The organism is [Scytonema hofmanni] UTEX 2349, from assembly GCF_000582685.1.
Classification (GTDB): domain Bacteria; phylum Cyanobacteriota; class Cyanobacteriia; order Cyanobacteriales; family Nostocaceae; genus Hassallia; species Hassallia hofmanni.
Genome location: NZ_KK073768.1, coordinates 5,169,193 through 5,226,863, shown reverse-complemented (window position 1 = coordinate 5,226,863; position 57,671 = coordinate 5,169,193). Strand labels below are relative to the sequence as shown.

Below are 57,671 nucleotides of genomic sequence, written 5' to 3'. Positions count from 1 at the left end.
AAGTCCAGGTTTATCAGTTTTGGCAGCGCGGAAATTCCGGTATAGTTTATATCAAACTCCTGTAGAAGTCACTATCAAAGAACCCCGCAATTTGAATGTACTCGAAGAGTTTATCATCCGCGCTGGTCTTGAACTTAACCCTCCGCCAACAGAGGATGAATTAGCATCTGTACTTGGGCTTGATCCTGTATTTGTGCGAAGTACCGCTACAACTCTTAAAATGTTACAAACTCTGTCAGCAACATCACCAATTACAGTTACTCCCGAAGGGCGTTTATTCTATGAAAAAGGCTCTGTACCACAGCCTCCATATTCTGTACAAGTTTATGCTGTTAGCGATCGCTTGAACGAAAAAATTATCTTTCAGTCTGAACCTTCAAGTACAGTTGTTTTGAAACAACCTGACTTGGCGGATTTTGTCAAGATTGATCGTAAAATTCCTGATATTTCTTCCTTATCTATTGAGGAAGTACAACAAATTATTCAGGCTTCAGGTTTAGCACTTCATCTACCAAAAGAAGGAAAAATCGTCATTTCCTCTAAAGTCGTAGCTCCAACTGAAACAATTTGGAAAACAATATCGCTTTTCGTTCTCTTCGATGTGCTTGAAGATAGATTGAGTCTGCAAGTAAGAAGTGGAAAGCAAATTTTAGAGTCGATTTCAAACTGGTTGGAAACGCTGCAAGCTGAAGGTAAAGTCTCCTTAGAAGCGTTGTGTGAATTGTCAGACGAAACCATCAATTTTGAGCGCGAAACAACTCTCAATACTCCATAGATAAACATTGCGATCGCAATATACAATATCTTTTTTTTGCCCTAATGTACACACAAAATAAGATACAGCAAATTTCAGGTAAATGAGATACATACGTAAAACCCAAAACCCTACAGAGACGTAGCACTTGGTAGTCTCTACATATAGTTCATTTGCTGTCTGACCCAATCTCGAAAAGCACGAAGCGCTGATAGTTGCCCAATTTTTCTGCTTTCTTGAATAAATTGTGGAATATTCTTTATTGGTACAGGCTCAAAAGTTGGGCTATTTTGCACTTCAATGTATTTGCTGCCAGAAAGAGTATAAATTCGCAAGACAGTACCGTTGTATCTCCAAAACTCAGGGATACCCAACTCGGCATAAAGGGACAATTTGTCTATTTTCGGTCTAGAGTATTCCACCTCAAGCACTAAATCTGGTGGTGGGTCTATATTTAAATCAATATTTTCTTTGTCCCTAATAATCTGCTCGTTTTGAATGTAGTAACTGCTGTCTGGCTCTCCACATGACTCTAAGTCATCTCGCGTCAAGGTTAGCGAGCCAGTGCTTTTAACTTCTAAACCAAATTCCTCACACAACACAAGAACATAGCTTTCGATATTTCGGTTCGAGTTCTCATGTGGCATCAGTGGAGCCATGATTTCTAGTAGTCCTGAGTCATAAGCAATTCGGTTTTTACGCTCCGAACCCATCTCAGCCAGCATGGTTTTAAATGTCTGCCAACTGATGTTTTCGAGCAAAGTCCTAGTTTCTGCGCTTCCTGTTGTTAGCATCGTCGCGATCGCCTTTTTTTGTGAGTGATACATCTGCTCTCATGCTGCCCCCTTGCCTTTTTTGGGTGAAGGGTTTTCATGATGATCTGAAGTCCCTTGTGTGGCGTCACTCTTTGGTGCATTGCGCCGAAGAGTGAGATTTATCATCAGTATCGCCTCTAACAAAAGGAGGAGATTTGACACTCCCCTGGTTGAACAAATTTCGCTATGGCTCATTTGTTCGGAAAACCAGGGGATTCTACATTCTTCCTAGTTACTTGCTCTAACAGGTTTTCACCAATTAAAGTAGTGGTTACTAGTCCTGTAGCGTTATTTCCCGTCTGCCCGACGGTAGCTTTTCCAAGATTTAGAATATTTATTGCTGCGTTCACATCTCTTTGAAGCTGACACCCACAACTACACTTATGGGTACGAGTTGAAAGAGATTTTTTCACAATTGTACCGCAATCTGAACATTTTTGAGATGTCATTCTTGGATTAACAGCGACAACAAGAGTTATGAACTTACCAGCAAAATATTCTAACCAACAACGAAAAGTAGACCAAGCAGCATCATTAATTGACTTGGCAAGACAATGATTTTTTACCATGTTCTTAACACTTAAATCTTCATAGGCGACTAAAGCGTTAGCTTTGCATACGCAGCGTCCTATTCTCTTAAAATGCTCATTACGTTGCCTATTTACTTTTAAGTGTTTTTGAGCATATCTTCGTCTTGCTTTTTTTCGTTGGTTTTTACCTTTCTCTTTTTTGTAAATCTGACGTTGAGCGTGCTTGATGGCTTTTTCAGCTTTCTTTAAAAACCTTGGATTTTCCTCATGATGTCCGTTAGAATCGGAGTAGAAAAACTCAAGCCCTACATCTAAACCGATTTCACCATCAGCCGTTCTTTGCTCAGTCTGAACCTGAATATCAATTGCAAACTGGCAATAGTAACCATCGGCTTTTTTGACTAATCGAACACGTTTAATAGACTTGACAGGATAGGTGTGAATATCCCACTTTCCTAACAGCTTGACCTCGCCTATCCCTTTCTTATCGGTAAATGAAATACGTCGTTTTGTAGGATGCAATGACCAGCCGCTAGTCTTATACTCAACAGAACGGTTGTCTTTTTGAAAACGGGGGAAAGCCTTTTTCCCAGGCTTCTTAGACTTACAATTACTGTAAAATCTGTCAATAGCGCTCCATGCTCTTTCAGTAGCAGCCTGACAAGCCATAGAATTTAATTGTTCTACAAACTTAAACTCTTTCCGCAGTGCTGTTGAGTAATTGTTTAGAGCTATTTTATTAATTTTTGCTTCTCTAGATACATCCATCCAGTAACGAATAGCTTTGTTTCGGATGAACTGAGTAGTTCTAATAGCCTCATCAATTGCTTGATACTGCTGTCTGTTTCCTTTTGCTTTGTACTCTAAAACTAGCACTGCGCTATCACCTCCTTAATTGCTTTCGTTTCGCATATGCTAACATTTATATGAAACCAATGGGAGACAACGTGAAAGTTAAAAGATTAAATTGTAGAATCACAGACCGCAGGTATTATAAGTTAGTCTTATTATCTACTCAAATGGATAGAACTATCAGTAGTCTTGTAGATGAATGGATAGATTCTTTACCCGAACCACAAAAAGAAAATATCACCGCAGGGTAAACCCTGCCTTAAAGTGGCTTTCATCCCTTGGCTGAAGCCGAAGGGTTTTCAGCCTACTCTCTTATAAATATTTATACATCTACCGTTACCTAGATGTTTTTGATTTATTTTTAGATTACTCTTAATCAAAGATTGGGGAGTAGTAGTTTGTCAAAATAAAAATGATGGACTGTAGTCTCGCTCACGCAAGCAAGATGCCCGCACTACCAAAAACCCCTTAAAACAAAATTTACAGACCAGTAGGGACTAAGTACAAATTATCAATAAAGAATTTTCAGCCATTTTGCATTCATCAAATATCCAGTCCCCAGTCCCCAAATATCAAGTTCCAGCAAAAAATCGTTTAATTCGATACAATTTATAAGCGACAAGAGGCTAGGAGAAGTAAAGTGGTGCTATCAAAAGGCTTTGAGATTGAGATGTACACAGGCACGCCTCAAGGACAAATTGTCGGACTCTCCGATAAAATTGTGGGATCTTTAGATGGATTTGTGCGGGAGCCAGATAGTCGGAATGTGGAATATATAACCGCGCCATTGCACAATTACGATCAGTTATTATGCGCTTTGTTGCGTCCCAGGCTGCAACTGCGAAATTACCTCAAACAATTGGGGGATTACACGCTGATTCCCGGAAGCACTTTATCTTTGAGTGGCAGCGATCGCTTTTATCGTTCTGACCCCAGTAATCCATATCACGACTACATTGAGCAAACCTACGGTACCAAAGTTGTCACCGCTAGCGTTCACATCAATGTCGGCATCAGCGACCCGGAGGTATTGATGCGGGCATGTCGAATTATACGTTTAGAAGCGCCTTTGTATTTAGCTTTGAGTGCTTCATCTCCCTTTATTGATGGCAAGGCAACCGGGTATCACTCCACTCGTTGGGGTCTTTTCCCACAAACACCAGCGAATGTGCCGTTATTTGCCAGCCACGCTCATCATATTGAATGGGTGGAAAATCAACTGGCTGCTGGGACAATGCAAAATGTTCGTCATTTGTGGGTATCGGTACGACCAAATGGCGATCGCCGTCCTTACGATTTAAATCGCTTAGAACTGCGAATTTGCGATTTAGTCACAGATCCCATCGCTTTATTGGCAATTACCGCCTTGCTAGAAGCGCGTTTATTACAGATAATAGAGAATCCCCATCTCGATCCGCTTACTCAAAGCAACTTCTCAAGAGAAGAACTGATAACTTTAACAGCAAGCAACGAAGCAGCAGCAGCGTCTGCTAGCCTTGATGCTGAACTAATACATTGGCAAGATGGCAGAAGCATTCTTGCTAGAGATTGGATTGGCGAATTATATGATGAAGTTTCGGCGATCGCCAAACGTCATAGTTTTGGCTGCTTCCTTTCGCCCTTACAAAAAATACTCCGCGAAGGCAATGAGGCTCAACAGTGGCTGCAACTGCATTCTGTAGGTTTTGATACCACTTGCGTCATTACCCAGGCTATTCGTGCCACGCGAGAACGAGAAATTGAACTAGAAGACAAATTGTGTTCCTCCTTAATAGCTTAAGACTGCACAAGAACTGTGTGGAAGTAAATGATAAATTCCTCTGAAAATAAAAAGTCAGTTTCTTCACAGAAAATTTATTATTTCTTCATAAAAGCAAAAAAGAGTCCCAAATATTCCTTTGGGAGGGTTCTGACTTTGTTTTAAATATCTAATCATTGGTATTTTTTGAGAAATATTAATAAAAGTTATATATAGAGAGGTTAGATACGTATAAATAGCATTGGTAATAGTTGTTTTGTATACATTTATCCCCTCGCAAATGCCTCAGGTAGTTTTAGTTAATCCGCAAATTCCTCCCAATACAGGTAATATTGCCCGTACTTGTGCAGCTACGGGTACAGAATTACATTTGGTTGGACCTTTGGGCTTTGAAATTAGCGATCGCTATTTAAAAAGGGCAGGTTTAGATTACTGGCCCTATGTAAAGCTGCACTGTCATGAATCTCTAGAAGCGTTTCAAGTTGTACATCAGCAGCGTGGTGGTTCCTTGTTGGGCTTTAGCGTGTTGGGTAGTTTGAATTATGCAAACTTTCAGTTTCAAGAAGAGGATTGGCTGTTATTTGGCAGTGAAACGACTGGTTTACCAGCAACAGCTTTGTCTATTTGCGATGCCACTTTGCATATTCCTATGTCCCAGAAGAATGTTCGCAGCTTGAATCTTTCAGTAAGTGTTGCTGTGAGTTTGTTTGAAGCCCGTCGTCAGTTAGGCTATTTACAGTAAGGAGGCAGGAGGCAGAGGGCAGGAGGCAGGAGAAATGCTCATAAATAAATTTAATTATGCGTTGCCCGAAACCCTTGTAGAGACGTTCCGCCGGAACGTCTCTATGTCTTTTCGGGAGATGTCTATTATTTTAAATACATTCAACGGGTCGCCAAGATTGTTTCCCCGACACAAGAGCGCAGCAAGTCTAAGAGAGGAATGGCGCTCCGGGACTATGAGTCTGGGGACTGGGGAAAAGGCACTTCCGTTTTCTTTAAAACTTGCTTGGGGTCTGAAGAGAGCGAACAATAATCCTGTGTCCCCAGTCCCTAATCCCTAGTCCCCAGTCCCTTTTTCAAGTAGCCATCATCAATTGCGTATACCAATAACTCATGAAAATATTTTTTCCCTTTTGCCTTTCCCCCTGTTTCAAGTCAGGTAGGCATAAATAAAAACATCAAAAAAAAATCTTGTTTATGTTAAACAAAATAACTAGTATACTTTTAAAAGATTTGTTAAGAAAAAATAGTGAAAAATACTTACGAATTTGGGCGGGGTTATATAAGAAATTTGTATATAAAGTTTGAGCGGCTATCTGACCCGAATGATAGTTTTTCATGAATTGGAAGCTCTATTTTTTGGGAACAAAAACAGTGCAAGCTTGTCTTCTAAAGCATTTGAGCTATTTTTGCGAAAAAAGTGAAATTTGAACAGCAAAAAACGGCGTGCGAGTTTATACGGTTGTCTTTCAGGGAAGAATCAACGTAAAGTCTCGTGTTGAGAAGGCGGATTGGGTGCATAAGTCTAGAAGATATCTACAGTAGGGGCATCGCTTTTGTTTGAAGTCTTAGCTCATATCTAGCGAACGAGCGCAAATTTTTATTTGTGGATAAAGTGCTAATGAAAGCAAGATAGACATTAGACAACGCTCTAAAAGCATATATTGCCAGGTGTAGGGGAGTCGAACGGACAAGTAAGCACAGCAACTTGAAAATGAAAAATTTAAATTTTGCGATCGTGTAATTAACTTGTCTAAATCAGAGAAGCAAGATAATCTTGCGTAAGTGTCTCTGATGAGTGTGATCTCGATCTGTGATTAAATGTGATCTAGATCATTGACTAATATCCGAATTAAAGATCGAGGTCAGTTAAGCGCTAGTAGATCATAGGAGGTCGTCTTTGAAACGAGCATTAAAGGAGAAAGTGAAGGCTGTGCTTGAAAATCCCCACAGTGACAATGCCCCAGCGGAACAGCTAAACGTGGTTAATCCATGCTTTAACCGCCAGGGACGGACAAAAGCCGCCATGATTGGTTTGGCAATTTCAATGGGAGCTACCAGCCTCCTGGTGACTCGGCAAGGCGACCAAGCCCAAGCAGCAGCCCCTGTAGGCAATCAAAACACAGCCTCAACGATTCCTGCGGCTCCTAACACCGAGGTGAAATTTGCGCCCACGCCAAAACTGGAATATCAAGCCGCGTCATCAGTAAGCGTGCTGGGAAGTCCTCAAATAGTGGAACCAACAGCAATTTCACAAGTGCCTGGGCTTCAAGCTAAATTGCAAGTTGCTGCACCTGTGGTAGCCAGAACAACTACCACAATCCAACAGTCGGTAAATTTGCAGCCTCAAGCCGCAGAAAAAGTAAGCATTCCCAAGAGTTATGCCAATCAGCAAAGCGATCGCACTGCAATTGCTGACGCTCAAAGCATATCCTTGAATGCCCAACCACAAACAGTAGTTTCGTCAGCATCAGTCGCGAATAGCGGTGAAATCAATTCTCAATTGAGGGCACAGCAAGACTTTGCAATCAATCGCTTACAAGAAAAATCGAACCGTTTAAGAAGAAGTCTGGCGGAGTGGCGGTCTGAGGAGACCAAATTATCACAAACAACAAACGAGGTAGCACAGCCAACGATTGCGGTGGAAAAAACACCACAGTTGAACGCAAATAACACTGCATTACAGCCATCAAAAAATGCTACCGATGCCAGCCAAGCAAGCCTCATATCGAAGTTAAAGCAGGCAAACGTAAAAAATGCGCCGACGGTCGCGACAAACACACGCCTGACGCCATCACCAAAGGTAGCTTACGAAGTTAAGCCTGGAGATACATTAGGAACGATCGCTAGCGATCGCGGTACTTCAGTCTCAGAAATAATCAAGGCAAATAATCTCAACAATCCCAACGAACTGCGAATCAATCAAAAACTCACAGTTCCATCTGCCGAAAACCGCAGTACTGCCATCCAGCCAACTGTCCCAGCAGTTACTCCTGTGCAGCCTGGTAGTGCCCCTGAGATTGTTACGCCATCATTAACATTTAGCGCTGGCTTAACTCCTTCTGAGCCTTCACAGCCATCATTCACGGCTAACAAGAACGGTGTTACCATCCCGACAGCAGTAATTTCTGGCAACCAGATTCAAGCAACTGCGATTAAGCCCACAACAGACCTCACCACAGCCCCCGCTTATGGTATCGGTGGTGACAGCCCAGTCCCACAAAACTTGAATCAAATGCAACTGGCGAAAAAGCCGCCAGAGGTAACACGGACAAAAAATAATCCACGCCTGCGTAGCTTGCAAGACGAAATTGAGAGACTACGGGCGAAATACCGCGCTCAACAATCTGGTAACGTAGTCGTACCTACAGAATCCCCAAGCAACGAAGCTGCGGTGCAGATTCCTGTTTCTCGACCGGATAATTTCGCGGTGTCGAATCCCGTTAATAGAGTGAATAATGTTGCGGTGCCGATCCTCGTTCCTAAACCGATGGCACCTAACTATAGCGCTCAACCTGTTCAGCCTCAATTCAGTGCAACTCAACGCACCAATGACGCAGTTAATCCAGATTTCTTTTTTATTAATCAAACATCACGTCAGTGGAATCCTAGCGGCAACAGACCAAGTGTGAGAATTGCCACACCTCCTGTTGGTGTTGATGCTTCTGCATCTCTTGGAGGAATGCGCGGAAGAACAGTTTCTCCAGATTTACCGCCTTTAACAGCAGCAGTGGATAGATACTTACCCAGAGCGATTGACCCGACCATGCCCGCTCCGTCTACCATGACCACTGCTTATATTTGGCCCGCCAAGGGTGTCCTCACCTCTGGCTTTGGGCAGCGTTGGGGACGTCCACACAAAGGTATTGACGTTGCTAACGGTACAGGCACACCAATATACGCATCGGCTGATGGTGTAATTGAAAAAGCTGGCTGGAATAGAGGTGGCTACGGCAATGTTGTCGATATCCGCCATAACGATGGCAGCATGACTCGCTACGGTCATAACAGCAAAATCCTGGTGCAGGCAGGTCAACCAGTGCGCCAAGGCGACACAATTGCTTTAATGGGCAGCACAGGCTTTAGTACTGGTCCACACACCCACTTTGAAATTCATGCATCAGGCAGAGGTGCTGTTAATCCAATAGCTTTGTTACCCGCTCGCCTGTAGCTCCTGGCTGTCTTTTTGGTTAAACTCCCTATGAACGCTTTTCATTACAGCTACTAGGGAGTAATGAGCCGGGAGTGGTAAAGATTTTATTTCCTACTCCCTGATTTCTATTACGTAATATTCTTTGCCTTGAGGAGCGCAAAAAAATAATTGAGTTAAAAGCTAGGCAAGAAAAATTTTTTCTGCTATATTAAGGAAGGCATGAAAAAAGTTTGGCTCAGTAGCTCAGTTGGTTAGAGCGTGGGACTCATAAGCCTGAGGTCGTGTGTTCGAGTCACACCTGAGCCATTTCAAAAATATGATAATTCAGTAGAGACGTTCCGCCGGAACGTCTCTACTGTTTTTCCTACTGGCATTGCAACTTATGATAATTTTAGGCGATCGCCTTAAATTATCATAACTTCTATCCAAAGGAGTAAAATCATAACCAATAAGACAGCAGTACGACTGTTCTAAGACAGCAGTAAAGATAGTATTATTAAGGACTTAACGCGCTGCCTCTATTTATTCAGCCTGCCGATATGTCAGATCAAAAGCTTGCTGCATCATCACTAAATGGTCATCTTCCTCACCCCAACGCCAATAGCCAGAATACCATTCGGATTCGGGGTGCAAGGCAGCATAATCTGAAAAATATTGATTTAGAATTGCCACGCGATCGCCTGATTGTCTTTACTGGGGTTTCTGGTTCTGGCAAGTCTTCTTTAGCATTTGATACCATTTTCGCCGAAGGACAGCGCCGCTACGTTGAATCTTTGAGCGCCTACGCACGGCAATTTTTGGGACAATTAGATAAACCTGATGTCGAAGCCATTGAAGGTTTGAGTCCGGCGATTTCTATCGACCAAAAATCAACTTCTCATAACCCGCGCTCCACAGTTGGAACTGTAACAGAAATTTACGATTACTTGCGTTTGCTGTTTGGACGTGCTGGTGAACCCCATTGTCCGATATGCGATCGCTGTATTGCACCGCAAACTATCGACGAGATGGTTGATCGGATTATGGATTTAAGCGATCGCACACGCTTTCAAATCCTGGCGCCTGTTGTCCGAGGTAAAAAAGGCACCCATAAAAAGCTTTTATCAAGTCTTGCCTCTCAAGGTTTTGTCCGCATCCGCGTTAATGGGGAAGTGCGAGAATTATCAGATTCAATTGACTTAGATAAGAATTTTACTCACACCATTGAAGTAGTAATTGACCGTCTTGTGAAAAAAGACGGCATACAAGAGCGTTTGGTAGATTCCCTTTCTACGTGCTTAAAACAATCAAATGGTATTGCTACCATAGTTATTACTCCAACTTCTGACAACGAACAAGAGACAAGCGAACAAGAACTAGTATTTTCGGAAAATTTTGCTTGTCCGGAACATGGGGCAGTAATGGAAGAATTATCACCGCGATTGTTCTCGTTTAACTCACCTTATGGTGCTTGTCCTAATTGTCATGGATTAGGAAGTTTAAGAAGGTTTTCACCAGATTTGGTAGTACCCGATCCAGAAGCACCTGTGTATGCAGCGATCGCACCTTGGTCAGAGAAGGATAATTCCTATTATTTGGAGTTATTATACAAGGTTGGGCAAGCTTATGATTTTGAACTTCAAAATAACTGGTATAAATTAACAGATGAACAGCGTCAAGTTATTTTGTATGGAGAAGAAAATGCAGATCAAAATAAGCACAATTACAAAGGGGCAATTCCAATTTTACAGCGCCAATATGAAGGTGGCTCCGAATTAATTAAGCAGAAATTAGAGCAGTATTTAGTAGATCAACCGTGTGAAGTTTGTCACGGCAAAAGGTTAAAACCGGAAGCTTTAGCAGTGCGGTTGGGACAGTATTGCATGTTAGATTTAAGTGGTGTATCGATTCGCGATTGTCGCCAGAAAATTGACGAATTAAAATTGAGCGATCGCCAATTGCAAATTGCTGATTTAGTACTGCGAGAAATTAAATCAAGATTGCAATTTTTGCTCGATGTCGGATTAGATTATCTCACCCTTGACCGTCCAGCAATGACACTTTCCGGTGGAGAAGCGCAACGAATTCGTTTAGCAACTCAAATTGGTTCTGGTTTAACAGGAGTTCTCTACGTTTTAGATGAACCAAGTATCGGTTTGCATCAAAGAGATAACGGACGCTTGCTGCGAACTTTAACTAAATTGCGCGATTTGGGTAATACGTTAATTGTAGTTGAGCATGATGAAGAAACAATTCGTGCAGCTAACCACATAGTTGATATTGGTCCCGGTGCAGGAATTCACGGCGGATATATAATTGCTCAAGGTGATTTACAAGCCTTATTAACCGCAGAAAAATCCTTAACGGGTGCGTATTTATCAGGACGACGAGTAATTGAAACTCCAGCAGAAAGACGGCAAGGAAATGGACGAAGTTTGATAATTGAAAATGCCCATCGCAACAACTTAAAAAATATCGATGTCGAAATTCCTCTAGGTAAACTTGTTGCTGTTACTGGTGTTTCTGGTTCGGGAAAATCTACTTTAATTAATGAATTACTTTACCCAGCATTGCAACATCAACTGACAAAGAAAGTTCCTTTACCTAAACATTTACAGGGAATTAAGGGATTAAATGCTGTTGATAAAGCAATTGTAATTGACCAATCACCAATTGGACGCACACCGCGTTCTAATCCTGCAACTTATACAGGGGTTTTTGATGTTATTCGCGATGTATTTTCGCAAACAGTAGAAGCAAAAGCTAGAGGTTACAAACCTGGACAATTTTCTTTCAATGTTAAAGGTGGACGTTGTGAAGCTTGCAGCGGACAGGGTGTAAATGTCATTGAAATGAACTTTTTGCCTGATGTTTACGTGCAATGCGAAGTTTGTAAAGGTGCAAGATATAATCGAGAAACTTTGCAAGTAAAGTACAAGGATAAGTCTATTTCTGATGTTCTCAATATGACAGTTGAGGAAAGTTTAGACTTTTTCCAAAATATTCCCAAAGCTTTTACTAGGTTACAAACTTTGGTTGATGTGGGACTAGGTTACATTCAATTGGGACAACCTGCAACAACTTTATCTGGTGGTGAAGCGCAGCGGGTGAAATTAGCTACTGAATTATCACGTCGCGCTACAGGAAAGACACTTTATTTAATTGATGAACCGACTACAGGCTTATCTTTTTACGATGTCCACAAATTGTTAGATGTGTTGCAACGTTTAGTAGATAAAGGAAATTCAATTTTAGTAATTGAACACAATTTAGATGTGATTCGTTGTTCTGATTGGTTGATAGATTTGGGTCCCGAAGGTGGTGATAAAGGAGGAGAAATTATTGCAGTGGGGACACCGGAGGATGTAGCGAAGAATCCGAGGTCTTATACTGGGCAATATTTGCAGCAAGTTTTGCAACAATATCCAGCTATTGTTAAGAGTTGAGGAACTTATTTTAATAGGAGCCAAAAATGAAATTCATGTAGTCTGATTCTAGAGATAATAATGCGACTGGAAAAATGATAATGATATGGAATTATCATTCTACCAAATGATACTTACCTTAGATAAAGGCATCCTGGTGTCTCGACTAATCAATGGTAAAGCCAAATATTTAGCAGTAGCTGCAATAATTCTGTCAGGCATATCAGGTACACTATCTCTTGGTATTGTAGCCAATGCATTAACTACCTCCAGAGTCAGATTGACTAAAATAAGCCCACTAGTTCCAGCAATTAATGCAGCATCTAGCTGAGTCTTCATATGTGCTGATATGCGTCCTTTCTCCTGTAAATATACAATTTCTACTAAGCAAATTGTCGGGATATAAATAACAATTTCACCGCGATCGCATTGTTCAAAAACTTGGTTAGCAGCAGGACTAAGGCGAGGATTATCTTCTAAATACCAAATCAGCGCATGGGTGTCAGTTACTGCATTAGACATCAAATATCCTCACGAGGGAAGTTTCCCCACATTTGTTGTCTCATTAGGGCAATGTCTGACTCAGTTACATTGCTACCCCGCCATAGCCCTCTCAAAGATGAGCGCTGTTTAGGCTTAACAGTTGTCAATTCACTTTCGATTTGGGGCGCAACTTGCTCAATCAAGCGCACTTTGTCTAATAGCGAAAGCTGTTTTACTAATTCAAGAGCTTCTTTTAAAGATATTGCTTTCTCCATTTTGTCTAACCTCAGCCTTTATCAACTGCGATATCACAATCTTAGTCAAAAATAAACAAACTCGCATCAACAATCTCTAAGAATTTATCATTTTCCGCTTCTGTCTTAATAATTCTAGGCTGATATTTAGATAGTAATTGACTATAAATTTCTGGGTTAATAGTAAGGGTCATTTTTCCAGTTGTCTTTGTCATATTCTGCATGAGTCAAGACATATTTAATGTATATGACCTGCTTCTCATAATTAATACTAACGATTAAACGATATTTATTGCCTTTAATATTAAAAATTGTAAAGTTGCTAACTGCTTCCGCTTGAGGATAAACTGTTTGAACTTCTAGCAAATTTCTCCAGTTTGCTTTACTGGCAATTCCGTACCAGTCCCATACGTGCTTCACAGGAATCAGCGTGTTCTTTGCACACTTTTCGTAACTTTTTACGACTGATGATGTGCATTAAGTTATAATCTGAAGGTTTCGCAGATTTTCAGGTATGAGATTTTTGTTACTGTTAATTAAACGGAGCAAATCATCCTATGCGTGCTAAAGCTAAATCACGAATTAGCGGAACTCTGGAACTAATGTAAGCACTTATCGCGCCGGTTTCTTCGCTGGTAAGGAATTTCTTGTTTTCCAACTGCTTTAGTAACTGCTGAGTTAGTTCCGTATCATTGAATCCCAAAAGAATATTGGTCTGGGTTTCCTCAATCACAAGCCAAATCTGACGTAATATCGAAGAGTTCATCGGATATATCCCCACTGCTACAGCTTGTTCTCTGTTTAATAGCATAACATTGCTTTTGCAAATCTAAAGACAATCTTAAGATATATATTTTCCCAAAGCCTGAAAGTACGTAAAAGTTAACTAATTAGGAGCTTCCATGCGCTCTCCCGTACCGTATTTTTAAATATGGGGTTCCCTTCCCCCTTTCACGGCAGGTGCTACAACGAGGGGAAAATACGCAACGCACTGCCTCCCCTTTAACCTTCCCCCTCTTTTTCATCGCTTTCTCCTTTGCGGATAAACTGGCTCAAAATCTCACTTGGCTTCCGATCCCAGGTGTCGATATGCTCATATATGAGATTATCTGAGTTCAGTTTGTAAGTAGAGTAGCCATTAAAAAATATACGCGCTTTCCAAGGAACACGTAAAACACCGCGAACCGTCCACTTTGCTAAAATAGTATTTTCAGCTTCTTGCTGCACCTCATGGAGGTCGAAATAAATCTGCGTAAAAAATAATTGAGCGTGAAATCGTAAAGTCCAAAAGATAATGCGATAGTTTATTTTGCCTTTAAATTTATTTACTGGGTCGCTAAAATAGATATCTTGGGTATAAATGTCGTAGGAAATATCCTGCTGAAAAAGTGTTGGTAAATCGTGCTGGAGAGTTTTGATTACATCTTGGAGAGAATATTGATATTTCATGCGATCGCCCTGTAAATTTGCTCAGATAACCAACAAAAACGGTGAGATTAACCCTGTAAATATAATGATAAGATACTTCTCATAAAAATATTTTATACATATAACTTAAGTTACATTTATATAATTACCGATATGTGATAAATTCACAACTGACAAACGAAAAAAATAGTGTTTTCGAGATTTAAGTATGAGTTTCCTATCTATTCGGCGTATTGTTTTGTCTTTCTTACTGCCCGCAACTTTAACCACTGTAACTTCACTTTTTGTAATTATAAACAGTGTTAGCTCTCAACAGCTAGACACACAGCCATCAGCGACGACACCTATCAAACAAACAACTCAGCCAGTTGCGGATGTCTATATTTGGCAAGGTAATGTTAAATTCGATTTCAAAGCAGCAAAGATTAATGCCACAGCAGATAAAGCTGAAGTATTCCCTAAAGAACGTAAAGTTGTTTTAACTGGGAATGTAAGAATCCTTCAAAACGGAAAAATTCAAGAAACTGATACAGTAACGTATTTGTTTAAACAGCAAGACAAATTTAACTTAACTGCCGATAAAGTGATAGCATCAAATTTTAAGTAATCGGCACATATTTGGTAGTTATCAGCTTCAGCCCTAATACCAATTTAATATGAAGACGCATAGAAAGAACCCCACCCTAACCCTCCCCGCTTGCGGGGAGGGAACCGGATTTTCCCCTAAGAGCTTGCGGGGAGGGGCTGATCGGGGTGGGGTCAAATTATATGCAGCTTCACAAATAATTGGTATAAATAATTATTATTGCTACGAAGGCTGAAGCTTTCATTACGAAATATTTCTCCAAAAGTTAAGCAACTTCTGCGAAATTGAAGATGACTTGTTGTTAGCAACACTACTCTTATTCAAATCTGACAAAGAGGGAAATGAGGCATTCTCAGTATAAGCATTATTTTGCAATACCTTAGCGAGAGCGTTATTATTATCTCGCAAACCTTCGTAAAAAAAGAATACCTCTCCAGAAATACCGCGATCGCGGTTGTACTCGATTGCCTGCATCAGATATTCTGCACTTATTGAGTAGTTTCCCAACTTCATCAAAATTCCCGGTGCTAACCTCGGTGACATGCCTGCAAATTGCTTTTTTACCAACTGATCGATAATAGATTTGTAACTTGGGAAATCAAGGCGATAAACCTGCGGGTGGATTATATCTACTATTTTCTGTTCTAGCCATTTGGGAGAGTCTTGGAGATATTCCTTCAATGCCCAATCAGGAATATTTGGAGCCATCGACACCAAAAGGTTCGGATTTACGGCTTTAACTTTTTGATAAAGACGTGCCAAAAAATCAGTGAGAATATCTGCTCGCCATTGCAACCATTGCTTATCCTGAGGGTTTCGTGGCGGATTTTTCCGAAATGAGGAGTGATAGCGTTGCACAGTTAGTTGGTCGTAACCTCCCTCACTAGGCAAGGCTGGCAGGCGATCGTCTCCTTGAATACCATCAACATCATAATTTTTTACAACTTCTAAAACCAAGTCCAACATAAAATTTTGCACTTGGGGGTCAAGGGAATTCAGCCAATCAAAGCCGTTTTTATTAACTAAATTGCCATCGCGATCGCGTGCAGCCCATTCAGTTTTTTTCGCCAACAACATCCCCCCATTCAAATTGTAGGAACTGGCAAAGCCGTATTCAAACCAAGGAATAACTTTTAGCCCTACCCGACGTGCTTCTGCAATCACATCTGCTAATGGGTCGCGATCGGCAAAAAGCGGGTCAATTTTCACACCAAAAGTCTGCTGCATCACCTTACTAGGATATAGCGTTAGCCCCTTAGTCCAAACCACGGGAAATACTACATTAAATCCTGTCTGGGCGAGGAAATCCATCGCTTCTGCAATAAGTTCCCTTGACTTCAAAACCTGACTACCAGTAGTAGTAAGCCAAACGCCCCGCGTTTCAATTATTGTCATTTCTAAAACACCAAACTTGATGACACTGCGCCTTTTAAGGTGTGATTAATTGACGATACCGCGCCTGTATCACCATATAAATACCATAAGCTATCAAGCCCAACGCCACAATACCCAAAAGCCAGGGTCCGTATGGCTGTTGTGCTAGAGTCTGTAACGCCTCATCTAAACCTCCGGCTGCACTAGCGTCAGACTGCCTTGCGGCACTAATTAAAAACCAACCGATTATGCAGAATACTACACCTCGTGCCGCTAAACCAAATCTGCAAATTGCCATCACCCACTGGCGTTCTTTATTGCTTAACTCAGTTAAATTAAGTTCTTTACGAAATTTGCCACTAAAAGTATTATAAAACTGATAGAAACCTAAACCGATAACAAACGCTCCCGCAGTTCCAACTAACCATTGACCAAAGGGCTGAGAAAGTAAACGCGCTGTTGAATCTTCAGTGGAATTACTATTCCCACCACCGCCAGAACCCAGGATGATTTTCACAGCGGTTAAAGCTAAACTTCCATAAATAAAACCATTAGCTGCGTAACCAATTCGTTGTGCCAAACCTTTGGCATCAGTACCTTTATTTTCTGGGTCTTTAATTGCCTGTACAAAACGCCAAATTACAAAACCAATTAAGCCGATCGCAACTAAAAAAAGCAAAAATTTACCGAACGGCTGATTGACAATTGTCTGGAGAGCGCCTTTAGTATCAGTTGTTCTACCACCAGTGCCAAAAGCTGTCTGCACTGCTAGTAATCCAACAGTACCGTAAACTACTCCTTTTGATGCATAGCCAAATCGCGCCAGTCGCTCGACCCACATTGAAGTATCGCGTGTGAGCTGTTGTGTCATGGTAGTTGGGAAGAATTATGTTTATGTTTGTACCAAGTTATAAGTATGATTTGCATCTATCTTTGGGTGAATTTTTTCATGTTAATATTAAAATCTTGCTTTAATAATACTGTCTTTAAATAGAGGTGATAACACACAATACAAAATTATCATTCTGTTATATCAACCAATATTTTATTTAACCTCAATTAATTATGTCTGTAATCAAAGATTCTTGGCAGCACGAATACATTACGACTAACGGAATTAAGCTACACTATGTCACTCAGGGGGAAGGTCTATTGATGCTAATGTTGCATGGATTTCCGGAATTTTGGTACTCTTGGCGGCATCAAATACCCGAATTTGCTGCATATTATAAAGTAGTTGCTGTTGATTTGCGCGGCTACAATGAGAGCGACAAACCAAAAGAGCAATCAGCTTATGGGATGAATGAATTTGTCAAAGATGTCAAAGGTGTAATTCAAGGATTGGGATATAAAAAGTGTGTTTTAGTCGGACATGATTGGGGAGGTGCGATCGCCTGGAATTTCGCTTACGAATATCCCGCAATGGTTGAGAAATTAATCATACTCAATTTACCTCACCCAGCCAAGTTTGCCCAAGGTTTTCGCACTCCTCAACAGTTGCTACGTAGTTCTTATATCTTATTTTTCCAATTGCCTTTAATACCCGAATTATTAATTCAAATGGGAGATTATCAACCAATTGAAATGGCTTTTAAAGGTATGGCAATTAATAAAAGTGCTTTCACCAAAGCAGATATTGACGCTTACAAAGATGCCGCAGCTAAACGCGGTGCTTTAACTGCAATGTTGAACTATTACCGCAATGTTTTTCAAATGATATTGGTAAATCAAAATTGGAGTATTTTAGATGTGCCAACTTTAATGATTTGGGGAGAAAAAGATACCGCGCTGGGTAAGGAACTAACTTATGGAACAGAAGCTTATGTGAGAGACTTTCAAATCAAATATATTCCCAATTGTAGTCATTGGGTGCAGCAAGAGGAGCCTGAGTTAGTCAATCAGTATATGCGGGACTTTTTGTATCTTAAATAACAAGTAAATGAGTAATTTATTTTGGTAGAAGAGAATTGTTTTCTCTCTACCTGGATTTATTTACTATACACAAAGTCAATGGACTGCCTATTTAGGAATAAATACTCATAAATTATGCAGAATAATTTATAATATTAAAAATATTTAACAAAAGAAATTTCCGGAGGTTAACTAATCAGCCAGAACTGAAAAAGCAACAGTATTTTTCAAAATTTCATCATAGCATTTCTATTATGATTATAAAAGGAGACTTGTATCACAAATTAATTGTGTCGTCAATCTGTATCCTCAAAGAATTTAGTGAGATAATAGAAATTGTGAGGAACAGAACGGATGCAACGAGTGTTGCAAAGAGGAAGAATTATGAAACTTAAACTATTAGCAGCTTTAATCTTGGCAACTCCCCTATTTTTTGCTAATGTAGTTAATGCTAAAAATCCGCAGGATTTACAAAAACTGCTTACAACTGGGGAATGTGTTAAGTGCAATCTCTCAGGAGCCAACCTCAGTGGTGCTCATTTAATTGGTGCTGACTTGAGAGAAGCAAATCTCTCAGGAGCCAATCTCAAAGGTGCAAATCTTGAAGGTGCTGATTTAACTAGTGCGAATTTGGGTGGTGCTAACCTAACTTCAGCTTATCTTACCAATGTCGATTTTAAGCAAGCTAATCTGAATGCGGCAAATTTGACTAAAGCGACAATCCATGATTCCAATGTGTATCAGGCATCAATGAACGATCTAAATATCGCTGATGCTGACATATTTTATACAGGTATCGGTGTCGGGGGCGAAGACGCAGAGATTCCCGATTGGCGCTAAGTTGAATTTGGCTGGTATTTCAAAATACAGCAGTTTGGCGTCTAATCGAATATACGTAGAGACGTTCCACCGGAACGTCTCTACAAGTTTTGGGTTTTATATATGTACATCATTTACCCGAAATCTGCTGTAAAATACTGGCTCGCGGTTTTTGCGGGTAAGACGTTTCACCGGAACGTCTTTGGGGGTAAGACGTTCCGGTGGAACGTCTCTACTAAAAGGCGCCTATTTTTTTGTCGAATACACTCAAGTTTTCAAAGCGCTTCATTCGATACTGCATAATCGTCTAAAAGTCAAGACGATATGAAAAATAAAAATTTTGATGAAGTATGAATATTAATGCCAATCAGTTAATTGGCGATCGCAGCTTAAGATAGCTTTAATATCATGTAAAATCGGCGTTTAGACTTGTATAAGTAAGAGGAGGACTGGTTTTCGCATGATTTGTAATGATTTAAGGGCGATCGCTCTTAACTTACAGAACGCTGTATAACTACCTTCTGTAGGATTCGAGTTGGATTTATTGAAATCAACTTAAAATCCTCACTTTGAACTGAGCAAAGCTGCCTTCTAACTTATTCTTCATACTGGGTTTCTACCTTGTAGTTGATGAACTAGTGGAAACAGGCAACTATGGTGAAAGCAAACCGAAACGTTTTTGTACTCTATAATCAGTCTGGCTGATTGGTTGTAACTCTCCGGATGAGACTCACTCAACTGTAAAAATTATGGAAGCCCAAATGCAAGAATCGGAATACAAGGAAACTAAGTCCCCAGAAGCAACTATGACAGATATCAACAATCAAACAGGAACCATAACCAAAATCCAGCCCACGGTGGAAACTCAGGATCAATTGCGACAATACGGAGAACAAATTTCGCAATTTTTGGCAACCCTGCCCGAATACGTGGGAAACTTCTTCAATGACTATAAACAGCCGCTAGTTAGCATTGGTTTAATTTTAGGAGCAATTGTCAGCGTCAAGATACTCTTGGCAGTATTGGATGCTTTGAATGATATTCCTTTAGTGGCACCTAGCTTTGAGTTGATTGGCATTGGATACTCTGCCTGGTTTGTTTACCGCTATTTACTCAAAGCCTCAACTCGTCAAGAGTTAAATAGTGAAATCACAACGCTCAAATCACAAGTTGTCGGCAAAGACGCTTAAAAATTGAGCAAAGCGTGTTTTCGCTCTCCCAAAAGCCTTCAGGCTAAAGCCTGAGGCTATACAAACAAAGCCCACGAAGGTGGGCTACAAAACCCTTAATTTTACAGGGAATACTGGATTGAGTATGTGCCAGTTGCGCTCCCTACTATTGTGGCTGCTGCGATCGCACGATATTTTCAGATTTAATTGGTTGCAGCCTTCCCATTCGCACCAAACCTTGATGAACCATCGCTGCTACCTCCGCACGGGTAGCTTCTCTGTTGGGAGCAAAAGTGTCTCTGTCGGGATAATTTACCACAAGATTATTTGCTGTAGCAGCCGCTGTCTTGCCAATGGCATACTTGGGAATCTCTTTAACATCTTTGAAGATGCTTAAAGTCTTATCACCAGAAGTAGGTTCTTTCAAATTTAATCCACTGACAAGGGCTACTAAAACTTGCACTCGCGGAATTTTTTGGTCTGGTTTGAAGGTTTTGTCAGGATAACCTTTGAGAAATCCGGTGTTGATCGCTTGCTTAATTGCTGGATTTGCCCAGTAATTTGATGGGATATCGTTAAAAGCGATCGCATTCGTGGCAAGCTTATTATTGAAGGCTTGTTCTAGTATCGCTGCAAATTCAGCACGAGTTACAGGCTGATTTGGTCTAAAAGAATAATCCGGAAAACCCTTAATAATCCCACGGGAAGAAAGAACATTAATAAACCGTTTTGCCCAAAAGTCATTAGGCACATCGCTAAATGCAATTGGCGGTGGAATTGTGGACTTTTGCTCAGAGGGAGTCACCACGCGAAATGGTTCTTGAATGTTAGGAGAAGGTGACAATTGCACCTCTGGTGGTGCAGATGGAGCAACCGGAAATGGCAAAATCAGCGTCGGAATCGCTCCTGGAGATGGCGAGGGATTTACTAAAGTAGGTTCATCTACAATAACAGGTGGAGCCGACGGCACAGTATTTAAATTCGAGTTTGGATTTGGTTGTATCTGAGTCGTAGGGGGAAGCGCAACAGACGCTTCCGGAGAAGGTGAGGGCAAAATATTGAAGTTCCAGCCAGAATCCTTGCGAGAAAATGCCCAAAACAAAACCGCTCCAATAGTCGCAAAGGCAACCAGAACAGCAATGAATTCATCAAAGCCGAGGGCATTTCTTTCAGATGATTCCGGATCGTTTGGTGTATTTGTCATCGTAATTACTTTATAAAGGTAAAATTTGTATCTAAACAAATTAAGCCATAAATGACACCTTTTACACCACTGTTTTTTATTCTTGTTACCCAGGAGGTAGAATAGGTGCAGTTAGACCGACTCAAGGCAGAACCTTAGCCGGAATGCAAATTAGCGGTGGTTTTTATTATCGCGTCTTCGGGTCATTTCCAACAAATGTTAAATGATACAAAGCGCAAGAGTTTCACGAAGATAGCACGATGAAAGATTCATCGAATAAACCTATGCAATTAGAAGACTATTTCAACTTTCTCGCCCCCAACGACATCCGACTCAAAGGTTCGCGCATCGGCATAGAAACTATTTTGTACGAATACATCTACCGCGCCCGAACTCCTGAAGAAATAGCCAACATTTACACATCCCTCACTTTAGAACAAGTTTACGCCACAATTCTCTATTACTTGCATAACAAAGAAGCTGTAAGCAAATACATCGCCGACTGGCTAGAGTGGGGACGCCAGCAACGAAAAGCCCAAGCAGCAAATCCTCATCCCGCAGTCGAACGACTTAGAAAACTCAAAGCTGAACTCGCGGCAAAAAACAAAGCCCATGACGCTGAAATACTTAATGGATGAAAATGTCGATCCAGTTTATGCCCAGCAATTGGGTAATTACCGCTTATTTGGATGTCGTTTATATTATGAATATCATGAGTGAGTAGGAAGAAAGAATAATTAACCGCAGATGAACGCAGATGAACGCAGATGAATCTCTGGTTCACAATAGAGATAGTGAAATCTTATCAAAACCCAATTTTATGCAAACCTCTAAGGCAACTATTCCGACAAATATTGACATAAAAAATTTGTGGCAGTTCTGGAATTAGTTTATAAAAAATTGCATCTATTTTCAGAGGTTTAAAATATTACATGACAGATTCCCGACTTATTTAATAAGTTGGGAATCTTGTGCTACGCCAATTATTTATATTTTTACATCTCTTCTAAAACTTTTCTTACTTCCTCTATATCTAGTTCTAAACGTTCAGCAATTTGTTGAACAGTTAATCCTAGTTCCAGGAAAATTGGTATCATTTTCAATTTTATTTCTAGTTTTCCTTCTTCCTTACCTTCTTCTCTACCTTCTGCTTTTGCTTCTTCTCTACCTTCTTGCCTACCTTCTTCTCTACCTTCTGCTTTTGCTTCTTGATAAACTCTAGTTTCTTTAAGTATGTTTAAGTTCAGCATGGTTTCTATCTCCTCGCGGCTTAAGTTAGGAAACTTGTAGACTACGATTGTCTCTATAAATTCTAGAACTTTTCTTTGAATAAGAGTGTCTGTCAATTCCCACGTCGTCCGCAATGAGTAGACGTACTGTCTCTAACCCTCTTTTATAACTCTGGAGAGAGAATAATAAGAAGCCCTGACGATTAAAATCGCGGCTACATAAACAAAGTCCGCCTACGCGGACTAATCTGAAAATAGGGTTTCAAATTTAATCTGGCGATAGTAATAAAAGAGCGCTAATTTTTATGTTAAAGCGACATCCAAAAATGACATTAATTTGCTAAAACTTAGCACAATAATCTTGACATGGGAATTTGGGAAAAGCGACATTAATGTGCGAATAGCGACATATAATTTGGCAATTGACAACAGTTAATCCAAGTTTTGCAAACCCATCGCAATCTTACTATGCTTTTCAATCTGCCCCATTACTTGTTTTGCCCGTTGAATCACCACCGCAGGTAAACCAGCTAATCTTCCCGCTTCAATACCATAAGACTTATCAGCGCCTCCTGGCTGAACTTGATGCAAAAAGATAATTTGGTCGGGTAACTCCTTCACCGTTACCTGATAATTAGCAACATTCGGTAACATTGTCGCTAACTCATTCAACTCATGGTAATGTGTAGCAAAAATTGATCGCGCTCGAATATCCACCGCTAAATATTCCGCCACCGCCCAAGCAATGGAAAGACCGTCAAAAGTCGCCGTACCCCGTCCAATTTCATCTAACAATACAAGCGATCGCGAAGTCGCATGATTAAGAATATTCGCCGTTTCATTCATCTCCACCATAAAAGTAGATTGACCCGTCGCCAAATCATCCACCGCACCTACCCGCGTAAAAATGCGATCGCACACTCCCAACTTAGCTTCATAAGCCGGCACAAAACTACCAATTTGCGCCATAAGTTGTATTAAGCCCACCTGCCTCAAATAACAACTCTTACCACTCGCATTCGGACCCGTAAGAATGATTAAATCAGGATGGGGAGAGGGAGAAGAATTCCCCTTGTCTTCCTCCTTCGTGTCCTTCGTGCCTTCGCGGTTCGTTCCTCCAAGCTGCGTCGAATTCGGCACAAAAAACCCAGCAGGCAAAGACTGTTCCACCACCGGATGACGCCCATCCACAATCAAAATCTCCCTTCCTGCAACCATCTCTGGACGACAGAAACCTTGATGTACACCCAACTCAGCCAAACCGCACAACACATCTGCTGCTGCTACCGCACGGGAAAGAATGCGAATTACCTCTGCATGTGTCCCCACCTCATCACGCAAAGCTGTAAAAATCTCATATTCCAACTGATTTAAATCATCTCGTGCCGTGAGAATTCTTGCTTCTCGTTCCTTCAACTCCGGGGTAATGTAACGTTCCTCATTCGTCAGGGTTTGCTTGCGGATATAGTTACTAGGGACAGAATCCGCCTTAGCACGAGAAATACTAATATAATATCCAAAAGTCTTATTAAAACCTACCTTCAGCGTGGGAATTCCCGTCTTTGCTCTTTCGTCAACTTCCAAATTAGCAATCCATTGCCGATCGCTTTCCACAGTGATTTTTTGCTCATCCAATAGAGCATTCACACCTTGACGAATCAACCCACCTTCAGTTAAATATATCGGTGGTGACTCCACCAAATGTGCGTGTAACTTTTCTGCCAACTCTGACAAAACAGGCGGCACTTTCTGCAAAGCTTTCAAAAAGGGAGAATGCGTATCAGCCACCAAGCTTGCTAAATCTGGTAAACGAGCTAAAGAATCAGCCAAAGCCACCAAATCTCGCGCATTTGCCGTACCAGAACCGGCGCGTCCCGTCAATCGTTCCAAGTCATAAATTTGACGTAACAATTGCCGCAATTCTTTACGCAGAGGTGTATTTTCGATTAACTCTGCGATGGTATCTTGCCGCGCTCGAATGCCTTTAATATCGAGTAGGGGTTGCAACAACCATCTTCTCAAAGCGCGTCCACCCATCGCCGTACTGGTTCTATCCAACGCCCAAAGTAAAGAACCATGAAAGGTGCCATCGCGGACGGTTTGCGTAATTTCCAGGTTACGGCGAGTTTGATTGTCAACAATTAAATAATCAGTAATTGTATATGTGCGTAAAGCTTGTAGGAAAACCGGATGTTCTTTTTGAGTATCTTCGAGGTATTCTAAAAGACCACCAGCAGCACGAACTGCGAGGGGAAGATGATCGCAACCTAAACCTTCAAGCGATCGCACTTTGAATTTATGTAATAATTTGGCTCTTGCTTCACCTTGAGAAAATGGAACTTGCGATCGCAAAGCATAACAAAATGAAGGTGGCAAACATTCTGGCAGATATTCCGATTTTTCCCCAGGACGCAGTAAACTACCCAAATCTGGCGCATTTGTCGGAATTAGCACTTCTGAAGGTTGCAAGCGCATTAACTCTTGTGTCAGATGTTCTAAATTACTGGCTTGGGTTGTGAGAAATTCCCCAGTTGATATATCTGCGTAAGCCAAACCCCAATGTTCCCCAGCAATTACCACAGCGGCAAGGTAATTATTGCGACTTGCTTTCAACATTCCATCTTCCAACAAAGTACCGGGGGTAAGGATGCGGGTAATTTCCCGACGTACCAACCTTCCAGCAGCTTCCGCAGCATCTTCCACTTGGTCGCATATTACCACAGCGTAGCCTTTTTCCACCAGCAGCGTCGCGTAGCGTTCCCAAGAGTGATGCGGTACACCAGACATTGCCACTCGTCCTTGTTCTCCAGCTTGCTTGCTCGTCAGGACAAGTTCTAACTGCTGCGCTAGCGTCACCGCATCTTCAAAGTAACATTCAAAAAAATCTCCGACCCGATACAGTAACATCGCGTGAGGATATTTTTCCTTCGTCTCTATATAATGCTGGTACATTTGACTGAGCTTACTCCGATCCACCGCTCGATGGTCAGAGATAAATGTACTGGCATCGTGTTTGCTGGATGGGGTTGCAGAGTGAGAAGCAGTCATAGATGCTTAGTTATACGCACGGAAATTGCACAGTAATTAATGATAACCTGTTGTTAGTTGGGAATGCACATTGCTCAAAGTTTATTCATCTTTCGCCGAGGTGTCGGCGCTGGGGTAGATGGCTGATATGCTTTGAGTCCATCATCACCCGTGAGAATTTCCACCTGAAAACCGCTTTTGGCATAGTACTCCGCTACAGTTTTGATTGTGGCATCCCCGATAGAAATCTGTTGCACAGCCAATTTAGACCATTCAACCGCTAACTTTTTCAGTCCTTCTGCGTCCCAAAATTCCGACTGTTCAGTAAAAGCAGCCCAAGGTGTTATTGCGTCCGCTGCTTTCATCATCAATTCAGCTAAAGCTTGAGCCATTTCATATCGCTTTGATTTAGCTTGGGAAATGTGATTACCAGTTTCTATAATAGCCGCCAAAGGTAGTACAAAAGTTGTCGATTCTTGTTCTTCTTTTTGCAAAAGCGCATCAACTCGCTTTTTATTCCACTTATTATTATCGTTTCCACAAGTATCTTTACCAGCAACTTCCAAATAAACGCATAGTATAGACGTATCAATAATAAGAACTTTCTTCATTGCGGATATTAAGTAGCAGCAAGGCTTCTTTCAATAGCACCCTTAGTTGCTAGTTTACCTAATGTACCTGATGCCAGTAATTTAGGAAGGTTATCAATGTCTTCTAAAAGAGTCAGCTTACTTTCTCCAGTTTCCGAATCGCGATGTGCAATAACCACAAATTGCACTATCTCTGGTCCCAAAGCATCAAGCAAAGCTGGGTTATGGGTGGTAATTAAAATATCGATTTTTCTTTTGGTGCCAATCTCTCGCAGCATTTTTACTAGCAATTCTGCGCGAGAAGGATGAAGACCATTATCTATTTCTTCAATTATTAGTTGACTACCTTCTGGTCGGGTTAGTAGTGCTGCAAGAATTGCGATAAATCTTAAAGTTCCATCCGACATACTTCTAGCGTCAATTTCTATGGTATAACCAGGTTTCCAAAGTTCCTCACAGTAAAGCATGGCATCTGTACCAAATCTGCCTACCTTTTCTGCCCAGATTCTTTGAATATCTTTTTCAGGTAAATCTTTCACGTATGTAGATAGAGTTAATTCTACATCAGATTTTTCTGCATCCGGCAATCCTGCTAATACACCAGCAATATTAGATGCGTCACTTTCAATGCTCTCAGAAAGTCGGGAATAATCCCGCATTTTAGAAGCAATTGGATTTAGAACAAAAATATTTTCGATTGACTGAAGAACTGTATTAATTTCATTGCTTATGTGTTCGGAAAAATTAATCACTCTTAAATCATTTAAAATTGAACCTCGATGGTGAAACCTTTTGGTTAAAGGAATTTTTGTTTTTTCATTTGTAAAAATTGCGGAAATACTTGGTATTCCATTTGAGCCTAAAGTAAATCTAAGCAAGTAATTTTGATTATTTGTTTGTGGATTAGGAACAGTATTTTTTTGGCGAGTAATATATTCATCCAAAACCTGAATAAATGGTTTTGTTTGTACTGTGATACTGTAAAGATAATCCGTTTTCTCATCTTTACCTTGAACTAGTGCCTTTAATGTAAATTGAGTTTTCGGTTTAAGGGCAGCCCATTCTACACCACCGCGAATAGATGGAAATGTTTTATCTCCTGCTAAAGCAGCCTCAATATCTTCACCTCTAATTATTCTTTGTAAAAATTCCAAAGCTTCAACTACATTAGATTTGCCGCTGGCATTTGTACCAATAAGCACAGTTAATTGATCAATTGGAAGTTCTGCGTAACGGAAACTTTTCCAATTTTCTAAAATGAGTTGCTTTAGCATAATCAACTCCAAAAACTTTCAGATTTTACTTTTATTATCACTTTACAATAACAACTTCAGAATTACAGCAGATTGCGTTGTTATTAAATACACGTAGAGACGTAGCAATGCTACGTCTCTACAAGGAGAGGGGTTTTAGGCATGTACTTCCTAAGGAGTGAAATTTGCTGTATCTTGTACGGCACAGCGAAACAGCCTTGGTAGCGGAGACACATCTAAAGCATAATTTTGAGATAAGGGTGTGGGGTAACGTAGACTTATGGCAAAAGTTGCGAATATGCTGTTTGATGAATTAGTGAAAGCGATCGCGTTACAAGGAGACTAACTAGAGTGAAATTAATATTCGATCCACCGATTCTAGTGAAAATCCAAAAGATGAAGGAACGAGTGCGATGGAATCATTCCAGTATTATCTCACGCTTAATTGACCAAACTAGCATGGTTTTGGATGACGGTAGAGACGATAGCCCAGAATTTTCTTTTATGGTTATCGGTGATACTGGCACAAAGTCCCATTATGGCGAACATCCTCAACGTAAAATTGCCGAATTAATGCTTCTTCATCGCGATTCTTGCCGCTTTGTCTTGCATACGGGGGATGTAATTTATACGGTGGGTTCCCAAGAGTATTATTCCTCAAACTTTATTGAGCCTTACCGCGAGTTTTTGCAGGGTGGCGAGAATCCTAAAAACATTCGTTACGATCGCATGGTCTTTAATTTACCAATATTACCTGTCCTTGGCAATCACGATTACTACGATGTACCGTTGATGTATCGCTTGCTGACAGGGACAATGCAACCCCTACGTCGTATGTTACGCCATTCAGATATGGAGATTGGCTGGCATGGTTCCTATCAAGGCAATGCTTATGCAAAAGCATTTCTTGATTATTTGAATGCGATCGCTTCTCCTAAAGAATTAGAACGTCACCTCGACACTCATTATACGGCAAAAAGTGACACCGGGCGATGTTTGCGTTATCAACCCGGACATTTTACCCGCTTGCCCAACCGTTATTATACGTTTCGTTACGGCGGTATTGACTTTTTTGCTCTCGACTCGAATACTTTTAATGAACCATTACCGCTGCCGGCAACCAAAGAAGGGGAAATTAATCGGCGCGAATTAGAAAAACGTCGGCGGGAGATAGACCAAGAAGAATCAGAGATTTTGAGAATATGCAATCGCCTGAATCCAGATATCCCCAAACAAGCAGAACAACTTGATGAACTCAGTGCCAAGTTAGAGGAAATCAGCCAAATCAAACTTGACATTGAGAAACAACTCACATCTGACAAACCGTCTGCTATCGACTTTGAACAACTCGAATAGACATCTCCAAAATAGAATCATTTTCTGGTAAAAGAGTATAAAATTCTCTTTTTCCAACAAAAACATGAGTGGCATACTGAGTTATATTCAAGACAACCCCCAAGAAACACAGCGATTAATAGGTGTAAAATATGAGCAACTAGAACAACTAATAAAACAGGCGATCGCCTTACACACTGAAAAGCAACAGAAAATAGAAGTTGAGAAAATTAGAATTATAAATAAAGGTGGTGGTCGGAAAGTAAAATTATCTAACGAAGACCAAATTCTTTTAACTTTGACGTATTTAAGACATCTGACAACGTTTCAATTATTAGGTATACAGTTTGGAGTGAGTGAATCAACCGCCAACGATACATTTAATTACTGGTTTCCCCTGTTACAGGAACTATTACCATCAAGTTTACTTGAACAAGTAAAAAAAAACGCAAGTGACTATGAGATAGTGCAAGAAATTTTAACCGATTATGAACTTATAGTGGATAGCGCCGAACAGCCTAGAGAGAGACCGGAAGAGTATAAAGAGCAAAAAAAGTATTACTCTGGTAAGAAGAAAAATCATACATTTAAAAACCAAATTACTGTTCTACCTGATGGGAAAGATATTGTTGATATAATTGCGGGACAAGCAGGACCAAAAAGTGACATAACTTTGTTTAGGCAAGGAAAAAAAAGCTTTAATAAAAATCAAAAATTTCAAGGAGATAAAGGTTATGAAGGAGAACCATCAATTAAAGTTCCGACCAAAAAACCAAAAAAAGGAGAATTGACATTGTCACAAAAATTGAAAAATAAAGAACTAGCCTCTGAAAGAATATTTGTCGAACATTTAATTCGTATGATTAAGATATTTAGAGTCGCTTCGGAAAGATTTAGATTAAATCCAAGTAAATATGAAAAAATAATCATGACGATATGTGGACTTGTAAGATTCCGAATAGGAACCTTAGTATTTTGAATATAAAATACTGCTATTTTTCCTGCTTATGATTAGCGCACATAGGTACTTACTTTTGCCTTATTATCGACATAAACTGTCTCAAACCCTGATTTTAGCGTTGAGAGTGGCTGATATTTGCAATTGGCGATCGCCCGTTGAAAGCCAGTCATAGAAAGGTATTAGTATTTTTCGGAGATGTCTAATGGTTAAAACAAAGATTAATTGAATCTTGGCATACTTCAGACGTGCGCGGACGTATAATTTATTTTCACCATCCGCCCTACGTTACTGAAAACAGTAAATGGCATCAAGCAGAAACATTAGCGGTGCGTCGTCACTTGCGTGCTTGTTTTGATGCGGTTGCCCTGCAAGTTGGTTCCCTGACTCAAGGACGTTCCATAGTCGATTTAATTTTAAACGGTCACGCCCACTGCTTTGAATATCTCCGCACCGCTGATACTGGATACGCAGACTCGCACATCAACTGCATTATTAGTGGTGGTAGCGGTCATTTTCCCCGTCGCCAACGCCAAGAGGGAACAGAATTGATGGAAACTTTTGAGGACATTGACGGCAGTCCTAGCCGGAAAATTGCGGATTCGTTACTTTTTGTTGGTCGCGAAGACTACGAACTACACAGTCGAATGGCTTACTCATTCGTGCGAATTGATGTACAATCCGGTTCCCCACCCAAGTTTATCATTAGACCGTTTGTCACCGAGCGCGTTGGAGAAAATTGGTGCGATCGCGCTTTGGAGGCGTTTGTAATTTAAAAGAGACGTTCCACTGGAACGTCTCTACGAGGGATGCGACGTTTTTGTTACTGTTAATTAAACGGGCATGATATCAGATAATGAAACTTAAATTAAAAGATAAATTTGTACTTTTAACGGTAAGCATCCTACTAATACTGTCCTTCTGGCTGCTTAACCCTACCCTGTCACCAATTGCAGTTACCCCAGCCGCAACATATCAACAAAAGTCTGTCCATAGCCCAGATGGGATCGGCAAATTCTACCAAGGACGAGAAATAGCCCAAGTTATGGGACACACCGGCGCCTCATGGCTAGAAAGACCAAGCCGGGAGGCTGAAGAACAGCCTAGTAAGATTATAAATGCGATCGACCTCAAGCCTAACGATGTCGTTGCAGACATTGGCGCAGGTACAGGTTATTTAAGCTTTCGCATCGCACCTTTAATTCCCAAAGGAAAGGTGTTTGCTGTGGATATTCAGCCAGAAATGTTAAATATTATTAAATCTTTGAAAAAAGATAAAAATATCAGCAACGTTGAACCGATTTTAGCAACGGTGAATAACCCCAACCTACCGCTTGAAAGTGTAGATTTGGCGATAATGGTCGATGCTTACCACGAATTTGAATATCCCTTAGAAGTCATGCAAGGAATTGTCAGCGCCCTCAAACCTGGTGGTAGAGTTGTTTTGGTTGAATATCGGGGCGAAAATCCCTTTGTCATGATTAAAGCTTTGCACAAGATGACTCAGAAACAAGTAAAAAAAGAAATGCAAGCTGTTGGTTTGCTTCACCGCGAAACCAAAAACTTGCTACCACAGCAGCATCTAATGGTGTTTGAAAAGCCCCAGACATGAATCTGTGCCTTTAGAATAACTGCTTTGTCTTTCTTGAAAGTTTATTAATAATAGCAATCAAGAAGCAACTTTATTCTGAATACTATTTAGACAAAAACTAAGATGGGAACGAATAGCCCGCTCATAAACCAAAGTTTGCTCTGTGCGTACCCCTACAGGCTGATATATCAAGTTAACGTCGGGAAAATCGTGCCAAGACAGTAAAAAAATGTCTTTGGCTGGAGTAGTAATTTGATAATTATTCTCTTGTCTTTTCTTAATCAGCCGACAATTATTTAGCTTTAATTTTTGTCTAAATAATTCTTCAAATTCGGGAACTAAATTTGCATCAGTTGTCATGGTCTATACACACTCAAACGTTTTAGTGAGAGAATTCGCATCTGGTGATACTAACAATTATGACACTTTATCCACTTAAAATCTAAAATTATTTTGAATGTATAAACTAGTCTATGTATTTATTAGCAAAATTAATTAAATTGATTCGGCAAATCTGTAACAGTAAATACTATTTTGCCAAAATTAGTCTATAGTGGTTAGTAGATTACACAAAACTAGGTAAAAAATTGGCTGACATAATTGATACCGCTGTAAAAGCAGGTTCTTTTGGTACCCTAGTTGCTGCAATCAAAGCTGCTAATTTGGTAGATACTCTTAAAGGCGCTGGTCCGTTCACCGTTTTTGCACCTACTGATGCCGCATTCGCAAAGCTTCCAGCAGGCACAGTAGACGCACTACTTAAGGATGTTCCCAAACTCACGAAAATCCTGACTTATCATGTTGTTTCCGGCAAAGTCTTGGCTGCTGACGTGGTTAAGCTAAAATCAGCCACCACAGTTGAAGGAAGTGATGTGAAAATTGACGCTTCTAATGGCGTGAAAATAAATGATGCTACCGTTGCAACACCAGATGTTGCTGCTGATAACGGTGTCATTCACGTCATTGATACTGTGTTAATTCCTGCTTAATTAAACACTTAGATAGGTAATGCTATCTGTGGGGCAACGACTATTTATATAGCGGTTCTCGCTTGAGTGAGGTACATAAAACCTCACCCCCTTCCCCTCTCCTTATTAAGGAGAGGGGTGTCCGGAACGGACGGGGTGAGGTTCTGTATTGCACCCAACTGAAAAACGCTATAGTCGCTGCCCCATTCTTGTATAGATGTATTTTATATCATGTCCTAATAATCACACATACTGTAGAGACGTAGCACTGCTACGTCTCTAATTATTATTATTGCGACTGACCAAAACGTTCTAATAATTCTTCACGAGATAATTGCAGTAGTAAGGGAGTAAATTCTTCGATTGGTAGTGATAACAATGGTTCTATGATTGTTGATAATTGCTCATCCAACAAGCCAAAACGAATTTTAAGCAAATTTTCGACGACTTTTCTTTGTCCCCGTCGTTCGGCTTCTTCTAATCGTTGTGTATAAAGTGGTGATAACCGCATAATTAATTGCCTATCCTCTTGATCTATATTTTCACTCACTTGTGACATCTCCTACACCGAATCTGACTCAGATCGGTGTAGGCTTCTGAAGCCCGATAAAGGGTATTCAAAATTTCCTTCGTGGTACTATCAGCTATAGATCCCTCTACAACAATTTTCCCACTACGGCGTTTTATCCTGGGGAATATGCCCAACCCCAGTTTTTTCAAATTAATCGCGGCATTAATATCACGATCAACATAAATTAATTCTTTTTCATCCCAATATTTACGAGCGCTCAAATTAGTAAAAATGATTTCATTTCGATAGCTCAACAATTGAGAAGTATATGCAGGATTTTGAGGTACGACAACAGCACCAGCTTTTGCGGCTATGTAACTGAATATCTCAAAAAACTGTGCAAAAGCCGCATCATTCAAAGATTTGTTTAATCCTGATTTAGCAGATTGCCCGTTTGGTAAAAACTTTCCTGTTTCATCTTGTTTTGGTTTATTACGTTTGCCCAATCCTTGCAAATTTAGTTTTTCATGAAAGAAAACTTTTTTTCCAAAACGTATAAGTTTATGTGCCGTTTTATAATGGAAATCTTTGCGACTTCTAGCTATTTTTTGATGTTGTTTACTTTCTTTTTTTGCTAGTTTACGGCGTGATTTGCTGCCACGTTTCTTTTTATTCCTCCGAACAGAAATTTTATCTAGTTTGTGTTGGCTTTTGCGTAAAACTTTTAGACTAGGTAGTTTTTCACCATCTGAAGTTGCAAGATAATCATTGCCGTGCAGAACAGCATCCAAACCCATTGAATTATCCCATGTAGGAATAATTGGATCTGGTTTATGTTTTGGTACAGAATTGTCTTCCAAACATATTTGCATGTACCAACCATCAATCTTTTTGGTAACACTGATTTGTTTAATTTTAAAACCAATTGGTAAAGATCGATGCATTCTTATCTTAACAACACCAAGCTTAGGTAATCGTAAATAAAACCAATTATTGCGAATTAGTTTAATCCAATCATCATTTGCAGTTGCAAATGTCATGGTTTTAAAACTAGATTCGCTTTTAAAACGTGGTTTTCCAGAACGCTTACCGTTTACATCGCCAACAATGAATCGCTCAAAAGCTTTGTCTACTCGTTTGCATACATCTTGAAGTATCGTTGATTCAACACGAGTAAAATCAAGCAATTCACCGCTGTGAAATACTTTAATTAAATCTTGTTTAATTATAGGTAGTTGTAATTTTTGAGAATAATAATTAGGAGAATTCCCAAACAAACTAGAAAATATGTTTTTCCAAAAAGGAAAAGCTTTTAATTGTAAATGATTATTTTTCCACCAATCAAAACGTTCTCCCAATTGACGGTTATACCAATATCGAGAAATCCGCAACCAATGGTTAAGTTCTAATTTTTGTTTTGTGCTTGGATAAAACCGATATTGGTATGTAGTCTTCATAGTTAGTTGTTACCTTTATTTTGCATAGTTTATTACAAACGTCAACGGAATGGAAACCGACTCCGCTGCGCCAAGTGCTACAACGCTGACGTTGCATTCCAACGTCTCTACATATATAAAACTAGAATTATCGCCACTCACCCAAAAATGTAAACGCTGCCCAATAATTAGGATTACGCCATTTTTCCTGCTGCCACATCTTCAACTGTGTTGCCCGCAAAGCCTCATTTGCTGGCTTGTTTTCTTGCAACATTTGCTTGTAAAATTCCTGCATAAATACTGCTGTACCTTCATCATCAACTTGCCATAACGACACCACCAAACGTTCTGCACCTGCATACATTAGTCCTCTTGTCAAACCCACTAATCCCTCACCTTGGATTTCTTTACCTAACCCAGTTTCACAGGCACTTAAAACTATTAAATCGGCGGGATAATCGAGGTTAAATAAGTCTCCTAAGCGCAAATATCCCCGAATATCTTTACCTTGTTTGTCTACCAAAGAAAGGACAATACCTGATAACTCTGGGTTGGCATCGTTAACAAAACCGTGGGTAGCAAAATGTAAGATGCGGAATTGATTTAAAGCGCTGCTGGTAGCCCAATTGTAGTTAGCATCAAAATCGAAGACTTCCAGGCGATCGCCAGATGTTACAAGTTTTAAAATTGTCTCAGCTTCTGTACGTGTACCTAAAAGTCGCGTCCAACCTTGGCGGTTGAGACTATCAGCAGAACGTTTGAGGGCAGAGCGTTCTAGTTCTAGTTCACGGGAATTTTGTTGATTTTGTTGTTTATTTCGGGTGCTATTAAATCGCACATCGATAGTACTGTATACTGGATCAGCGAGAATTGCTAAGGCTTTTTTACCTGCTGATGAACGGGTGGCAAATTCTTGACGTTGGATAGCAATGGTTGATGCGGAAGGTAGATTGACTATTTCATGGTTGATAAATAGCGGTTGATAGTTGAAGTTTTTCCCTGATGCTGGAATACCTGGGGTAACAATAATACCTCTATCATCTTTCGGAGTGATTTCTCCCGCATTGGAGAGTTTGTCTTGCTCCTTTTTTCCTTGCTGGGAAGAAGTTTGAGCGGTTAAATCAGCTAACGCAGCAAAGGGAATATATTGCAAAGCACCATCGGCAACTATCACTAACCGTTTTTTCCCTAATTTACCTTTCACGGGAGCGAGGATAAGTTGACTGAGTTCGGTTGCTGCTTGATCAATTCTTCGAGTTTTGATGTCTGCACACGGGGATTCTTTATTTGTTACCGAAGGTGGTTTGGAACTGTTCTGACTGATAAGGCAAAATAGATTAATAGCGCTTTTATTTATCTCTGACTTTTTCGGTAATTCGTAAGTGTCGAGAGAATTGGGAGAAACAACCCATAAAAAACTGCGATCGCTTCCCAAGGAATACTGTAACAGTAGCGTGTCTTTGTCGAGTTGTTGCTGAATTTGCGCTAATTTTAACGGTTGGGGATATTTCAGGTTGGCATATTTGGAACTACTTTGGCGGATTTTTGTTTCTAGTTGCTTTTGTTGGTTGAGAAGTTCATCGATTTCTTTTTGGAACTTGTCAGCGTTGGCTTTATAAATGGGGTCTTTAATTTTATTACTATTAAATATCTCAAACCGTACTTTTTCTTTGCCATCAATTAAAGCTTGTAAGCGGCTTTCTTCTGCTAAAAGTTCAGGATTTGCACCTTTGCGGATTTTGGCATTTGCTTCGGTTAATAGTTCTACAAGTCCTCTAGCGCGGGAAGCTTCGCTTGTTTCAATTGCTTGGGCATTGTATCCTTTTGATGGGTCTTTTTTGTGGAGTTCCATCAATAGGTCGATTTTGAATTTGTAGTAGCTTTGGACTGTTGCGAAGTAGGATGTGCGTAAATCTTGGCTTTTGACGTTACCGCGTATGTTTTCGACAATTTTAATAGCTTCGTCGATGTTAGGAAGTGCGACTTCGAGGTTTCCTAGTTTGCGTTGATTAATGGCGATAAAATAAAGTACGTCTGCTTCTCCTTGAATGTCTTTTAAAATTCGCCTGATTTTTAGTTCTTCGTTGAGTGTATCTATTGCTTGTTGGTGTTGTTTTTGTGAACTATGAGTGATACTGATATTATTTAAGCTTTGAGCTTCTAATCTCAAAATACCCATCGCTTTATACTGTAATAGAGCCTTTCGGTGATAATTTAATGCCTGCTTATAGTCACCTTTAGTTCTATTGATAATTCCAATTAAGTCCATAGCACCAGCTTCTGAATATTTATTTCCAAGCTTTTGTGACAAAGCTAATAAAGTTTCAGCGTTTTTTAAAGCATTAATAAAATCCTTCTGCAACTCGTAACTTCTTGCCAGACCCATAAGTCCGAGTGCCTCAAAACGATCATTATTTTGTTTTCGTGATAAGGACACGACTTGATTGTGATATTTGATAGCTTCGGGATAGTCTTCCTTTGTCATATACAAGTTACCAATCAAAGGAAGAAGTATAAGCTCAAATGGCTTATCTGGGATTTCTCTATATATCTGTAGTGCCTGCTTGTAAGTTTTAACGCTTAAGTCATAATCCCCTAATAGCTCGTAAAAAGATGCCATATTACTAAGAGTACGAGCTTCTAAATTTTTGTTTTTTGTCGAGCGTGCAATCTCTAATGCTTCGTTGCAAATTTCTAAAGCTTTTTGGTAGTCTCCCTGTGAGGCATAGATATCAGCTTGTTCGTTAATAGTTCCTGCATATCTTTCTTTATCCCCACTATTTTTATCAAGTTCGAGTGCCTCCTGGAGAAATTTTAATGCGTTCTCATTATCACCAAGATAATTTTTGTAGATGCTGATAATACGTACAATACCCCTAGATTCCAGGGCTTTATTCACTCCTTTTTGAAAAAGAATTATTGCTTGTTTATGAGATTCAAGCGCTCTTTGATAATCCCCTCGTGATGTATAAATATCACCAATAGTTTGAAGAGTTGTGCCTTCAGCAACTAATAAACCTTGTGCTTGTTGAATTTTTCTGGCTTTATTTAAATAATCTAGAGCCTCATTCTGTTTACCTAATTGATGATGTAGAGAGCCAATCTTTGTTAATGTATCTGCTTGTGCTGGCAATAAATCTTGTCTTGTCTGCTGGATATCTAGAGCTTGCTCATAGTATTTCAAAGCAGTTTTCGGCTGCCCCATTTGGGAATAACTGAAGCCAATCTGATTCAAAACTATGGCTTGTTTTGGCAAATCTTTTAATGTATCGCGGTAAATTTGCAACGCTTGATTTAGCGGTTCAAGAGTTTGCGGCATCTCACCTAATCCAGTGTATACGCTAGCAATAGTTATTAAAACTAGAGCTACACCATTAAATATTTTTTCTGCCCTAAAAATAGACTCCGCTTGCTTCAAAAGGGTGAGTGCTTCTCGTGGTTTACCAGTCCGGGTGTAAGCTATTCCAATCTGAGTCAGTGCAGAGGCTTCAAGTGCAGGAAGTTTTAGGTCACGAGAAATATTGAGAAATTGGTTAAAATACTTTAATGCTTCTGGGTTTTCTGAGAGAATCAAGTAAACTACACCAATCTTGTGGTTTATATCTGCTTCCTCTAGACGCAATCCCAATTCCTGGGCAATTTTCAACGCTTGTTGATATTTTTCAATTCCCTGCTGATATCCTTCTCTAGTCCCTTTTTTCTGTAACTCCTGTCCTTCTTGATATAACTTAACTCCCTCTTGATAGCGCTGTTGCTTATCTGGACTCAGGGGAACTGAGGGATTTGTCGCTGGTTGCTGTGCGATTTTCAACCCATAACTTCCGACACTAGCGACTGTTGACTCCGATAACAAAAGCAGAGAAAAAAATAAAGCTACAGCACGAGAAGTCCACATAGGAAGCCTTTGCCCTACCTGTTCAGGTTTATTTGGATTAATCATACGTGATTATACTGGTTTTTGATATTTACAATTTAATATACTTCTAGGGTTTTCCAGGTTATGCAAAAACCTAACCTTTACTTGTAGCGAGAGAAAATTAGCTATCAAAAAACGCCAAATCCCTGATATATAGGAATAATATAGCGGTTCTCGCTTGGGTTCGGCGTTCGCATTTGTTATTTCGGCGTACGCATTTGTTATTTCGGCGTACGCATTTGTTATTTCGGCGAACTCATTTGTTATTTCATTGTATGTTAAGGCTGTAATTCTTGTAGAGCAATAGTTTCAGCCATATGTGCCTGTAATGAAAGCACCTGTTCCACCGATAACCCCGTGAAGGAGTGCGATCGCTTCAATAGCCATGCCTTCCCGCAGTAAATTCACCGCTACCCGTTCGATGGCTCTTTGTTCCCAACTGGTGACGATTTCCATAACTTCCTCCCGCTCATCCAATCCCATTGTATCGACTGCCGCTTTAAAGGCTTGTTCTTCTGCTGCATCTAGCTTCAAAAATGTAGATATTAATTCCTTAAACAAACGGTCGTGGTCAATCATACTCTCAATCAAGTCGGCAGGGGGAACGCATCAAAGCCCGAATTTGAAATTAAACCGCAGATAAATCTGTGATTCAAAAGATGCTAATTCGGGTTTTGACAATAATTCTATTTTGATGTGGAAAGAGGAATGAGGCTCGCGCTTTTTGCTGCACTATCCCAAACTATCCAATTACAAGAATCATCCACATCAGCCGCATTAGTTGTCACTTTAAAATAAAGCTTTTCCCTGCCTTTGGGTTCAATAGCAAAGTCCGCATTTTGAGCATATACTACTTTGAATCCTCTGTCTTGCAGGCAATACTTTGCCCAATTTTTCAATGACTCCTTATATGGATCGTGGGGAATTGGTGGACTTGTGATTAACGCTTCTTCGATGACTTCAAATATTTGCATAGTTGTTGGTTGTTAGTTGTTATATCAAGTCCGTTTGATTAGTCATAATACCCGGAACCCCACCCCGCTTTTGCTGAAGCAAAATCTCCCCTCCCCGCTTGCGGGGAGGGGTTGGGGGTGGGGTCTTTCTTGACTTGGGTAGTATAACAATTATCCGAACTTGATATTAGTTGTTAGTTCTTGGGTGTTCTATGGTGTTTCCTAACCAACCGAGAACCACCGATTACCTCACCCCGATAAAGCTGTGCTTTATCTCCCCTCTCCTTAGTAAGGAGAGGGGTTGGGGGTGAGGTTTTGAGATGTACTTGACTCTTATCGGGAAACGCTATACTACCCACTACCCATTACCCATTAACATCATCCGGATCGCAACGAATTTCAATCATAAAGCCATCGGGGTCGTAAAAATACACACCTCTACCTGTGGGACGAGTGACTGGACCGTGTGCGATCGCTATTTTATTTTCTCTTATTACTGCCACTGCTAGCTCAAATAATTGCGGCTCGATGTCAAACGCCAAATGATATGCTCTAGTAAAAGTCTGCTCTGGATTTGGATCGGGTGGTGATAATTCCGGTTCCCAAAATAAATCGAGAATTGTCCCATCTGGAGTGACGAAGTTGGCAACTTTACCTTGTGCTACCAACTCAACTAAGGTTTTCGGAACTTCTTCACCTGTAAGTTCATGCAAACCCAAAATTGTGCTGTAAAAGTGGCGGGAAGCTTGCATATCATGCACATTTAAGGCAATATGATGTACGCGGCGCAGATTTCCGGTGACAAGGGTAGGATTAGAAGTGGTGCTAGGAAGCATGGTATGACTCAAGTTCGCATGATTAATTATAATACCCGTTTAACCTCAAAGAGCCTCCGGCACCCCTCTCCTTAACAAGGCTACGGTGTAGAGAGGCTTTGATTCTTGCTCCCCTTCCCTCTCTTCGAGACGCTGCGCGAACGTAGGGAAGGGGTTGGGGGTAGAGAGTGCGAGAAAGTTGCACACGGCGTTAAGTAATTAACCGAACTTGGTATGACTCAACTACTTACCTAAGATAGAAGCAAAGTTCGTTTCTTAAAGTTTATTATTCATCATAAAAAGCTATGATGCAATTTGATTATTCTTTAGACTTTAAGAATATCGACTTTCGCCAACATCCAGAACTGTATCGCGTTGGCAAAGGTGAACAGGGTGTACTTTTGGTAGAACCCTACAAATCAGAAATTCTTCCCCATTGGCGATTTAAGACTCCCGATATTGCTAGAGAGTCGAGTGAAAAAATCTACGAGATGTTTCTTGCTTATCTGGAAGAAGATGATTTCGTTGGTGCGGATATGGCACGGAAATTTATCCAAATGGGCTATACGCGATCGCGTCGCTATGCTAATCACAAAAGTGGCAGAAAATACAAAACAAACCCGCAAAAAGAAGCTTCACCAGAAGCACAACTGGAAGCGAGAAAAGATATTTTACCTTATGAAGTAGACCCGGTGAAAGCCGAGTCAGCAGCGATATTTAAAGAAAAATGGATACAAGCCAAGACAAATGAAAAATATCTTCGGTTGTTAAAAAAACATCAAGAAAAAGTTTGAGCAAAAGTCGATAGATGCGATTTAGTAGAGACGTTCCGGTGGAACGTCTCTCCGGCGGAACGTCTCTCCGGTGGAACGTCTCTCCGGTGGAACGTCTCTACAAAGACGTTCCGGTGGAACGTCTCTACAAGGGTAACGTCTGTACAATATGTGTGATATCATATCCAATAAATCGCCATAATCATGTTTTACAGTTTTCTACTACTGTTGATTTGCCGGATATGAGAATTGAATTAAAAACAATTTTTGCTAGCTGCTAGAATTCCTTCTATCTTGGCTGTTCTGCCCTCTATTCATTTGGTACTCATTTTTTTCTAAAAGTCTCTGAGTAGTGATGAGAACAACAATTAGCAATAAAAGCTGAATCTGCCAAGGAGCTAAAACCAAACTTATAATAAAGCTGATAACTGCAAGTATGCCTGCAAAGTAGGTGATTTCGTCAACACCTTTTTTAAAGATGTAACCAGTTATCAAGCATGTAAAGAGTGGTATCAAAAAAGACAAAGCCATTTCTAACAAACCTCTGCACTAGAAATACGTTACTCTGAGAATATAAAGATTTTCGGTAAGTGTATTTACTTTACATCCAAACATGTTTTCAGTACAATACCTAATCTCAAACTACAACCTCTCAAATAGAAATTCCGGAATTATGATTAATTTAGCTTAACACTCTAGGCTTGTACTGAAAGTGCCATTTGGCATATTACTTGAGAAATATATTTTCGTTCCTTAACACTTGATGCTGAACATTCCTCAATTATTGGCAACTGAACTAGACCTTAAACTTGATCAGGTGGAAAATGCACTCTCACTATTTGCGGAGGGTGCGACAATTCCCTTTATTGCACGTTACCGCAAAGAGCGCACTAACGAGATGAATGAAGTGCAATTGCGTGATGTTGCGGATAGGTATACTTACTTACAGGAACTGGAAGAAAGGAAAGCGGCAATTTTGAAAGCGATCGCCGAACAAGGTAAACTGACTGATGAACTCAAAGCGAAAATTGAATTCTGTTTACAAAAAACTGAGCTTGAGGATTTATACTTACCCTATCGACCAAAGCGACGCACTCGTGCCACCATCGCTAGAGAAAAGGGACTCGAACCTTTAGCACAGTTTATCAAGTCGCTAAATGTTAAGAATGGTGTAGCGGCTTCACTGGAAGAAGAAGCAGCGAAGTATATTTCTGAAAGCATGGGAGTGAAGACAGCAGAGGAAGCACTCAAAGGCGCCGCTGACATTTTAGCGGAAGAAGTGGCAGAAAAAGCTCATTTGCGGGCATATGTGCGGGAATATTTGTTAGAAGAAGGAGTGTTTGTCTCTCGCATCAAAGATAAGCATCCTGAAGGTACAACCAAGTTTGAAATGTACCGCGATTATAAAATTCGCGTGCCAAATATCGCACCGCATAATATGTTAGCCTTGTGTCGCGGTGAAGCTGAAGAAATATTACAGTTTGAAATTTCCTTTGATGAAGATGTGGTACTTTCTTACTTAGAGTCGGAGGAAATTCAATCAAAGCAGCGTGTAATTAGAAATTATTATCAGGATATGCTCAAAGATGCATTCAATCGCCTGATGAAAAATTCTTTGATCAGTGAGGTAATATCTGAAAAGAAACTTTATGCAGATATTGAGTCAATCAAAACATTTGAAACAAATCTGCGAGAGTTATTACTATCTGCGCCGGCGGGAATGAAACCAACTTTGGCGATAGATCCGGGGTTTAGAACTGGATGCAAAGTTGCAGTACTTGATGAAACAGGGCAATTTTTAGAGTATCAAGCAGTGTTTCCCCACCAAGCAGCCGAACAACGCGCTAAAGCTGCACAAACCATCAAAAAGTTGATGGAAAAATATAAGATAGAATTGATTGCGATCGGTAATGGTACAGCTTCGCGAGAGACAGAAGAGTTTGTTTCGGAAGTTTTGCAAACAATGGAACGCAAGCCAATTAAGGTGATGGTAAATGAGTCTGGTGCATCTATATATTCTGCCAGCAAACTAGCAGGTGAAGAGTTCCCCGATTTAGATGTTACTGTACGCGGTGCAATTAGTATTGGGCGTCGTTTGCAAGATCCATTAGCAGAACTTGTAAAAATTGATCCGAAATCTATTGGTGTGGGACAATATCAACATGATGTCGATCAAAAGTTGTTGAAAAAGAAGTTAGATGAAACGATAGAAAGCTGTGTTAACTATGTTGGCGTGGATTTGAACACTGCATCAAAGGAACTTCTAACTTTTGTATCGGGAATTACCTCAAGCGTGGCGAATAATATTGTTAAATATCGTAACGAGAACGGTGCATTTAAAAATCGCCGCCAACTTTTGAAAGTTCCCAAATTGGGACCCAAAGCCTTTGAACAAGCTGCGGGTTTTCTTCGCATTCGCGGTGGTGATAACCCCTTAGATAATACCGCAGTGCATCCAGAAAGTTACTCACTCGTGCAAGCGATCGCATCCGATTTAGGTGTACCCATACAACAGGTAACGGAAATTGCTGAAAAGTTGCAAAAAACTAACTTGAAAAAATACGTTACTGATGCGATCGGTGAACCGACGCTGCGTGACATCAAGAGTGAACTAGAAAAGCCAGGAAGAGATCCCCGTGCTGAATTTAAGTATGCCACTTTTAAAGAGGGAATCAAAGAAATTTCTCATTTAAAAGCAGGGATGGAATTAGAAGGTATCGTTACTAATGTCGCCAACTTCGGCGCATTTGTCGATATCGGTGTGCATCAAGATGGTTTGGTGCATATTTCCCAACTTGCTGATAGATTCGTAGACGATCCAAATAAAGTTGTGAAGGTAGGGCAAGTTGTGAAAGTGCGAGTTATGGAAGTTAACGAGAAATTGAAGCGAATCGGTTTGTCAATGAAGGCTCTTAAGCAGTAGAATCTCAGTCATATCATGTCCGGTAGCTTACCCATAATTCATGAAGAACCCCACCCGCCTGTGGCACCCTCCCCGCAGGCTCTTAGGGTTGGGGAGGGGTTCTTTTATTATGGCTGTTTGACCGGACATGATATCAAGTCCGCGCAGAACGTGTCAAACAATAAATAAAATATGGCAGTTTATAAAGTTAGACTTATCAATTCTGCAATTGCGTTAGATCGGACAATTGAAGTACCAGAAGACCAATATATCCTTGATATAGCTGAAGACATCGGTATCCGCTTACCATCTGGGTGCAAACAAGGCGAATGTTCCGTTTGTGTCGCTAAACTCATCAGTGGTGAAGTCGATCAAACCGAGCAAAAATTTTTACGTCAGCAAGAAATCCAAGCTGGATATACGATTACCTGTGTAGCTTACCCCTTGTCTGATTGCACCTTAGAAACTCATCAAGAACAAGTCTTGTATAAATCATCGCTTTACTTTAATTCAGAAGTAGAGACGTAGCAATGCTACGTCTCTAGATCATATGTAATCTACCGGACATGATATTACTTAATTTTTTCACATACCAGCCAAATGGCATAAGACAAATCTACCTTCTTAGGGAGGTTTAAACCTAAGCGTTTAGTTGAAGATAGTTTCAGAACGTTGAAACTATCTTTGCTTATTAGGTGAAAAAAAATGTTGTTGGGAACCCTTTTTATAACGCTAGCGACAGCTTTAAGCCTGCTAATTGTTGATTTAATTGTGCCGGGTGTTAATATAGCTAACTTTCCGGCTGCTTTAATTGCTGCTTTAGTAATTGGTTTAATCAATGGCTCAGTTAAGCCAATTCTGTCTACCTTATCTTTACCGCTTAATTTCCTAAGCTTTGGAGCATTTTCTCTAATTGTAAACGGTGTGTGTTTTACATTAGCAGCATTTTTGGCTCCTGGGTTTAGCGTTCACGGAATTCTCGGTTTTATTCTTGGTCCAGTTGTTTTATCTTTTGCTAACACTTTCATTAGCAAATACTTTGCCGAGAAAAATCTGGCTTTGAATAGTGCTGATGTTAAAACCCAAGGTGAATTACCTTCAAGCTAAGTGTTTGCTGGAGTAGAGACGTTCCTTGCTATTATGTCTCTACCCCAAATATGAAGGGATAAATAAAACTTCCGAATTAAAATAATTCCTCCGATGGAGTTTATAATTCGGTAAATTTCCGAAAATCTAAGTAAATAAATTTGAAATAGTAGCAGCAATACCATGAAATTAGTTCGTTTTCTCCTTGGTCTTCTTGTGCCTCCCTTAGGCGTTTTCTTAACAGTTGGTGTTGGTCCAACTTTGCTGATTAATGTTTTGCTAACCCTTCTAGGTTGGGTTCCTGGTAGTATTCATGCAGTTTGGGTTATTGCTAAACATGAAGAAGCTTTAGATAGACAGGAACCGATTTAGTAAAGCCTTGACGGTGGATGAATCTTCTCTCTTAACAAGGAAAGAAAATTAGGGTGGACTAATATTAAGTCCACCCTTTTAATTGTTATATAAAGCAGATTTCAGGGAATATATAAAACCCAAAACTTTGTAGAGACGTAGCACTGCTACGTCTCTAGGTGTATTTGATTAGCAAAAAAGCCGACGACTGAAGTCGCGACTACAAAAACAAAGCCCACCTTCGTGGGCTGAATATCTAAAAGCCTACGTAGGTAGGCTTTGTACGCGCAACGCCCTACCCTGGAAGGGTAGGTGCTGATAAAATTACCAAATCTCTATTTGTGAGATTTATCAGAATGTTCTTTTTCTTTAAACGAGTTAACCGCTGTTGACAGCAACTCGCGCAAAATTAGTTTTATCTGACGTTCTTTTTTAGCGATTTCTGAACCAGCTTCACCGAGTTTATCTTCTAACTGCGATCGCTGTTGCGCTACCTGTGTAGCCAATGTTTCCGCTTGGGGACGAGCTTTATCATACCAGGTTTTAGCCTCGTCTAGATAACCTTTAACTTCTTCACCACGTCCACCATAACGTGCAGCTAAATTAGCTCTGACAATGGCTAGCTGCGCTTGCAATTGAGCATAACGTTTCTGTAATAATGCGGCTTCTTCACTGTTTTTGATCGTGTTTACAGCCGAATCAACAACAGTTTTGGTATGAGCATTTTCTTTGCTCGTTTCTTCAACATCTGTTAAAATGCCATCAATTTCTTGCTGAAGTTGTTCTTCTTCATTATCCAGTTTTGCCTGGAGTTGCTTCATTTCTGCTTGAGTTTTAGCAATTACTTCGTGTCTTTTGCTATTAACAGCTTCCAGCGCTCCTTCAATTGAGGCTGTCACTTCTTCTTTGAGTTCGCCACCTTTTTCTTGTAAGTTTTCGATGACGCTAGAAACAGCTTCTCTAACAATTGTGCGAAATTCTGTTGAACCTTCTTTAAACTCAGAGGTAACTTGAGAAACTGCGGCTTTGACAATTTCTCGAATGCGATCGGTTCTAAGTTGTCCGGCTTCTTTGGCTTGTTTTATGTCGATTGTAATTTGTTCTTTGATATTGTTAGGCATGGTTAATTTCTCTGTAGATAATTTGGATCTCTAAAAGTTAAACTTTTTAGACATTATGTTGCATATATATATTGTGGCGCAGTATTTTCCAGCTTGGTACTTCCTTTAGATAGAAAAATAAGAGCAATTTCCGCACCTTGTATGAGGTTACGCTTCGTGAGATAATCAATATACATAATTACAAAAATACCCGACGACTACGCGGTTATATACAGCATATTTCAAGTTTAGGAGGTACATGCATAAAACCCAAAACCCGCTCTGAGACGTTCCGCGTAAAGACGTTCCACCGAAACGTATCTACGTGTATTCAAGAAAAAACGCAATCTGCTGTAAACGCACATCTACATGACAAGAACTATCATGGTGAAAAACGTACTGATAATCATATTACTCATATTATTAAATCTTAATTTAATATCTCCTGCTTTCGCGGACGAAACAGTTAACGGCACACAAATTTTTAGCGTTCATTGCGCTGGTTGCCATATTAATGGTAGTAATATTATCAGGCGGGGTAAGAACTTAAAAATGAAAGCGCTGAAGAAAAATAATATGGATTCAATAGACGCGATCGCATCCATTGTAACTAACGGCAAAAACAATATGTCGGCTTACAAAGACCGCTTAACTAAACAACAAATTCAAGATGTAGCTACATACGTTCTCGAACAAGCAGAAAAAAACTGGCGTTAATCAAATAACCTAAAATTATAAAATCCAAAATGGTATTACCAACATCAAGTCGTCTACAATTCACTTCTGATTTAAACATTTGCCGGATATTAAATGGAATGTGGCAAGTTTCTGGGGGACACGGACGCATTTCCCCACCCACCGCCATCGAAACAATGTTTAAATATATGGATGCCGGCTTTACAACTTGGGATTTAGCAGACCATTATGGTCCAGCGGAAGACTTTATTGGTGAGTTTCACCGTCAATTAATTGCTACTCGTGGCAAAGAAGCTTTATCTAACCTACAAGCTTTCACAAAATGGGTTCCTCGACCTGGAAAAATGACCAAAAAACTCGTTGAGGAAAATATCAATATATCCCTGAGAAGAATGGATGTGGAATCATTAGATTTAATGCAATTTCACTGGTGGGAATATAAAGATAAAAACTATTTAGATGCCCTCAAATATATGACAGAACTTCAAACTGAGGGAAAAATTAAGCATTTAGCTTTGACAAACTTTGATACTGAACATTTACAAATCATTACCGAAGCAGGTATTAAAATAGTTTCTAACCAAGTGCAATTTTCTTTAGTTGACCGTCGTCCGGAAGTGAAGATGATTAAGTTTTGTCAAGAACACGATATCAAACTTTTTACTTACGGCACTATTTGCGGTGGTTTATTATCAGAAAATTATTTGGGTAAACCCGAACCGCGAAACTTTGACTTAACTACGGTTAGCTTAAGAAAATATAAAAAGATGATAGATGCGTGGGGGGGTTGGAGTTTATTTCAAGAGTTACTTTCTACCCTGAAACAAATTGCTGATAAGCATGGTGTGAGTATTTCTAATGTAGCAGTGCGTTACATCTTAGATAAACCAGCATTAGCTGGTGTAATAGTCGGTGCGAGACTTGGTGTTTCTGAACATCTAGAAGATAATGCCAGAGTGTTTAATTTCACACTTGATAGTGAGGATAGCTTAAGACTTAATGCTGTGTCTGGCAATTCACGCGATTTATATCAAATTATCGGCGATTGTGGTGATGAATATAGAAAATAAGAAAATGGTAAGATGTGCGATCGCCTCCTAAAAAACACAGGGGTGGAAGTGGGGGGCAATGGTAATAATGCTCTTTCTAGTCCCTAATCCCCAGTCCCCAGTCCCTAGCCCCTATTCTCAAACTAAGTGAACTCTATCGTCTCAACAAAACCCAAAATATTCTGCTTAAGGTGATATATTTCTTCTTCTAAAGAATGCCTAGTTTCATCTGGAAAAATGCCAGGTTGAATGCTGACTATATACAAAAAATCACCATTAAAAAATGACAAAAGACCTCGGTAAACATCCATCCTGGTAGCGGTTCCGTTATTTTCTTGCTTAGAAATCGTTGAACCTTTGGGCATATTAACTAAGACAAAGTAAGCCCCATCCATTGTGTCTTCTAAATATTCGTTATATTCCACCTTAGCATCTGGTAAGCTAGTAGAAATCGCTTGAGGTACATACTTATCTATTAGAACTGTTTGCAGATATTTTTCCAGCCCCATAGACTCGATTTCTTCCTCCTCTTCGGGAGTTAAAGCATAATAATCGATTCTCAACAAAGTACCATTGTCATCAGAAAAACCAACTACTCCTTCTTGATCTTCAACTCTACCACCTTGTTGCGAGTCAACCGGAATCGCGACACTAAAATTACCCAAAGGTGATTCATACGCTTCAAAGTTAGAGTCTAGTAGTGTGTCGTCTTCGTCTTCGTCTTCATATTCTGCTTCTTCATAAGCAGCGATTACTTCCTGTATAATTTCTTGGGCTTCTTCCTCCTCAAGATCCAAAGCTTGCTGTAACTTTTTCAACAAAGGGGTTTTTGCTTGAGGAATAATTAGCTCTTCTTCATCTATAACCATCAACACACCCGCAGCAAAAGCATCCAGTATCAATTCATCTGAGAGAGAATCAGTGGCAGTATGAAACAGCGTTCCCAGACCTTCTTCCTCACCAATCCCCATCAGTCTATCGACAATTTGTGATATTTGCTCTTCTGAGTATTCCTCGAATACCTCAAATTCCCAAAGGATCATGGCTATAGTTTCTGCATCCACATCTTCGAGAGAAGAATCAGCCGCTGCGGTGACAACAGCGATCGCTGCTACTGCCTCTTCTGGAGTCAGTGCTTGTTCTGATTTCTGTTGGGAGTTAAAAATGTTGTCGTACTTGCCCATGATTGCTTCCTCCTTAAATGGCTAATGAGTGATAAGTGAGTGTCGCTGAAATAATTAGTAGGTATCTGTAATGTTGAAACACAACTAGCAACTATAGTACACAGGTAAGTAACATTCCTACCAAAAAAATTTTGATTAATTGGTAGAATTATTTTAAATTTAAGAAACATTTCAATTGGATTTATTAATCTAACCGGCAAGTCCGCCAAGAGAAAAAAAGATATATGACATAATTGAGTTATATAATTATCTCCTAAAAGCTAATATTTTCATATATTTGACATAGCTTTATATTTGTGATTCTTGGATAAATCAACGATTTGTTGAGAAGATAACCCAATAATAAATGAATATTTTACCCCCAAGTGATAAAACAGGGATAGTGAAACTGCATTAAATCTGAAGTAAATTAAAAATTAGAGTAGTTAGCCAAAATAAAGTTTTACACCGCACTCTTGTCCGAAAAATATACTTAAAAGGAAATACCAATGAATACAGTATCTAAAAATACTTTATCTGTTTCAGCAAAAGAGCGATCGCTCATTCTCTGGTTTGATGAAGTCGGCATTGCTGACATTCCTCTAGTTGGTGGGAAAAATGCCTCACTGGGGGAAATGATTCAACAACTCACACCCAAAGGTGTTAACGTTCCTAACGGGTTCGCTACAACTGCCTATGCATATCGGTACTTCATCGAATCAGCATCTTTAGAAGAAAAGCTGCGAGAAGTGCTTAAAGACTTGGATGTTGAGGATGTAACAAATTTACACGCGTCTGCAAAGAAAGCGCGATCGCTATTGCTGCACACACCATTTCCTCTAGAATTGCGGCAAGCGATTATTGAAGCTTATGAAACTTTATGCGATCGCTACAACGCAGACACAGATGTAGCCGTGCGTTCTAGCGCTACCGCTGAAGATTTACCCGACGCTAGTTTTGCCGGACAGCAAGAAACTTATCTTAACGTTACTGGTATTCGAGGAGTATTATCAGCTTGTCATAAATGTTTTGCTTCCCTATTTACCGATCGCGCTATTTCCTATCGCCACATCAAAGGATTTGACCACTTTAACATTGCCCTTGCCGTAGGCGTGCAAAAAATGGTGCGCTCCGATTTAGCAACCTCTGGGGTAATGTTCTCCATTGACACAGAAACAGGCTTTAAAGACGCAGCAATAATTACAGCTGCTTACGGCTTAGGTGAAAACGTCGTCCAAGGAACAGTTAACCCCGACGAATATCAAGTTTTTAAACCAACTTTAAAAGCAGGTTTCCGCCCAATCGTCGATAAAAGATTGGGTAGTAAAGAATTAAAAATGGTCTACGATGACGGCTCAAAATTTACCAAAAATATACAAGTTTCGCCAGATGAAAAAGCTCAATTTGCCCTTGCAGATGACGAGATTTTACACTTAGCTAATTGGGCATGTTTAATAGAAGACCATTATTCCCAAGTTCACGGCAAATTCACCCCGATGGACATCGAATGGGCAAAAGATGGCATTACCAACGAATTATTTATTGTGCAAGCGCGTCCGGAAACAGTGCAATCTCAGAAAGTCCAGAATGTCTTGCGGAGTTATCGATTAGTGGAGACAGGGAGACAGGGGGACAGGGAGACAGGGAGACAAGGGGGACAAGGGGGACAGGGAGACAAGGAGAATAATTCTTCTTTCCCCACATCCCCCCCTCTCCCCATCCCCCCCTCTCCCACTCCCCTAATCACTGGTCGCGCTGTTGGTGAAGCTATTAGCCAAGGTAAAGTTCACCTGATTTTAGATGTTAATAAAATCCATGAATTTAAAGCCGGGGAAATCTTAGTAACAGAAAGAACCGATCCCGATTGGGAACCGATTATGAAACGCGCTAGTGCGATTATTACAAACTCTGGTGGACGCACTTGTTTTGATGGAGAAACAAAAGTTTTAACAAATAAAGGTTTTATGACTTTGCAGGATATTTATGAGCAAGGTCACGAAGGATTATTAACTCTATCGTTAAATCCACAAACAAGCAAAATAGAGTGGCAACCAATTATTGACTCAATGAAAAGGCAATCAAACATGATTGGTGTCAGCGTGTCTCAAACAGGTAGAGTTACTGATAACTGTTTGCGCCTAACTCCAGATCATAAGATGATTAATATTAGGGATGGTGAATATGTGAAAACCGAAATTCAAGAGATACTCGCACACAAAGAAATGGTGGTAGTAGCAGAACATGTTCCACAGTTGCAAGAAAATCAAAAAGAAAAAATAGAGCTAGCTTATTTATTAGGCGGTATTTTTACAGATGGTTCAATTTACAGAAGCCGCACTCATGGGGAAGTACAGTTTATACAGAAAGACACCTTGGAAAAGCAGCAATTTATAGCTGCGATGAATCAATGCCTGAATGCGGTTTACAATAAATCTTTTGTTCCTTGTCTGAAAAATGCATCTTCTGGTTATATCAGAGGTCACTTAGTAGTAGATCAAGCAACAGCTTACAGGCTATACTCTAAAAAAATCGCCTACGAATTACATGAAAAAGAGCAAAATATTGTTAACATCCTGCTGAACAACTCGGTAGAATTTGCTTACAATTTCCTTGCGGGAGTGATAGACGGAGATGGCTGTTACTTCAACGAGCGCATTAATATATATATCTCCGAAAACCTTTTATTGCAAGCTGTGATAGTAGCTTGTTTGAAGATAGGTATTGTTCCTTCGGTAACAAAGAATAGAGGAATATCTAATGTCCAACTGGTTGAAAAAATTGCAGAAATATTTAACTTTACTAAACGAGTAAAGGGAGAAGTTACCCAAAGAACAATACAAACACGCTTCTTTGCTACTAACCAGCTTTTTGGCGACGATGTTACAGGTCAAATCAAACTTAGAAGAGATAATAATTTACTAATTTCAGATAAACAGCTTCAGGAAACAGGTTTGTTTGAAGAACTACTTGCAGGAAACACACGTATGCAGCGAGTGGTTTTAGTTGATGAAGAAACAGATGGTGATGTTTACAATATTACAGTTGCTGAACATCATAACTATGTTGTCTTCACAAGCAAATATACGCCAGTTATTGTATGTAATTGTCACTCCGCAATTATCGCGAGGGAATTGAATTTACCGGCAATTGTTGGCTGTGGTAATGCAACACAAGTATTGAAAAATGGTCAAGAGGTAACAGTGTCTTGCGCTGAAGGAGAAGAAGGACGAGTTTATCAAGGTTTATTACCTTTTGAAGTCAACGAAATTCAATTAGAAAACTTGCCCCGCACTCGCACCCAAATTTTAATGAATGTGGGCAATCCTCAACAAGCATTTAGTTTATCTACAATTCCTAACGATGGGGTGGGTTTAGCGCGGACAGAGTTTATTATTGCTAATCAAATTCAAATTCATCCGATGGCGTTGATTTATTTTGACAAGTTAGAAGATAAAATTGTTCAAGATAAAATTGAGGAAATTACCGCATTATATGACGATAAACCGCAATATTTTGTAGATAGATTAGCCCAAGGTATCGGCAGAATTGCCGCTGCATTTTATCCCAAACCTGTGATTGTGCGGATGTCAGATTTCAAGAGTAATGAATATGCTAATTTGTTAGGTGGCAGACAATTTGAACCGCACGAAGAAAACCCGATGCTTGGTTGGCGAGGAGCAGCGCGTTACTATGATAAAGGTTATAGAGAAGCTTTTGCTTTAGAATGTCACGCGATTAAGCGAGTACGCGAAGACATGGGTTTAATTAATGTCATCCCAATGATTCCTTTTTGTCGCACCCCCGATGAAGGACGTTTGGTATTGACAGAAATGGCAAAAAATGGTTTAGAACAAAATGTCAACAACTTGCAAGTTTACGTAATGTGCGAGTTGCCCAGTAATGTAATTATGGCTGAAGAATTTGCCGAAGTATTTGACGGATTCTCCATAGGTTCTAATGATTTAACTCAACTGACATTGGGATTAGATCGAGATTCAGCGTTAGTAGCGCGGTTGTTTGATGAGCGCAGTGAAGGAGTAAAGCGAATGATTAAAATGGCGATCGCATCTGCGAAAAAGAAAAATCGCAAAATCGGCATTTGCGGACAAGGACCCAGCGATTACCCAGAATTTGCTCAATTTTTAGTAGAGCAAGGAATTGACTCAATCAGCTTAAATCCAGATTCGGTTTTAAAGACAATGTTGGAAATTGCCAAAGTCGAAAATCCTGAATCTTGAGTTTAAAGTTGAAAATAAACCGCAGATGAACGCAGATGATTTATCTGTATCAATCTGTGGTTTAATAGTCTTCTTATAAAAGTCCTTATTTCCGCGCTCTTTCTCTGCGTGAGGCAAAAAAATGAAACAAACCATCATCCAAGTAGACGCCTTCACCGCCAAACCTTTTGCCGGCAATCCAGCCGCAGTTTGTGTATTATCAGCACCACAAGATGACATATGGATGCAAAATGTCGCTCAAGAGATGAATCTTTCAGAAACGGCTTTTTTGCTGCCACAAGCTGAAGGATACAACCTACGCTGGTTTACGCCATCTGTGGAAGTGGATTTGTGCGGTCATGCTACCTTAGCCAGCGCTCATGTATTATGGTCAGAAGGACATTTATCGCCCGAAGAAACAGCGCAATTTCATACTCGCAGCGGATTGTTAACAGCGCAACTACAAGGTGAATGGATTGAACTAAATTTTCCTAGCAAGCTGACAGAAATAGCAACCGCACCTGAAGAATTAATTAAAGCTTTGGGAGTGAAATTTAAATATGTAGGAAAAAATAACCTTGCCTATTTAGTGGAAGTTGAATCGGAAACCGTAGTTAGAAATCTCAAACCTAATTTTACTCTTTTAGAAACATTGTCTACCGAAGGTGTAATTGTCACCAGTGGCGCCGATACCGGAGAATATGATTTTGTTTCGCGCTTTTTTGCCCCGAAACTCGGTGTCAATGAAGACCCGGTTACAGGTGCGGCTCATTGTTGTCTGGCACCATATTGGAGCGATCGCCTCGGTAAAAATGAATTCATCGCTTATCAAGCTTCAGCGCGAGGTGGAGTGGTGCGAGTTCGTTATGGAGGGGAACGAGTGTATCTAAGCGGACAAGCAGTCACCGTTTTACGCGGCGAACTTTGCTAGAAAAGGACTAGTAGTTCATGTCATAAGTTTTGAGGGGTTTCAACTTAGCAAAATAATTGATTTTTAAGGCTTTGAAAATTTGATTACCCATCAGAATTAATGACATAGACTACTAGATACTTTTGACAATTAACCACTAACAACTAACAACTAACAACTAACAACCAACAACCAACAACTAACAAATACCCAATTCACAATGACTAAAAAATGGTTTTATATAGGGATGGCGAGTGTATTTATCCTCTCACTTGCTTTGCGGTTTTGGGGACTGGGACGATTTAATACTCTCGTATTTGATGAAGTTTACTTCGCCACATTTGGTAATAACTATCTCATCCACAAACCATTTTTTAATGCTCACCCGCCGCTGAGTCAATATATCATTGGTATTGGCATTTGGATTGGCAGTCACATTCCCTTTTGGCAAGAAGAGGTAAATGGACTTGCAGGTTCGCTGTTAACACCTTGGAGTTATCGTTGGATAAATGCTCTCACAGGCTCATTTATTCCCTTAGTTGTTGCTGCAATTGCCTATCAAATAAGTCATCGTCGCAGCTTTGCTTTTTTGGCAGGTTTATTTACAGCTTGTGATGGCATATTTCTGGTTGAATCTCGCTATGCACTAAATAATATCTATATTGTCATCTTTGGTTTGTTAGGACAGTGGTTTTTATTATTGGCATTAGAAAAACAAAAGAAAAAACGCACTTTTTGGTTAGTTTTTTCTGGTATTGCTTTTGGGGCATCAGCAGCTACGAAATGGAATGGTTTATGGTTTTTGTTGGGTGCTTATTTCATTTGGATCACAGCTTGGTTAATTCGTTTGGTGCAAGCGTTTTATTTAGCGAAAAATAAGCAAGTAAATTTAGATGATTTGAAGGTTTCAGATAGTTATCATCACGACAATTTAAAATTAAATGCAGTTCAGACACCGCTGCAAAAATTAACGCAGCTAAATGTTTTTCAGATTCTATTTTTTTTAGGAATTATCCCCGCTTTTATCTATAGCATCATCTGGATTCCCCACCTTCAATTAGATAAAAGGTTCAATTTTATTACAGTACATGAGCAAATATTGAAGTTCCATTTACAGCTAGGTGGGAATACTCCTGATGTGCATCCTTACTGTGCTGCGTGGTACAAATGGCCCTTAATGACTCGTCCAATGGCGTATTATTATCAAACGGCTTTAAGTTTAAATGAACCGCTACCTGTAATGGGACCACCTTTACCCTCTGGAACTGCGAAAGTAATTTATGATGTTCATGCAATGGGTAATCCTTTATTGTGGTGGTTTGGTCTGGCTAGTTTGTTATTTTTAGTCGGGATAATAGTCTGGCAATTTATCACCTTTTGGGAGAAGCCAAAGCGTTTTTCTTCTGCTGCACCTTTTTGTGTTGATACTTGGATTGCTTTATTTTTAGTTTTAAATTATCTGGCAAATTTACTGCCTTGGGTAGAAGTAACACGGTGCGTTTTTATCTATCATTATATGCCATCTGTGGTGTTTACATTTTTAGCGATCGCCTGGTTTGTAGACCAGTGTATCCGCAGTTATAACTCATATTTTCGTGCTGTCGGTGTCACCATTACCTTCATAATTTTAGCTGCCTTTGTTTTCTGGATGCCCATTTATTTGGGTTTACCTCTTTCTCCTGATGGCTATAAATTGCGAATGTGGTTTAACTCTTGGATTTAAAGCCGAGGGAAATCCGGATGCAGTGCTGGTTCACTCTAACGCACCATTTAATTCAATCTTTTTTTGATTCATTACTATTTCTTCTCTGCGAACACTTAAAATTGCAATTAGTTTAGATGTGTCTAAATCTATTAATACTGCATTACTTCGGGAATAGAACACATCACCCGATCCTTTTGAAAGGCATGTAATTCATCGACTTGACAAAATCGGGGATGTTCATGGGGGACATCTCGATACCCATGCCTTTGCTTTTGTTTTTTTTATTGAAACCCCACCAGAAGAGGCTGGAGGATGCCTGGAGTTTGTTCCCCACAGTATGGAAATTAGCGATCTCGATACAGCATTAGCTAAACGGGTTGGGCATAATGTTGGAGATTGCTACTTTATGAAAACGAACAAAACTGTTCATCGAGTTTTGCCTCTTTGGGAAGAAGTCAAGCGAACTAACCTAATTTTTACCTACGCTGATGATGAAACGATCAATAATGGTATTTCCTACTCTAGTCAACCTCTTTACAATTAACTAGGGGAATACTTTCAGTAGACCGAAAATTTATCTCTTCAAGGTGAACTGCAACCAAGCCAAGTTGGAAACTTGGAAGCCGCAAGAAATTTAAACATAGTGGGTTTTTATCTATGAATACAATAGAGACGATTTCAGCTGCAAAGCTCAATTTTCATGTCACGATTCAGGAAACAGCAAAAGGACGAGGAGTGTTTACAAGAAAGGCAGAAGTTCGAGGGCAGAAGGCACTTATGTTAGGAGTATCAATTAAAACTTACTTTGTGGGTTAAAGCCCAGTTGAAACAAATAATTATACTCAAGATGGCTTGCACGGACGGTATAAAACGTCCTTGTTTCAATCCCACTATGAGTAAGGGTGGGTTGCCTTCTGCCTTCTGCCTCCAGCATAAGTGCCTTCTGAATTGCAATGTCAAGACGTTCCGTCGGAACGTCTCTACGACGGTACGTAGGTTTTTATTAAACGGACATGATGTCAATGCATCTGTAATTTTTTTTAACAAAACTACATTGTCAACTCAAACTCATATCGACTATGATTTATTTAAGGTAAAAAATTCTAGTCTCTCTGCAAAGCTTTGTTGTCGGTAAGCACAGCTAGGGAACGAGATGCGAAAAATTACAACATAAAAAAGGAGTACAAAATGAACTTTACTCGTTTTGAACACATTAACCTTGCTTGCAAAGATATTGACGCAACCAAGAAGTTTTATCAAACGATATTTCCTGATTGGTATGTGCGTGTGGAAGGCGTCTTTGAGGGTAATCGGTGGATGCATTTTGGCAATAATCAATTTTATCTTTCCCTCAACGATCATCCTGAGTTAAAGCGTGTGCATACAGCTTATGAAAATATCGGTACCAATCATGTAGGCTTTACGATTCAAGATGGGGAAGCGATGAAAAAACTGCTTGATTCTCAAGGGATTGAATATTACATAATGACTGCACCAGAAACGAAGTACAGAATATATGTTAACGATCCTGATGGGAATGAGATTGAGTTAGTCGAATATAACCAAGAGTATGCATTGAGGTAATTTGATAAGATACAGCAGATTCCTTTGTTATGAGGTACATAATAGCCCCCTCATCGCTTGCGGGGAGGGGGTTGGGGGT

50 protein-coding genes, 1 tRNA gene and 4 pseudogenes (1 of these 55 running past the window's edge) are annotated in these 57,671 nt (G+C 40.0%); 30 read left to right on the top strand and 25 right to left on the bottom strand.

The window, feature by feature from the left end; genetic code table 11:
- Nucleotides 1-775: the 3' portion of a hypothetical protein gene (locus tag TOL9009_RS40815; protein ID WP_051503057.1), read on the top strand. It extends 71 nt beyond the left edge of the window; the window shows 775 of its 846 coding nt (coding positions 72-846); its start codon lies off the left edge, out of view; it ends in the stop codon at nt 773-775.
- A 137-nt stretch (nt 776-912) separates the two neighbouring features.
- Here the strand turns inward: TOL9009_RS40815 and TOL9009_RS0128930 are convergent, their stop codons facing one another.
- Nucleotides 913-1,548: a Uma2 family endonuclease gene (locus TOL9009_RS0128930; protein WP_029636825.1), complete on the bottom strand. Its 636-nt coding sequence runs from the start codon at nt 1,546-1,548 to the stop codon at nt 913-915.
- A gap of 212 nt (nt 1,549-1,760) precedes the next feature.
- Nucleotides 1,761-2,975 carry an RNA-guided endonuclease InsQ/TnpB family protein gene (locus TOL9009_RS0128925; RefSeq protein WP_029636823.1) on the bottom strand — a complete coding sequence of 405 codons (1,215 nt, stop codon included), beginning with the start codon at nt 2,973-2,975 and terminating at the stop codon, nt 1,761-1,763.
- A gap of 59 nt (nt 2,976-3,034) precedes the next feature.
- Between TOL9009_RS0128925 and TOL9009_RS47915 the strand changes: the two genes are divergently transcribed.
- From TOL9009_RS47915 to uvrA, 6 genes are all read left to right on the top strand, one after another.
- Nucleotides 3,035-3,202 (top strand): hypothetical protein, encoded by a 168-nt coding sequence (locus TOL9009_RS47915; RefSeq protein WP_186227673.1) that lies wholly within the window; start codon nt 3,035-3,037, stop codon nt 3,200-3,202.
- Between the two features lie 389 nt (nt 3,203-3,591).
- Complete coding sequence (gene gshA / locus TOL9009_RS0128915) at nt 3,592-4,731, top strand: glutamate--cysteine ligase (protein ID WP_029636822.1); 1,140 nt, start codon at nt 3,592-3,594, stop codon at nt 4,729-4,731.
- Nucleotides 4,732-4,990: 259 nt separating this feature from the next.
- Nucleotides 4,991-5,452 carry a tRNA (cytidine(34)-2'-O)-methyltransferase gene (locus TOL9009_RS0128910; protein WP_029636820.1) on the top strand — a complete coding sequence of 154 codons (462 nt, stop codon included), beginning with the start codon at nt 4,991-4,993 and terminating at the stop codon, nt 5,450-5,452.
- 1,158 nt (nt 5,453-6,610) lie between these two features.
- The gene (locus TOL9009_RS0128900) at nt 6,611-8,881 is read left to right on the top strand and encodes a peptidoglycan DD-metalloendopeptidase family protein (protein WP_029636816.1); all 2,271 of its coding nucleotides are present in this window, start codon (nt 6,611-6,613) and stop codon (nt 8,879-8,881) included.
- Between the two features lie 214 nt (nt 8,882-9,095).
- Nucleotides 9,096-9,169: transfer RNA gene (locus TOL9009_RS0128895), tRNA-Met, on the top strand.
- Nucleotides 9,170-9,402: 233 nt separating this feature from the next.
- Nucleotides 9,403-12,288: an excinuclease ABC subunit UvrA gene (uvrA, locus tag TOL9009_RS0128890; RefSeq protein WP_029636814.1), complete on the top strand. Its 2,886-nt coding sequence runs from the start codon at nt 9,403-9,405 to the stop codon at nt 12,286-12,288.
- Between the two features lie 99 nt (nt 12,289-12,387).
- Here uvrA and TOL9009_RS0128885 read toward each other — a convergent pair whose 3' ends face one another.
- The 6 genes and pseudogenes from TOL9009_RS0128885 to TOL9009_RS0128860 form a co-directional block, all read right to left on the bottom strand.
- Nucleotides 12,388-12,789, bottom strand: coding sequence for a type II toxin-antitoxin system VapC family toxin (locus TOL9009_RS0128885; RefSeq protein WP_029636812.1), 402 nt, complete (start codon nt 12,787-12,789; stop codon nt 12,388-12,390).
- Nucleotides 12,789-13,025 carry a hypothetical protein gene (locus TOL9009_RS0128880; protein WP_029636810.1) on the bottom strand — a complete coding sequence of 79 codons (237 nt, stop codon included), beginning with the start codon at nt 13,023-13,025 and terminating at the stop codon, nt 12,789-12,791. Before TOL9009_RS0128880 ends, TOL9009_RS0128885 begins: the two co-directional genes overlap by 1 nt.
- A 41-nt stretch (nt 13,026-13,066) precedes the next feature.
- Nucleotides 13,067-13,198, bottom strand: coding sequence for a hypothetical protein (locus tag TOL9009_RS43955; protein ID WP_260675958.1), 132 nt, complete (start codon nt 13,196-13,198; stop codon nt 13,067-13,069).
- Nucleotides 13,182-13,482 (bottom strand): annotated as a pseudogene (locus TOL9009_RS40810) (type II toxin-antitoxin system HigB family toxin). Before TOL9009_RS40810 ends, TOL9009_RS43955 begins: the two are co-directional and overlap by 17 nt.
- A 72-nt stretch (nt 13,483-13,554) precedes the next feature.
- The gene (locus TOL9009_RS0128865; RefSeq protein WP_038297746.1) at nt 13,555-13,770 is read right to left on the bottom strand and encodes a hypothetical protein; all 216 of its coding nucleotides are present in this window, start codon (nt 13,768-13,770) and stop codon (nt 13,555-13,557) included.
- A 236-nt stretch (nt 13,771-14,006) separates the two neighbouring features.
- Nucleotides 14,007-14,453 carry a DUF2358 domain-containing protein gene (locus TOL9009_RS0128860; protein WP_029636807.1) on the bottom strand — a complete coding sequence of 149 codons (447 nt, stop codon included), beginning with the start codon at nt 14,451-14,453 and terminating at the stop codon, nt 14,007-14,009.
- Between the two features lie 187 nt (nt 14,454-14,640).
- Between TOL9009_RS0128860 and TOL9009_RS40805 the strand changes: the two genes are divergently transcribed.
- A complete protein-coding gene (locus TOL9009_RS40805; protein WP_038296672.1) occupies nt 14,641-15,039 on the top strand; it encodes an LptA/OstA family protein in 399 nt (132 codons plus the stop codon).
- Nucleotides 15,040-15,261: 222 nt separating this feature from the next.
- On the opposite strand, the gene TOL9009_RS0128850 is transcribed toward TOL9009_RS40805, so the two are convergent.
- Together TOL9009_RS0128850 and TOL9009_RS0128845 are read right to left on the bottom strand one after the other, a co-directional pair.
- A complete protein-coding gene (locus TOL9009_RS0128850) occupies nt 15,262-16,413 on the bottom strand; it encodes a glycoside hydrolase family 10 protein (protein WP_029636806.1) in 1,152 nt (383 codons plus the stop codon).
- Between the two features lie 34 nt (nt 16,414-16,447).
- Nucleotides 16,448-17,263: a DUF1206 domain-containing protein gene (locus TOL9009_RS0128845; protein WP_029636804.1), complete on the bottom strand. Its 816-nt coding sequence runs from the start codon at nt 17,261-17,263 to the stop codon at nt 16,448-16,450.
- 194 nt (nt 17,264-17,457) lie between these two features.
- Between TOL9009_RS0128845 and TOL9009_RS0128840 the strand changes: the two genes are divergently transcribed.
- The 3 genes from TOL9009_RS0128840 to TOL9009_RS0128830 all read left to right on the top strand — a co-directional run bounded on the left by TOL9009_RS0128840 (nt 17,458) and on the right by TOL9009_RS0128830 (nt 20,312).
- The gene (locus tag TOL9009_RS0128840) at nt 17,458-18,324 is read left to right on the top strand and encodes an alpha/beta fold hydrolase (RefSeq protein WP_029636802.1); all 867 of its coding nucleotides are present in this window, start codon (nt 17,458-17,460) and stop codon (nt 18,322-18,324) included.
- Nucleotides 18,325-18,687: 363 nt separating this feature from the next.
- A complete protein-coding gene (locus tag TOL9009_RS0128835) occupies nt 18,688-19,143 on the top strand; it encodes a pentapeptide repeat-containing protein (protein WP_029636800.1) in 456 nt (151 codons plus the stop codon).
- Nucleotides 19,144-19,871: 728 nt separating this feature from the next.
- Complete coding sequence (locus tag TOL9009_RS0128830; protein WP_038296671.1) at nt 19,872-20,312, top strand: CAAD domain-containing protein; 441 nt, start codon at nt 19,872-19,874, stop codon at nt 20,310-20,312.
- Nucleotides 20,313-20,457: 145 nt separating this feature from the next.
- Here TOL9009_RS0128830 and TOL9009_RS0128825 read toward each other — a convergent pair whose 3' ends face one another.
- Nucleotides 20,458-21,495, bottom strand: a complete 1,038-nt coding sequence (locus TOL9009_RS0128825; protein WP_029636796.1) for an S-layer homology domain-containing protein — start codon at nt 21,493-21,495, stop codon at nt 20,458-20,460.
- Nucleotides 21,496-21,758: 263 nt separating this feature from the next.
- On the opposite strand from TOL9009_RS0128825, the gene TOL9009_RS0128820 reads away from it, so the two are divergent.
- Nucleotides 21,759-22,112: a DUF433 domain-containing protein gene (locus tag TOL9009_RS0128820; protein WP_029636793.1), complete on the top strand. Its 354-nt coding sequence runs from the start codon at nt 21,759-21,761 to the stop codon at nt 22,110-22,112.
- Between the two features lie 357 nt (nt 22,113-22,469).
- On the opposite strand, the gene TOL9009_RS0128805 is transcribed toward TOL9009_RS0128820, so the two are convergent.
- From TOL9009_RS0128805 to TOL9009_RS0128790, 4 genes are all read right to left on the bottom strand, one after another.
- A complete protein-coding gene (locus TOL9009_RS0128805; protein ID WP_072022176.1) occupies nt 22,470-22,820 on the bottom strand; it encodes a DUF2887 domain-containing protein in 351 nt (116 codons plus the stop codon).
- A gap of 315 nt (nt 22,821-23,135) precedes the next feature.
- Nucleotides 23,136-25,751, bottom strand: a complete 2,616-nt coding sequence (gene mutS, locus TOL9009_RS0128800) for a DNA mismatch repair protein MutS (RefSeq protein WP_029636790.1) — start codon at nt 25,749-25,751, stop codon at nt 23,136-23,138.
- A gap of 74 nt (nt 25,752-25,825) precedes the next feature.
- A complete protein-coding gene (locus TOL9009_RS0128795) occupies nt 25,826-26,341 on the bottom strand; it encodes a hypothetical protein (RefSeq protein ID WP_029636789.1) in 516 nt (171 codons plus the stop codon).
- Between the two features lie 8 nt (nt 26,342-26,349).
- Nucleotides 26,350-27,594 (bottom strand): AAA family ATPase, encoded by a 1,245-nt coding sequence (locus TOL9009_RS0128790; protein WP_029636788.1) that lies wholly within the window; start codon nt 27,592-27,594, stop codon nt 26,350-26,352.
- Between the two features lie 330 nt (nt 27,595-27,924).
- On the opposite strand from TOL9009_RS0128790, the pseudogene TOL9009_RS40800 reads away from it, so the two are divergent.
- The 4 genes and pseudogenes from TOL9009_RS40800 to TOL9009_RS0128770 all read left to right on the top strand — a co-directional run.
- A pseudogene (locus TOL9009_RS40800) lies at nt 27,925-28,926 on the top strand (metallophosphoesterase family protein); the annotation flags it as partial.
- 67 nt (nt 28,927-28,993) lie between these two features.
- On the top strand, nt 28,994-29,887 hold the full coding sequence (locus tag TOL9009_RS0128780) for a transposase family protein (protein WP_029636786.1): 894 nt from the start codon (nt 28,994-28,996) through the stop codon (nt 29,885-29,887).
- 185 nt (nt 29,888-30,072) lie between these two features.
- Nucleotides 30,073-30,642, top strand: a pseudogene (locus TOL9009_RS0128775) (metallophosphoesterase); the annotation flags it as partial.
- 80 nt (nt 30,643-30,722) lie between these two features.
- A complete protein-coding gene (locus TOL9009_RS0128770) occupies nt 30,723-31,478 on the top strand; it encodes a class I SAM-dependent methyltransferase (RefSeq protein ID WP_029636782.1) in 756 nt (251 codons plus the stop codon).
- A 57-nt stretch (nt 31,479-31,535) separates the two neighbouring features.
- Here the strand turns inward: TOL9009_RS0128770 and TOL9009_RS0128765 are convergent, their stop codons facing one another.
- Nucleotides 31,536-31,817 carry a hypothetical protein gene (locus TOL9009_RS0128765; protein ID WP_029636780.1) on the bottom strand — a complete coding sequence of 94 codons (282 nt, stop codon included), beginning with the start codon at nt 31,815-31,817 and terminating at the stop codon, nt 31,536-31,538.
- Nucleotides 31,818-32,044: 227 nt separating this feature from the next.
- Here TOL9009_RS0128765 and TOL9009_RS0128760 point away from each other — a divergent pair, with 227 nt between their 5' ends.
- Complete coding sequence (locus TOL9009_RS0128760; protein WP_029636778.1) at nt 32,045-32,446, top strand: fasciclin domain-containing protein; 402 nt, start codon at nt 32,045-32,047, stop codon at nt 32,444-32,446.
- Nucleotides 32,447-32,714: 268 nt separating this feature from the next.
- On the opposite strand, the gene TOL9009_RS40795 is transcribed toward TOL9009_RS0128760, so the two are convergent.
- From TOL9009_RS40795 to TOL9009_RS0128730, 6 genes are all read right to left on the bottom strand, one after another.
- A complete protein-coding gene (locus tag TOL9009_RS40795; protein WP_051503056.1) occupies nt 32,715-32,975 on the bottom strand; it encodes a hypothetical protein in 261 nt (86 codons plus the stop codon).
- Nucleotides 32,972-34,393 carry an RNA-guided endonuclease InsQ/TnpB family protein gene (locus tag TOL9009_RS0128750; RefSeq protein ID WP_029636776.1) on the bottom strand — a complete coding sequence of 474 codons (1,422 nt, stop codon included), beginning with the start codon at nt 34,391-34,393 and terminating at the stop codon, nt 32,972-32,974. The genes TOL9009_RS40795 and TOL9009_RS0128750 overlap by 4 nt, the downstream gene beginning before the upstream one ends.
- Before the next feature lie 127 nt (nt 34,394-34,520).
- Complete coding sequence (locus TOL9009_RS0128745; protein ID WP_242055454.1) at nt 34,521-38,312, bottom strand: CHAT domain-containing protein; 3,792 nt, start codon at nt 38,310-38,312, stop codon at nt 34,521-34,523.
- 285 nt (nt 38,313-38,597) lie between these two features.
- Nucleotides 38,598-38,867 (bottom strand): hypothetical protein, encoded by a 270-nt coding sequence (locus TOL9009_RS0128740; RefSeq protein WP_029636773.1) that lies wholly within the window; start codon nt 38,865-38,867, stop codon nt 38,598-38,600.
- A gap of 107 nt (nt 38,868-38,974) precedes the next feature.
- Entirely contained in the window at nt 38,975-39,262 is a 288-nt protein-coding gene (locus TOL9009_RS0128735; RefSeq protein ID WP_029636772.1) for a hypothetical protein, read from the bottom strand.
- 344 nt (nt 39,263-39,606) lie between these two features.
- Nucleotides 39,607-40,077, bottom strand: coding sequence for a VOC family protein (locus TOL9009_RS0128730; protein WP_029636770.1), 471 nt, complete (start codon nt 40,075-40,077; stop codon nt 39,607-39,609).
- Between the two features lie 287 nt (nt 40,078-40,364).
- Here TOL9009_RS0128730 and TOL9009_RS0128725 point away from each other — a divergent pair, with 287 nt between their 5' ends.
- Nucleotides 40,365-40,850 (top strand): DUF4385 domain-containing protein, encoded by a 486-nt coding sequence (locus TOL9009_RS0128725; protein WP_029636768.1) that lies wholly within the window; start codon nt 40,365-40,367, stop codon nt 40,848-40,850.
- A gap of 14 nt (nt 40,851-40,864) precedes the next feature.
- Nucleotides 40,865-41,110: a hypothetical protein gene (locus TOL9009_RS46340; protein WP_144238366.1), complete on the top strand. Its 246-nt coding sequence runs from the start codon at nt 40,865-40,867 to the stop codon at nt 41,108-41,110.
- Here TOL9009_RS46340 and TOL9009_RS40790 read toward each other — a convergent pair.
- Complete coding sequence (locus TOL9009_RS40790) at nt 41,100-41,360, bottom strand: hypothetical protein (protein ID WP_051503055.1); 261 nt, start codon at nt 41,358-41,360, stop codon at nt 41,100-41,102. The genes TOL9009_RS46340 and TOL9009_RS40790 overlap by 11 nt on opposite strands.
- Before the next feature lie 232 nt (nt 41,361-41,592).
- Between TOL9009_RS40790 and TOL9009_RS0128715 the strand changes: the two genes are divergently transcribed.
- The 4 genes from TOL9009_RS0128715 (at nt 41,593) to TOL9009_RS0128695 (ending at nt 45,189) form a co-directional block, all read left to right on the top strand.
- Nucleotides 41,593-43,752, top strand: coding sequence for a Tex family protein (locus TOL9009_RS0128715; protein ID WP_029636766.1), 2,160 nt, complete (start codon nt 41,593-41,595; stop codon nt 43,750-43,752).
- 171 nt (nt 43,753-43,923) lie between these two features.
- Nucleotides 43,924-44,259 carry a 2Fe-2S iron-sulfur cluster-binding protein gene (locus TOL9009_RS0128710; RefSeq protein WP_029636764.1) on the top strand — a complete coding sequence of 112 codons (336 nt, stop codon included), beginning with the start codon at nt 43,924-43,926 and terminating at the stop codon, nt 44,257-44,259.
- A 177-nt stretch (nt 44,260-44,436) separates the two neighbouring features.
- Nucleotides 44,437-44,838: a phage holin family protein gene (locus TOL9009_RS0128705; RefSeq protein ID WP_038296668.1), complete on the top strand. Its 402-nt coding sequence runs from the start codon at nt 44,437-44,439 to the stop codon at nt 44,836-44,838.
- Between the two features lie 162 nt (nt 44,839-45,000).
- A complete protein-coding gene (locus TOL9009_RS0128695; RefSeq protein ID WP_029636760.1) occupies nt 45,001-45,189 on the top strand; it encodes a YqaE/Pmp3 family membrane protein in 189 nt (62 codons plus the stop codon).
- Nucleotides 45,190-45,503: 314 nt separating this feature from the next.
- Here the strand turns inward: TOL9009_RS0128695 and TOL9009_RS0128690 are convergent, their stop codons facing one another.
- Complete coding sequence (locus TOL9009_RS0128690) at nt 45,504-46,289, bottom strand: GumC domain-containing protein (protein WP_029636758.1); 786 nt, start codon at nt 46,287-46,289, stop codon at nt 45,504-45,506.
- A 363-nt stretch (nt 46,290-46,652) separates the two neighbouring features.
- Here TOL9009_RS0128690 and petJ point away from each other — a divergent pair, with 363 nt between their 5' ends.
- A complete protein-coding gene (petJ, locus tag TOL9009_RS0128685) occupies nt 46,653-46,985 on the top strand; it encodes a cytochrome c6 PetJ (protein WP_029636756.1) in 333 nt (110 codons plus the stop codon).
- A 29-nt stretch (nt 46,986-47,014) separates the two neighbouring features.
- A complete protein-coding gene (locus tag TOL9009_RS0128680; RefSeq protein ID WP_029636754.1) occupies nt 47,015-48,034 on the top strand; it encodes an aldo/keto reductase in 1,020 nt (339 codons plus the stop codon).
- A gap of 122 nt (nt 48,035-48,156) precedes the next feature.
- On the opposite strand, the gene TOL9009_RS0128675 is transcribed toward TOL9009_RS0128680, so the two are convergent.
- Nucleotides 48,157-49,197: a tellurite resistance TerB family protein gene (locus TOL9009_RS0128675; protein ID WP_029636752.1), complete on the bottom strand. Its 1,041-nt coding sequence runs from the start codon at nt 49,195-49,197 to the stop codon at nt 48,157-48,159.
- Nucleotides 49,198-49,685: 488 nt separating this feature from the next.
- On the opposite strand from TOL9009_RS0128675, the gene ppsA reads away from it, so the two are divergent.
- The 5 genes and pseudogenes from ppsA (at nt 49,686) to TOL9009_RS0128635 (ending at nt 57,592) form a co-directional block, all read left to right on the top strand.
- Nucleotides 49,686-53,414, top strand: coding sequence for a phosphoenolpyruvate synthase (ppsA, locus tag TOL9009_RS0128670; protein WP_029636750.1), 3,729 nt, complete (start codon nt 49,686-49,688; stop codon nt 53,412-53,414).
- Between the two features lie 121 nt (nt 53,415-53,535).
- The gene (locus TOL9009_RS0128665) at nt 53,536-54,324 is read left to right on the top strand and encodes a PhzF family phenazine biosynthesis protein (protein WP_029636748.1); all 789 of its coding nucleotides are present in this window, start codon (nt 53,536-53,538) and stop codon (nt 54,322-54,324) included.
- Nucleotides 54,325-54,523: 199 nt separating this feature from the next.
- Complete coding sequence (locus tag TOL9009_RS0128660; RefSeq protein ID WP_029636747.1) at nt 54,524-56,026, top strand: dolichyl-phosphate-mannose--protein mannosyltransferase; 1,503 nt, start codon at nt 54,524-54,526, stop codon at nt 56,024-56,026.
- Nucleotides 56,027-56,210: 184 nt separating this feature from the next.
- A pseudogene (locus tag TOL9009_RS50920) lies at nt 56,211-56,552 on the top strand (HalD/BesD family halogenase); the annotation flags it as partial.
- 644 nt (nt 56,553-57,196) lie between these two features.
- Nucleotides 57,197-57,592: a VOC family protein gene (locus TOL9009_RS0128635; protein WP_029636743.1), complete on the top strand. Its 396-nt coding sequence runs from the start codon at nt 57,197-57,199 to the stop codon at nt 57,590-57,592.
- Nucleotides 57,593-57,671 lie beyond the last annotated feature (79 nt).

What these genes read in the sequence shown, in the direction of transcription:
- TOL9009_RS0128635 (WP_029636743.1), top strand. Translation starts at nt 57,197, where the DNA reads ATGAACTTTACTCGTTTTGAACACATTAACCTTGCTTGCAAAGATATT.
- TOL9009_RS0128910 (WP_029636820.1), top strand. Translation starts at nt 4,991, where the DNA reads ATGCCTCAGGTAGTTTTAGTTAATCCGCAAATTCCTCCCAATACAGGT.
- TOL9009_RS0128880 (WP_029636810.1), bottom strand. Translation starts at nt 13,025, where the DNA reads ATGGAGAAAGCAATATCTTTAAAAGAAGCTCTTGAATTAGTAAAACAG.
- petJ (WP_029636756.1), top strand. Translation starts at nt 46,653, where the DNA reads ATGGTGAAAAACGTACTGATAATCATATTACTCATATTATTAAATCTT.
- TOL9009_RS0128850 (WP_029636806.1), bottom strand. Translation starts at nt 16,413, where the DNA reads ATGACAATAATTGAAACGCGGGGCGTTTGGCTTACTACTACTGGTAGT.
- TOL9009_RS40790 (WP_051503055.1), bottom strand. Translation starts at nt 41,360, where the DNA reads ATGGCTTTGTCTTTTTTGATACCACTCTTTACATGCTTGATAACTGGT.
- TOL9009_RS0128845 (WP_029636804.1), bottom strand. Translation starts at nt 17,263, where the DNA reads ATGACACAACAGCTCACACGCGATACTTCAATGTGGGTCGAGCGACTG.
- uvrA (WP_029636814.1), top strand. Translation starts at nt 9,403, where the DNA reads ATGTCAGATCAAAAGCTTGCTGCATCATCACTAAATGGTCATCTTCCT.
- TOL9009_RS0128840 (WP_029636802.1), top strand. Translation starts at nt 17,458, where the DNA reads ATGTCTGTAATCAAAGATTCTTGGCAGCACGAATACATTACGACTAAC.
- TOL9009_RS0128740 (WP_029636773.1), bottom strand. Translation starts at nt 38,867, where the DNA reads ATGATTGACCACGACCGTTTGTTTAAGGAATTAATATCTACATTTTTG.
- TOL9009_RS0128745 (WP_242055454.1), bottom strand. Translation starts at nt 38,312, where the DNA reads ATGATTAATCCAAATAAACCTGAACAGGTAGGGCAAAGGCTTCCTATG.
- TOL9009_RS0128860 (WP_029636807.1), bottom strand. Translation starts at nt 14,453, where the DNA reads ATGAAATATCAATATTCTCTCCAAGATGTAATCAAAACTCTCCAGCAC.
- TOL9009_RS0128930 (WP_029636825.1), bottom strand. Translation starts at nt 1,548, where the DNA reads ATGCTAACAACAGGAAGCGCAGAAACTAGGACTTTGCTCGAAAACATC.
- ppsA (WP_029636750.1), top strand. Translation starts at nt 49,686, where the DNA reads ATGAATACAGTATCTAAAAATACTTTATCTGTTTCAGCAAAAGAGCGA.
- TOL9009_RS0128725 (WP_029636768.1), top strand. Translation starts at nt 40,365, where the DNA reads ATGCAATTTGATTATTCTTTAGACTTTAAGAATATCGACTTTCGCCAA.
- mutS (WP_029636790.1), bottom strand. Translation starts at nt 25,751, where the DNA reads ATGACTGCTTCTCACTCTGCAACCCCATCCAGCAAACACGATGCCAGT.
- TOL9009_RS40805 (WP_038296672.1), top strand. Translation starts at nt 14,641, where the DNA reads ATGAGTTTCCTATCTATTCGGCGTATTGTTTTGTCTTTCTTACTGCCC.
- TOL9009_RS0128765 (WP_029636780.1), bottom strand. Translation starts at nt 31,817, where the DNA reads ATGACAACTGATGCAAATTTAGTTCCCGAATTTGAAGAATTATTTAGA.
- TOL9009_RS0128835 (WP_029636800.1), top strand. Translation starts at nt 18,688, where the DNA reads ATGAAACTTAAACTATTAGCAGCTTTAATCTTGGCAACTCCCCTATTT.
- TOL9009_RS0128680 (WP_029636754.1), top strand. Translation starts at nt 47,015, where the DNA reads ATGGTATTACCAACATCAAGTCGTCTACAATTCACTTCTGATTTAAAC.
- TOL9009_RS0128660 (WP_029636747.1), top strand. Translation starts at nt 54,524, where the DNA reads ATGACTAAAAAATGGTTTTATATAGGGATGGCGAGTGTATTTATCCTC.
- TOL9009_RS0128865 (WP_038297746.1), bottom strand. Translation starts at nt 13,770, where the DNA reads ATGAACTCTTCGATATTACGTCAGATTTGGCTTGTGATTGAGGAAACC.
- TOL9009_RS0128750 (WP_029636776.1), bottom strand. Translation starts at nt 34,393, where the DNA reads ATGAAGACTACATACCAATATCGGTTTTATCCAAGCACAAAACAAAAA.
- TOL9009_RS0128735 (WP_029636772.1), bottom strand. Translation starts at nt 39,262, where the DNA reads ATGCAAATATTTGAAGTCATCGAAGAAGCGTTAATCACAAGTCCACCA.
- TOL9009_RS0128770 (WP_029636782.1), top strand. Translation starts at nt 30,723, where the DNA reads ATGAAACTTAAATTAAAAGATAAATTTGTACTTTTAACGGTAAGCATC.
- TOL9009_RS0128825 (WP_029636796.1), bottom strand. Translation starts at nt 21,495, where the DNA reads ATGACAAATACACCAAACGATCCGGAATCATCTGAAAGAAATGCCCTC.
- TOL9009_RS0128695 (WP_029636760.1), top strand. Translation starts at nt 45,001, where the DNA reads ATGAAATTAGTTCGTTTTCTCCTTGGTCTTCTTGTGCCTCCCTTAGGC.
- TOL9009_RS0128705 (WP_038296668.1), top strand. Translation starts at nt 44,437, where the DNA reads ATGTTGTTGGGAACCCTTTTTATAACGCTAGCGACAGCTTTAAGCCTG.
- TOL9009_RS0128780 (WP_029636786.1), top strand. Translation starts at nt 28,994, where the DNA reads ATGAGTGGCATACTGAGTTATATTCAAGACAACCCCCAAGAAACACAG.
- TOL9009_RS46340 (WP_144238366.1), top strand. Translation starts at nt 40,865, where the DNA reads ATGCGATTTAGTAGAGACGTTCCGGTGGAACGTCTCTCCGGCGGAACG.
- TOL9009_RS0128820 (WP_029636793.1), top strand. Translation starts at nt 21,759, where the DNA reads ATGCAATTAGAAGACTATTTCAACTTTCTCGCCCCCAACGACATCCGA.
- TOL9009_RS0128730 (WP_029636770.1), bottom strand. Translation starts at nt 40,077, where the DNA reads ATGCTTCCTAGCACCACTTCTAATCCTACCCTTGTCACCGGAAATCTG.
- TOL9009_RS0128710 (WP_029636764.1), top strand. Translation starts at nt 43,924, where the DNA reads ATGGCAGTTTATAAAGTTAGACTTATCAATTCTGCAATTGCGTTAGAT.
- TOL9009_RS0128795 (WP_029636789.1), bottom strand. Translation starts at nt 26,341, where the DNA reads ATGAAGAAAGTTCTTATTATTGATACGTCTATACTATGCGTTTATTTG.
- TOL9009_RS0128790 (WP_029636788.1), bottom strand. Translation starts at nt 27,594, where the DNA reads ATGCTAAAGCAACTCATTTTAGAAAATTGGAAAAGTTTCCGTTACGCA.
- TOL9009_RS0128665 (WP_029636748.1), top strand. Translation starts at nt 53,536, where the DNA reads ATGAAACAAACCATCATCCAAGTAGACGCCTTCACCGCCAAACCTTTT.
- TOL9009_RS0128675 (WP_029636752.1), bottom strand. Translation starts at nt 49,197, where the DNA reads ATGGGCAAGTACGACAACATTTTTAACTCCCAACAGAAATCAGAACAA.
- TOL9009_RS0128830 (WP_038296671.1), top strand. Translation starts at nt 19,872, where the DNA reads ATGGAAGCCCAAATGCAAGAATCGGAATACAAGGAAACTAAGTCCCCA.
- TOL9009_RS47915 (WP_186227673.1), top strand. Translation starts at nt 3,035, where the DNA reads ATGGGAGACAACGTGAAAGTTAAAAGATTAAATTGTAGAATCACAGAC.
- TOL9009_RS0128885 (WP_029636812.1), bottom strand. Translation starts at nt 12,789, where the DNA reads ATGTCTAATGCAGTAACTGACACCCATGCGCTGATTTGGTATTTAGAA.
- TOL9009_RS0128715 (WP_029636766.1), top strand. Translation starts at nt 41,593, where the DNA reads ATGCTGAACATTCCTCAATTATTGGCAACTGAACTAGACCTTAAACTT.
- TOL9009_RS43955 (WP_260675958.1), bottom strand. Translation starts at nt 13,198, where the DNA reads ATGACCCTTACTATTAACCCAGAAATTTATAGTCAATTACTATCTAAA.
- TOL9009_RS0128690 (WP_029636758.1), bottom strand. Translation starts at nt 46,289, where the DNA reads ATGCCTAACAATATCAAAGAACAAATTACAATCGACATAAAACAAGCC.